Annotated in this window: 53 protein-coding genes and 2 tRNA genes (2 of these 55 running past the window's edge); 19 read left to right on the top strand and 36 right to left on the bottom strand. The window is 66.6% G+C overall.

Going from position 1 to position 56,402, the window contains the following annotated elements:
* The 5 genes from rimM to DVS29_RS12510 all read left to right on the top strand — a co-directional run.
* On the top strand, positions 1-373 hold the 3' portion of the coding sequence (gene rimM, locus DVS29_RS12530) for a ribosome maturation factor RimM (RefSeq protein WP_118180766.1). Its footprint begins 335 nt before the window's first position; the window shows 373 of its 708 coding nt (coding positions 336-708); its start codon lies beyond the left edge, outside the window; the stop codon is at positions 371-373.
* Positions 374-399: 26 nt separating this feature from the next.
* Complete coding sequence (gene trmD, locus DVS29_RS12525; protein ID WP_118180765.1) at positions 400-1,173, top strand: tRNA (guanosine(37)-N1)-methyltransferase TrmD; 774 nt, start codon at positions 400-402, stop codon at positions 1,171-1,173.
* Between the two features lie 144 nt (positions 1,174-1,317).
* The gene (gene rplS / locus DVS29_RS12520) at positions 1,318-1,710 is read left to right on the top strand and encodes a 50S ribosomal protein L19 (RefSeq protein WP_118180764.1); all 393 of its coding nucleotides are present in this window, start codon (positions 1,318-1,320) and stop codon (positions 1,708-1,710) included.
* Between the two features lie 122 nt (positions 1,711-1,832).
* Complete coding sequence (locus tag DVS29_RS12515; protein ID WP_240655560.1) at positions 1,833-2,561, top strand: CoA pyrophosphatase; 729 nt, start codon at positions 1,833-1,835, stop codon at positions 2,559-2,561.
* A gap of 111 nt (positions 2,562-2,672) precedes the next feature.
* Positions 2,673-3,611 carry a CobD/CbiB family protein gene (locus tag DVS29_RS12510; RefSeq protein ID WP_118180762.1) on the top strand — a complete coding sequence of 313 codons (939 nt, stop codon included), beginning with the start codon at positions 2,673-2,675 and terminating at the stop codon, positions 3,609-3,611.
* A 30-nt stretch (positions 3,612-3,641) separates the two neighbouring features.
* Here the strand turns inward: DVS29_RS12510 and DVS29_RS12505 are convergent, their stop codons facing one another.
* Genes DVS29_RS12505 through DVS29_RS12495 form a run of 3 tightly spaced genes read right to left on the bottom strand, consistent with a single transcriptional unit; the run spans position 3,642 to position 6,253 of the window.
* Positions 3,642-3,965, bottom strand: a complete 324-nt coding sequence (locus DVS29_RS12505) for a putative signal transducing protein (RefSeq protein WP_118180761.1) — start codon at positions 3,963-3,965, stop codon at positions 3,642-3,644.
* Positions 3,966-4,025: 60 nt separating this feature from the next.
* Positions 4,026-4,997, bottom strand: a complete 972-nt coding sequence (gene rsgA, locus DVS29_RS12500) for a ribosome small subunit-dependent GTPase A (protein ID WP_118180760.1) — start codon at positions 4,995-4,997, stop codon at positions 4,026-4,028.
* Entirely contained in the window at positions 4,994-6,253 is a 1,260-nt protein-coding gene (locus DVS29_RS12495) for a M48 family metallopeptidase (RefSeq protein ID WP_118180759.1), read from the bottom strand. Before DVS29_RS12495 ends, rsgA begins: the two co-directional genes overlap by 4 nt.
* 188 nt (positions 6,254-6,441) lie before the next feature.
* Between DVS29_RS12495 and orn the strand changes: the two genes are divergently transcribed.
* Complete coding sequence (gene orn, locus DVS29_RS12490) at positions 6,442-7,065, top strand: oligoribonuclease (protein ID WP_118180758.1); 624 nt, start codon at positions 6,442-6,444, stop codon at positions 7,063-7,065.
* Positions 7,066-7,086: 21 nt separating this feature from the next.
* Here the strand turns inward: orn and mog are convergent, their stop codons facing one another.
* On the bottom strand, positions 7,087-7,713 hold the full coding sequence (gene mog / locus DVS29_RS12485; protein WP_118180757.1) for a molybdopterin adenylyltransferase: 627 nt from the start codon (positions 7,711-7,713) through the stop codon (positions 7,087-7,089).
* Positions 7,694-8,308 (bottom strand): ribosome biogenesis factor YjgA, encoded by a 615-nt coding sequence (gene yjgA, locus DVS29_RS12480; RefSeq protein WP_118180804.1) that lies wholly within the window; start codon positions 8,306-8,308, stop codon positions 7,694-7,696. Before yjgA ends, mog begins: the two co-directional genes overlap by 20 nt.
* Before the next feature lie 250 nt (positions 8,309-8,558).
* On the opposite strand from yjgA, the gene pmbA reads away from it, so the two are divergent.
* A complete protein-coding gene (pmbA, locus tag DVS29_RS12475; RefSeq protein ID WP_118180756.1) occupies positions 8,559-9,935 on the top strand; it encodes a metalloprotease PmbA in 1,377 nt (458 codons plus the stop codon).
* A 115-nt stretch (positions 9,936-10,050) separates the two neighbouring features.
* Here the strand turns inward: pmbA and DVS29_RS12470 are convergent, their stop codons facing one another.
* The 9 genes from DVS29_RS12470 to DVS29_RS12430 all read right to left on the bottom strand — a co-directional run bounded on the left by DVS29_RS12470 (position 10,051) and on the right by DVS29_RS12430 (position 18,711).
* Entirely contained in the window at positions 10,051-10,554 is a 504-nt protein-coding gene (locus DVS29_RS12470; RefSeq protein ID WP_118180755.1) for a dihydrofolate reductase, read from the bottom strand.
* A gap of 99 nt (positions 10,555-10,653) precedes the next feature.
* Positions 10,654-12,390, bottom strand: coding sequence for a sigma-54 dependent transcriptional regulator (locus DVS29_RS12465; protein ID WP_420816102.1), 1,737 nt, complete (start codon positions 12,388-12,390; stop codon positions 10,654-10,656).
* Between the two features lie 26 nt (positions 12,391-12,416).
* On the bottom strand, positions 12,417-13,895 hold the full coding sequence (locus DVS29_RS12460; RefSeq protein ID WP_164707899.1) for a hypothetical protein: 1,479 nt from the start codon (positions 13,893-13,895) through the stop codon (positions 12,417-12,419).
* A gap of 124 nt (positions 13,896-14,019) precedes the next feature.
* Complete coding sequence (locus tag DVS29_RS12455; protein WP_118180754.1) at positions 14,020-14,856, bottom strand: peptidase C39; 837 nt, start codon at positions 14,854-14,856, stop codon at positions 14,020-14,022.
* 7 nt (positions 14,857-14,863) lie between these two features.
* A complete protein-coding gene (locus DVS29_RS12450) occupies positions 14,864-15,574 on the bottom strand; it encodes a C39 family peptidase (protein WP_118180753.1) in 711 nt (236 codons plus the stop codon).
* Between the two features lie 93 nt (positions 15,575-15,667).
* A complete protein-coding gene (locus DVS29_RS12445) occupies positions 15,668-17,056 on the bottom strand; it encodes a hypothetical protein (RefSeq protein WP_118180752.1) in 1,389 nt (462 codons plus the stop codon).
* A 29-nt stretch (positions 17,057-17,085) separates the two neighbouring features.
* Positions 17,086-17,700, bottom strand: coding sequence for a hypothetical protein (locus DVS29_RS12440; RefSeq protein WP_118180751.1), 615 nt, complete (start codon positions 17,698-17,700; stop codon positions 17,086-17,088).
* Positions 17,697-18,206 (bottom strand): hypothetical protein, encoded by a 510-nt coding sequence (locus DVS29_RS12435; RefSeq protein WP_118180750.1) that lies wholly within the window; start codon positions 18,204-18,206, stop codon positions 17,697-17,699. The genes DVS29_RS12440 and DVS29_RS12435 overlap by 4 nt, the downstream gene beginning before the upstream one ends.
* A 46-nt stretch (positions 18,207-18,252) precedes the next feature.
* On the bottom strand, positions 18,253-18,711 hold the full coding sequence (locus DVS29_RS12430; protein ID WP_118180749.1) for a hypothetical protein: 459 nt from the start codon (positions 18,709-18,711) through the stop codon (positions 18,253-18,255).
* 531 nt (positions 18,712-19,242) lie between these two features.
* On the opposite strand from DVS29_RS12430, the gene DVS29_RS12425 reads away from it, so the two are divergent.
* Both DVS29_RS12425 and DVS29_RS12420 read left to right on the top strand, forming a co-directional pair.
* Positions 19,243-20,643 (top strand): sigma-54 dependent transcriptional regulator, encoded by a 1,401-nt coding sequence (locus DVS29_RS12425; RefSeq protein WP_118180748.1) that lies wholly within the window; start codon positions 19,243-19,245, stop codon positions 20,641-20,643.
* A 251-nt stretch (positions 20,644-20,894) separates the two neighbouring features.
* Positions 20,895-21,866 (top strand): thymidylate synthase, encoded by a 972-nt coding sequence (locus DVS29_RS12420; protein WP_118180747.1) that lies wholly within the window; start codon positions 20,895-20,897, stop codon positions 21,864-21,866.
* Positions 21,867-22,013: 147 nt separating this feature from the next.
* On the opposite strand, the gene DVS29_RS12415 is transcribed toward DVS29_RS12420, so the two are convergent.
* Both DVS29_RS12415 and DVS29_RS12410 read right to left on the bottom strand, forming a co-directional pair.
* Positions 22,014-24,626, bottom strand: coding sequence for a DUF6600 domain-containing protein (locus DVS29_RS12415; protein ID WP_240655558.1), 2,613 nt, complete (start codon positions 24,624-24,626; stop codon positions 22,014-22,016).
* Positions 24,627-24,808: 182 nt separating this feature from the next.
* Positions 24,809-25,522 (bottom strand): ArsR/SmtB family transcription factor, encoded by a 714-nt coding sequence (locus DVS29_RS12410; RefSeq protein WP_118180800.1) that lies wholly within the window; start codon positions 25,520-25,522, stop codon positions 24,809-24,811.
* A 205-nt stretch (positions 25,523-25,727) separates the two neighbouring features.
* On the opposite strand from DVS29_RS12410, the gene DVS29_RS37290 reads away from it, so the two are divergent.
* A complete protein-coding gene (locus DVS29_RS37290) occupies positions 25,728-25,868 on the top strand; it encodes a hypothetical protein (protein ID WP_164707898.1) in 141 nt (46 codons plus the stop codon).
* 119 nt (positions 25,869-25,987) lie between these two features.
* Entirely contained in the window at positions 25,988-26,494 is a 507-nt protein-coding gene (locus DVS29_RS12405; protein WP_118180746.1) for an acyl-CoA thioesterase, read from the top strand.
* A gap of 124 nt (positions 26,495-26,618) precedes the next feature.
* On the opposite strand, the gene fumC is transcribed toward DVS29_RS12405, so the two are convergent.
* The 5 genes from fumC to DVS29_RS12380 form a co-directional block, all read right to left on the bottom strand.
* Entirely contained in the window at positions 26,619-28,019 is a 1,401-nt protein-coding gene (fumC, locus tag DVS29_RS12400) for a class II fumarate hydratase (protein ID WP_118180745.1), read from the bottom strand.
* A 153-nt stretch (positions 28,020-28,172) separates the two neighbouring features.
* Positions 28,173-29,834, bottom strand: coding sequence for a phospholipase D family protein (locus DVS29_RS12395; protein WP_118180799.1), 1,662 nt, complete (start codon positions 29,832-29,834; stop codon positions 28,173-28,175).
* 312 nt (positions 29,835-30,146) lie between these two features.
* Positions 30,147-31,112: a ketopantoate/pantoate/pantothenate transporter PanS gene (gene panS / locus DVS29_RS12390; RefSeq protein ID WP_118180744.1), complete on the bottom strand. Its 966-nt coding sequence runs from the start codon at positions 31,110-31,112 to the stop codon at positions 30,147-30,149.
* Between the two features lie 365 nt (positions 31,113-31,477).
* Complete coding sequence (locus tag DVS29_RS12385; RefSeq protein WP_118180743.1) at positions 31,478-32,890, bottom strand: MATE family efflux transporter; 1,413 nt, start codon at positions 32,888-32,890, stop codon at positions 31,478-31,480.
* Between the two features lie 129 nt (positions 32,891-33,019).
* Positions 33,020-33,238, bottom strand: coding sequence for an RNA-binding S4 domain-containing protein (locus DVS29_RS12380; RefSeq protein ID WP_118180742.1), 219 nt, complete (start codon positions 33,236-33,238; stop codon positions 33,020-33,022).
* Positions 33,239-33,510: 272 nt separating this feature from the next.
* Between DVS29_RS12380 and DVS29_RS12375 the strand changes: the two genes are divergently transcribed.
* Positions 33,511-33,936 (top strand): hypothetical protein, encoded by a 426-nt coding sequence (locus tag DVS29_RS12375; RefSeq protein WP_118180741.1) that lies wholly within the window; start codon positions 33,511-33,513, stop codon positions 33,934-33,936.
* 124 nt (positions 33,937-34,060) lie between these two features.
* On the opposite strand, the gene DVS29_RS12370 is transcribed toward DVS29_RS12375, so the two are convergent.
* Complete coding sequence (locus DVS29_RS12370; protein WP_240655557.1) at positions 34,061-34,429, bottom strand: hypothetical protein; 369 nt, start codon at positions 34,427-34,429, stop codon at positions 34,061-34,063.
* 218 nt (positions 34,430-34,647) lie between these two features.
* Between DVS29_RS12370 and DVS29_RS12365 the strand changes: the two genes are divergently transcribed.
* A complete protein-coding gene (locus tag DVS29_RS12365) occupies positions 34,648-36,816 on the top strand; it encodes an ATP-dependent helicase (protein ID WP_118180740.1) in 2,169 nt (722 codons plus the stop codon).
* Between the two features lie 33 nt (positions 36,817-36,849).
* Here DVS29_RS12365 and DVS29_RS12360 read toward each other — a convergent pair whose 3' ends face one another.
* The 8 genes from DVS29_RS12360 to fdxA form a co-directional block, all read right to left on the bottom strand.
* A complete protein-coding gene (locus DVS29_RS12360; protein WP_118180739.1) occupies positions 36,850-37,620 on the bottom strand; it encodes a DUF4088 family protein in 771 nt (256 codons plus the stop codon).
* A 218-nt stretch (positions 37,621-37,838) separates the two neighbouring features.
* Positions 37,839-38,162, bottom strand: coding sequence for an AzlD domain-containing protein (locus tag DVS29_RS12355; protein WP_118180738.1), 324 nt, complete (start codon positions 38,160-38,162; stop codon positions 37,839-37,841).
* Positions 38,159-38,914, bottom strand: coding sequence for an AzlC family ABC transporter permease (locus tag DVS29_RS12350; RefSeq protein WP_118180798.1), 756 nt, complete (start codon positions 38,912-38,914; stop codon positions 38,159-38,161). The genes DVS29_RS12355 and DVS29_RS12350 overlap by 4 nt, the downstream gene beginning before the upstream one ends.
* Positions 38,915-39,112: 198 nt before the next feature.
* The gene (locus tag DVS29_RS12345) at positions 39,113-39,961 is read right to left on the bottom strand and encodes a helix-turn-helix transcriptional regulator (protein WP_118180737.1); all 849 of its coding nucleotides are present in this window, start codon (positions 39,959-39,961) and stop codon (positions 39,113-39,115) included.
* Positions 39,962-40,100: 139 nt separating this feature from the next.
* Complete coding sequence (locus DVS29_RS12340) at positions 40,101-40,586, bottom strand: CreA family protein (RefSeq protein WP_118180736.1); 486 nt, start codon at positions 40,584-40,586, stop codon at positions 40,101-40,103.
* A gap of 224 nt (positions 40,587-40,810) precedes the next feature.
* Positions 40,811-40,886, bottom strand: a tRNA-Asn gene (locus tag DVS29_RS12335).
* A gap of 62 nt (positions 40,887-40,948) precedes the next feature.
* Positions 40,949-41,024 (bottom strand) — tRNA-Asn (locus DVS29_RS12330).
* Between the two features lie 190 nt (positions 41,025-41,214).
* Positions 41,215-41,538 carry a ferredoxin FdxA gene (gene fdxA / locus DVS29_RS12325; protein ID WP_118180735.1) on the bottom strand — a complete coding sequence of 108 codons (324 nt, stop codon included), beginning with the start codon at positions 41,536-41,538 and terminating at the stop codon, positions 41,215-41,217.
* Between the two features lie 280 nt (positions 41,539-41,818).
* Here fdxA and pncB point away from each other — a divergent pair, with 280 nt between their 5' ends.
* From pncB to DVS29_RS12295, 5 genes are all read left to right on the top strand, one after another.
* A complete protein-coding gene (gene pncB, locus DVS29_RS12315) occupies positions 41,819-43,015 on the top strand; it encodes a nicotinate phosphoribosyltransferase (protein ID WP_118180734.1) in 1,197 nt (398 codons plus the stop codon).
* Between the two features lie 116 nt (positions 43,016-43,131).
* Entirely contained in the window at positions 43,132-43,794 is a 663-nt protein-coding gene (locus DVS29_RS12310) for a LutC/YkgG family protein (protein ID WP_118180733.1), read from the top strand.
* A gap of 2 nt (positions 43,795-43,796) precedes the next feature.
* Entirely contained in the window at positions 43,797-45,257 is a 1,461-nt protein-coding gene (locus DVS29_RS12305) for a sodium:proton antiporter (protein WP_205962439.1), read from the top strand.
* Between the two features lie 26 nt (positions 45,258-45,283).
* Complete coding sequence (locus tag DVS29_RS12300) at positions 45,284-46,273, top strand: 2-hydroxyacid dehydrogenase (protein WP_118180731.1); 990 nt, start codon at positions 45,284-45,286, stop codon at positions 46,271-46,273.
* A complete protein-coding gene (locus DVS29_RS12295) occupies positions 46,270-47,751 on the top strand; it encodes a DNA recombination protein RmuC (RefSeq protein ID WP_118180730.1) in 1,482 nt (493 codons plus the stop codon). Before DVS29_RS12300 ends, DVS29_RS12295 begins: the two co-directional genes overlap by 4 nt.
* A 27-nt stretch (positions 47,752-47,778) precedes the next feature.
* Here the strand turns inward: DVS29_RS12295 and DVS29_RS12290 are convergent, their stop codons facing one another.
* The 6 genes from DVS29_RS12290 to DVS29_RS12265 all read right to left on the bottom strand — a co-directional run bounded on the left by DVS29_RS12290 (position 47,779) and on the right by DVS29_RS12265 (position 55,398).
* A complete protein-coding gene (locus DVS29_RS12290) occupies positions 47,779-48,264 on the bottom strand; it encodes a GNAT family N-acetyltransferase (protein ID WP_118180797.1) in 486 nt (161 codons plus the stop codon).
* Positions 48,265-48,272: 8 nt separating this feature from the next.
* On the bottom strand, positions 48,273-48,548 hold the full coding sequence (locus tag DVS29_RS12285) for a hypothetical protein (RefSeq protein ID WP_118180729.1): 276 nt from the start codon (positions 48,546-48,548) through the stop codon (positions 48,273-48,275).
* A 92-nt stretch (positions 48,549-48,640) separates the two neighbouring features.
* Entirely contained in the window at positions 48,641-49,960 is a 1,320-nt protein-coding gene (gene moeA / locus DVS29_RS12280; RefSeq protein ID WP_118180728.1) for a molybdopterin molybdotransferase MoeA, read from the bottom strand.
* A gap of 81 nt (positions 49,961-50,041) precedes the next feature.
* Entirely contained in the window at positions 50,042-50,683 is a 642-nt protein-coding gene (gene mobA, locus DVS29_RS12275) for a molybdenum cofactor guanylyltransferase MobA (RefSeq protein WP_118180727.1), read from the bottom strand.
* A gap of 1 nt (position 50,684) precedes the next feature.
* Complete coding sequence (moaA, locus tag DVS29_RS12270; RefSeq protein WP_118180726.1) at positions 50,685-51,794, bottom strand: GTP 3',8-cyclase MoaA; 1,110 nt, start codon at positions 51,792-51,794, stop codon at positions 50,685-50,687.
* A 301-nt stretch (positions 51,795-52,095) separates the two neighbouring features.
* A complete protein-coding gene (locus tag DVS29_RS12265) occupies positions 52,096-55,398 on the bottom strand; it encodes a ribonuclease E/G (RefSeq protein WP_118180725.1) in 3,303 nt (1,100 codons plus the stop codon).
* An 802-nt stretch (positions 55,399-56,200) separates the two neighbouring features.
* On the opposite strand from DVS29_RS12265, the gene DVS29_RS12260 reads away from it, so the two are divergent.
* Positions 56,201-56,402: the 5' portion of an RluA family pseudouridine synthase gene (locus tag DVS29_RS12260; protein ID WP_118180724.1), read on the top strand. 827 nt of this gene lie beyond the right edge of the window; the window shows 202 of its 1,029 coding nt (coding positions 1-202); the start codon lies at positions 56,201-56,203; its stop codon lies beyond the right edge, outside the window.

Below are 56,402 nucleotides of genomic sequence, written 5' to 3'. Positions count from 1 at the left end.
GGTCCATAGCGACCACATCGTCGCGCAGTTCGCGGAAACGGCGGATCGCGACGAAGCGCTGGCGCTGCGCGGCTATCGCATCTCGATCAGCCGCGGCGAGTTTCCCGCACTCGAAGCCGATGAGTTTTACTGGATCGACTTGATCGGCCTCGCGGTCGTCAACGAAGCCGGCGTTGCGCTCGGCACCGTGGCCGACATGATCGACAACGGCGCGCACTCGGTCATGCGCGTCGAGTATCCGGTGGACGGCAAGAGCGGCAAGGATGGCAAGCCGCTCGTCGGCGAGCGTCTGATTCCGTTCGTCGGCGTCTACGTCAAAACGGTCGACCAGGCGGCGAAGCAGATCACCGTCAGCTGGGAAGCCGATTACTGAACACGTTTCGCTGAACGGAGAGAGCGATGCAGTTCGATGTCGTCACGCTCTTTCCCGAGATGTTCCGCGCGCTGACCGATTGGGGCATTACCAGCCGGGCGGCGAAGCAGGCGCGTTACGGTTTGCGCACGTGGAATCCGCGCGATTTCACGGCGGATAACTACCGTACCGTCGACGATCGTCCTTATGGCGGCGGTCCGGGCATGGTGATGCTGGCCAGGCCGCTCGAAGACGCGATCGGCGCGGCGAAAGCGGCGCAGGCGGCGCAGGGCATCGGCGCCGACGGTACACGTGTGGTGATGATGTCGCCGCAAGGCGGAACGCTGAACCACGAGCGCGTGATGCAGCTCGCGCAGCAGCCTGGTCTCGTCGTATTGTGCGGCCGCTACGAAGCGATCGATCAACGCCTGATCGATCGTTGCGTGGACGAAGAAATCAGCCTCGGCGATTTCGTGCTGTCCGGCGGAGAACTGCCGGCCATGGCGCTGATGGACGCAATCGTGCGCCAGTTGCCGGGCGTGCTGAACGATGCGCAGTCGGCGGTGCAGGACAGTTTCGTCGATGGCCTGCTGGATTGTCCGCATTACACGCGACCCGAGGAATACCTGGGCGAGCGGGTGCCCGATGTGCTGCTCGGCGGCCATCATGCGGAGATCGAGCTGTGGCGCCGCCGCGAGGCGCTGCGCAATACGTGGCTGAAGCGTCCCGATCTGGTCGATCGGGCCAGAAAGAACCAGTTGTTGAGCCGTGCCGACGAGGCATGGCTCGCAAATCTCGCCAAAGAGGCAAAGCAGGGCTGATGTCCTGCCGCCCGGAAGCGGGAACCAGGCGGTGCCGCCCATGCGTGGTCGGCGCCAGTTGTGAATCCATCCTCTATCGGGGCCGTATTCCTTGCGAAAGCAAGGCAGGCGCGAACGCCGACAAGATGGCATAAGGAGTCAAACGTGAATCTGATTGCAAAACTCGAGCAGGAAGAAATCGAGCGCGCGCTCGCAGGCAAGACCATCCCCGAATTCGCACCGGGCGATACGGTGATCGTCAGCGTGAACGTCGTCGAAGGTACCCGTAAGCGCGTTCAGGCTTACGAAGGCGTCGTGATCGCGAAGCGCAACCGTGGCCTCAATTCGTCGTTCATCGTCCGCAAGATTTCGTCGGGCGAAGGCGTCGAGCGTACGTTCCAGACCTACTCGCCGCTGCTCGCCAGCATCGTCGTGAAGCGTCGCGGTGACGTCCGTCGCGCGAAGCTGTACTACCTCCGCGAACGTTCGGGCAAGTCGGCCCGGATCAAGGAAAAGCTGGTGTCGAAAGACCGCGCAGCTGCCGCCGCGCAGGAGTAAAAGCTGTAAGGAAAAGCACCCCTCGCGGGTGCTTTTTTCATTTCCGGGCCAAAATGTCGTCAGTCGGCGATCGGAGCTGTTTCCGGTTGCCCGCTCGGCCACCCAGTAACCCGCGAGACCCCGTGATTCGCCGTCCCATCTTCGATCCCGAAACCCTGCCTGTCGAGTCGACCGGCGTCCGCTTGCCGCCGGTCGACCCACGCAAGCTGACGCCCGACAGTCTGCGCGCCCGTTTCAAACAGCAACTGCCGTGGGAACAGGAATCGCGCGAGGTGAAGTGGCGCGAGGACATCGATCCGCGCATCGCGTCGGTGCTCGTGCCGCTCGTCGTGCGCGACGCGGGCCTCACGGTGTTGCTCACGCAACGAGCCGATCATCTGAACGATCACGCCGGCCAGGTGAGCTTTCCCGGCGGCCGCCAGGAGCCGGAAGACGCGGACTCGGTCGCCACTGCGCTGCGTGAGGCGCAGGAAGAGATCGGTCTCGACCCTTCGCGCGTCGAGGTGCTGGGTTCGCTGCCCGAGTATCTGACCGGCACCGGCTTCAACGTGACGCCAGTGGTGGGCCTCGTGCATCCGCCGTTCGAGGTCGCGCCGGATTCGCTCGAAGTCGCGTCGATCTTCGAAGTGCCGTTGAGCTTTCTGATGGACCCGGCTCACCACGAGATCCGCGTGCTGCGCTGGGAGGGCGGCGAACGGCGCTTTTTCTCGATGCCGTATCCGCGCGAGCCGGATGCCGCCTCCGCGTCCGCCGCACAAGCGCGGGAGCTGGACGACCTGTCCGCTTATTACTTCATCTGGGGCGCCACGGCCGGCATGCTGCGCAACTTCTATCGGTATCTGGCCGTCTGAGCGAGGGGCGCAGCACGAGTGCCGTTTCCCCGCAACGGCTGTCCAGGGTCATCCGACCCTGTGCTATCGTTACAAGACAATCGTAAAAACTCGAATCGCTCGGCGCATCGCATGACTTTTTTCTCCGTATTGCTGGCACTCATCATCGAACAGATGCGCGCGTTGTCGCCGAACAATCCGGTGTCCGCGCTGCTTCAATATCATGCGGAGTCGGCGGCGCAGGGGTTCGATGCCGGCAAGCAGAAACACGGTGTGCTCGCGTGGCTCGCGGTGGTACTGCCGTGGACGCTCGCCGTCGCGCTCGTCTACTACGTGCTGTATCACATCAGCTTCGTGCTGGCGTTCCTGTGGAACGTCGCGATCGTCTACTTCACGCTCGGTTTCCGGCAGTTCAGCCACTATTTCACCGACATCCATCTCGCGCTCAACAACGACGACGTGCCGCGTGCCCGCGAGATCCTGACGGAATGGACCGGCATGGATACGCTCGACATGCCCGTCAGCGAGATCGTGCGTCACACGCTGATCCACGCGGTGGTCGCGTCGCATCGCCATGTGTTCGGCGTGTTTTTCTGGTTTCTGGTGCCGATCGGTCCGGCGGGCGCGGTGCTGTATCGCATCGCCGAGTATCTGGCACGTACGTGGTCCGAGCCGGCCGCGGATCGCACCGCGGCGTTCTCCACGTTCGCGCAGCGCGCGTTCTTCGTGATCGACTGGGTGCCCGCGCGGCTGACGTCGCTCGGCTTCGCGATCGTCGGCAACTTCGAAGACGCGATCTACGCGTGGCGCAACCACGCGCGGCAATGGCCCGACCCGAACGACGGCGTGCTGCTCGCCGCGGGCAGCGGCGCGCTGGGCGCGCGTCTGGCCGGCCCGCTTGCGGAGCAATCCAGCCTCGATGCTTTGTCCACGGGCGACGGCGGTGTGATGCCGGTCGGCGACGACTGCACGCCGCGCACGCTGCAATCGGCGGTGGGCCTCGTGTGGCGCGCGGTGATCCTGTGGATGATCCTGCTGTTGATGCTCACGATCGCCGTGTGGGTCGCGTAACCGTAGCCACAACCGCAACCGCAGCAACCCTCACCCATCCAGCGGATCGCGCGCCGTTCCGCACTGCCAGCAGACCGTGAACTGCGCCTCCAGCGTCTCCCCGCATTGCCGGCAGCGCCATGGCGGCGCATCCGGCGACGGCCCGCGCTTCGCCGCGTCGATCAGCCGAAGCGCGATCATCTCGTCGCGCTCGTCCATCAGCCATAGCTCCGGCGCGCACTGGTCGGCGGGAATCTCGCCGAGTGCGCCGTTCAGATAGCAGTTGTGGAGTTCGCAACGGATCCCGGCGACGGCGAGCACGTTGACCCAATGCTGGCCGATCACGAGATTCGGTGCGCGCATGAGTCGGAGCATGTGAATGGGCCGGACAGGTAGGGCAGTAGGGCAGCGGGACGGACCGTGGCGCCGCGCGCGTCAGCGCACGATCTGGCTCGCTTCGTGGACAAGCTGCGCATACAGCGCGTGCCGCGTCTTCCCGATGCGGCCACCTTCGACGGCGTCGAGAATCGCGCAGCCCGGTTCGTGCAGATGATGGCAGTTGTAGAACCGGCAGTTTGGCAAGAGCGGCCGGAACTCCGGAAACGCGCGCTCCAGCTTGCCTTCGGTCAGGTGATGCAGGCCGAACTCCTGGAAGCCTGGCGAATCGATCAGCGCGCCTGCGTGCGAATCGTGACGGTCGAGCGGATAGAGCCGCGTGAACGTGGTGGTGTGGCGGCCGCTGTTCAGCGCGGTCGAAATCTCGCGGGTCGCGGCTTCGGCGTCGGGAACCAGCAGGTTCACGAGCGTCGATTTGCCCATGCCCGACTGGCCGAGCAGCAGCGTCGCATGCTCGCGCAGATGCCCGGACAGCACCTCGAGCGCTTCGTCCTGACGCGTCTTCACGGACACTTCCAGCACCGTATAACCCAGCTCGCGATACGGCGCGAGCCGTTCGCGCGCGAGCGGCAACGCGCTCTCCACATCGATCTTGTTCAGCACGATCACCGGTTTCAGCTCGTTGGCTTCGGCTGCGACGAGCGCGCGGCCGAGCAGGTCTTCGCTGAAATGCGGTTCAGTGGCGAGCACGATCAGCAACTGGTCCAGATTCGCCGCGAACAGCTTCGACTTGTACTGATCCGACCGGTACAGCAGGTTGCGCCGGATATCGATCTCGACGATCACGCCCTGGTCGGCGGAGGTCGGTTCGTAGATCACGCGGTCGCCCACCGCGATTTCGCTGCGCTTGCCGCGCGGAAAGCATTGCAGCGGCGCGCCGCCGCTCTCGGGCGCCACGAGGTAGTGACGGCCGTGCGCCGCGATCACGAGACCATGCACGCGTGCCGAACCGCCGGCGTTCCGGGCAGCGCCGCCGCCACCGCGCGCGCCCTTCGAAGGACGCCCGCTCATGCGTGCCGCAACAGACGGTCGATGCGCTGCGACGCCGGCGGATGCGAGTAGTAGAACGCCGTGTAGACCGGGTCGGGCGTGAGCGTCGACGCGTTGTCTTCGTAAAGCTTCACCAGCGCGTTGACGAGGTCCTGCGCGTCCGTCTGCGTCGCCGCGAACGCGTCTGCCTCGAACTCGTGCTTGCGCGAGCTCAGGCTGCCGAGCGGTGTCACGAAGAACGCGAACACCGGCAGCGCGAGGAAGAACAGCACGAGCGCCAGCCCCTGATTGCCGCCGAGGATGGACGGCCGCACGCCGAGCCCTTCGTAGAACCATACGCGCTGCGACAGCCAGCCGAGCAGCGCGAGCATCACGAGGCTGAGCCCGAAAATCACGACCATCCGCTTGATCACGTGACGCCGCTTGAAGTGGCCGAGTTCGTGCGCGAGCACCGCCTCGATCTCGCTGCCCGACAGGCGCGCGATCAGCGTATCGAAGAACACGATGCGCTTTGCCGCGCCGAAGCCGGTGAAATACGCGTTGCCGTGCGCCGAGCGGCGGCTGCCGTCCATCACGAAGAGGCCCTTCGCCGCGAAGCCGCAGCGTTTCATCAGGCCTTCGATGCGCGAGCGAAGCGCGTCATCCGTCAGCGGCTCGAACTTGTTGAAGAACGGCGCGATGAACGTGGGGTACAGCACCAGCACGAGCATCTGGAACACGACCCAGACGACCCACGTCCACAGCCACCACAGCGAACCCGCCTGCGTCATCAGCCACAGCACGACGAACAGCAGCGGCAGGCCGAGCACGACGCCGAACAGCACGCCCTTCACGCGGTCGCTGACGAAGATCGCGCGCGTCATCCGGTTGAAGCCGAAGCGCTCCTCGACGACGAACTGGCGGTAGTAGTCGAACGGCAGATCGATGATGCCGGTGATCGCGATGACCGCCGCGACGAGCCCGATCTGGCCCAGGCAGCCGCGGCCGAGCCAGCCGCTGATCGCGAAGTCCAGCGCCTGCACGCCGCCGAGCAGCGTGAGGCCGATCAGCACCGCGGCGCCGACCACGATCTCGAGCATCGTGAGGCGCGTGCGTTCGATCGTGTAGTCGGCTGCGCGCTGATGCGCGCTCAACTGGATCGTCTGCTCGAACTGCTGCGGCACCTGGCCGCGATGCGCGGCGACGAAGCGGATCTGGCGCGACGCGAGCCACAGTTTGGTCGCGACCATCGCCACCACGGCGATGACGAAAACGGCGGTGAAGATCAGGTTGGGCATCCGGGGAACTCGTGGTATCTATGCGACAATTATATGTGCTCGCCGTCCGGCGGGCTCGCTCCCGCAAACTGCTATTCCGGCGCGCCGCCGGCCTTCGCTTCGCCCCGTCAGTTCGCCCCGTCGGTTCGCACCGGGCGAGGGCGGCCGGGCGCCACCGATTCCGCTTCCGCTTCCCAAGGCTGCCTCACATGACCGACAACCTCGAACCCGCCAACCAGCCGACGCTCGAACGCAGCGACATGAACCTGATCTGGCTCGACATGGAGATGACGGGTCTCGAACCGGATACCGACCGCATCATCGAGATCGCGGTCGTCGTGACGAATTCGAATCTGGACAAGGTCGTCGAAGGACCCGTGCTCGCCATTCATCAGAGCGACGAAACGCTCGACAGGATGGACGACTGGAACAAGAACACGCATGGCCGCTCGGGCCTGATCGACCGGGTGCGCGCATCCACGGTCACGGAAGCCGACGCCACCGAGCAGATCCGCGCGTTTCTCGGCCAGTTCGTGCCGCCCGGCAAGTCGCCGATGTGCGGCAACTCGATCTGCCAGGACCGCCGTTTCATGGCGCGCTGGATGCCCGAGCTCGAGCGCTTCTTCCACTACCGCAATCTGGACGTGAGCACGCTGAAGGAACTGTGCCGCCGCTGGATGCCGGCCACTTACAAGGGCTTCCAGAAGCGCGCGATGCACACCGCGCTCGCCGACATCCACGAATCGATCGACGAGCTGCGCTACTACCGCGAGCACTTCCTCGTGCCGGCCGCGAGCGTGCCGCTGGCCGTGGATCAGCCCGCCCCGAAGTAAGCGCGGGGCATACGCAAAGGTTCAGGAAGCGCGCGGCGGCCGCTGCGCGTTCTTCGGACGGAACGCCTTCACCACCGCGTCGTTGGTCTCGACGTACGGCCCCCCAATCAGATCGATGCAGTACGGCACCGCGGCGAAAATGCCCGGCACCTTCACCGCGCCGTCCGCATCGCGCAAGCCTTCCAGCGTTTCCTTGATCGACTTCGGCTGCCCCGGCAGGTTGACGATCAGCGCCGCATGCGCGGGCGTCTCGCGGATCACCGCAACTTGTCGCGACAGGATCGCGGTGGGCACGAAGTTCAGGCTGATCTGCCGCATCTGCTCGCCGAAGCCCGGCATTGCCTTCGTACCGACCGCCAGCGTCGCTTCCGGCGTCACGTCGCGCCGCGACGGACCCGTGCCGCCCGTCGTCAGCACGAGATCGCAGCCCACCGAATCCACCAGGTCGATCAGCGTGGCCGAGATGGTCGGCGCGTCGTCCTGGATCAGCCGCGTTTCCGTGCGAAACGGCGACGCGAGCGCGGCGCCGAGCCATTCCTGCAGCGATGGAATCCCTTTGTCCTCGTAGACGCCGCTGCTTGCGCGGTCGCTGATTGACACGAGACCGATCACGATCTCGTCGGGATGGTTACGCGTGGGCGTCGTCATCGTCGTCTTCCGGAGTGGCTTGATCACCGTCCGCTGCGTCGTCGCCGGGCGCGCCGCTCACGTTCTTGATCCACTGGAACAGCTCGCGGAAGTAGCGCGGCGGCTTGCTCTGCTGCGCTTCCTTGCGGGCGTTGCGGATCAGCGTGCGGCCTTCCTGCGGATCGGCGGCGGGGTGCTGGCGCAGGAACACCGTCAGCGCGTCGTCGTTTTCGAGCAGCTGCTCGCGGGTGCGCTCGATCCAGTGCAGGCGCGCCGTTTCGGCCTTGTTGACGCCGTTGTATGCGTCGAGCGCGGTGCGCAGCGCGCCGGTTTCGTCGTCGGTCAGCGAGCGCATCACCTTGCCGACGTACTGCAGCTGGCGGCGCCGGCCTTCGTGATCGGTGATGCGGCGTGCTTCGTGCACCGCGTCGGCGAGGTGTTCCGGCATCGGCATGCGCTTGATCGCGTCTTTCGGCAGCTCGACGAGCGCCACGCCGAGCGCCTGCAACGCGTGCATCTCGCGCTTCAACTGGGATTTGCTGGGGCGGTCGTAGCCGTGGTCGTCGTGCGCGTCGTCGGCGGACGCCATCGGCTGAATGCGGGTTTTGCGTGTCATCCCGCTATTGTAGCCTGCCGGTCCGTCCCCGCCGCGGCGCAAGTCCATGCGAACCATCATGCGAAGGCGCGTGCGAACGCGCGGACCTTGCTATGATCGCGGGATGGTTCTTTCAACCGATGGGCGGTAACGCCCATCGCCCCTGGGCCACCACCCGCCGGGGCGCCGCGCCTGACGTCACATACGTCAAGTCAGGCGCGGGCCGGCGGACGGCACGCGGCCCGCGCACCGGCGAGAGACGGCAAACACAATGGCAGCAGACATGGACACAGACGTCAGGCAGCGCTATTTCCCGCACACCCAGGACGAGCTGAAGCAGATCGCCTCGGACATCCTCAAGCACGCGAAGGCGCTCGGCGGCACCGATGCGGCCACCGAAATCTCCGAAGGCGACGGCCTGTCGGTGTCGGTGCGGTGCGGCGAAGTCGAGACGATCGAGCACAACCGCGACAAGATGGTCGGCGTGACCGTCTTCATCGGCAACAAGCGCGGCAACGCGAGCACGTCGGACTTTTCGTCCGAAGCGCTGAAGGACACCGTCGCGGCCGCATACAACATCGCGCGCTTCACGGCGGAAGACGACTGCGCGGGTCTCGCGGAATCGGAGCTGCTCGAAACCGATCCGCGCGACCTCGATCTGTATCACCCGTGGAACCTGTCCGCGGACGAAGCCGTCGAAATCGCGCGCCGCGCCGAAGACGCCGCGTTCGCGACCGATCCGCAGATCCGCAACTCCGAAGGCGCGAGCGTTTCCGCGCAGCACTCGCAGTTCGTGCTGGCCACGTCGCGCGGCTTCGTCGGCGGCTATCCGTACTCGCGGCATTACGTCGCCTGCGCCCCGATCGCGGGTTCCGGCCGTTCGATGCAGCGCGACGACTGGTATTCGTCGAAGCGCAGCTCGACCGAACTCGCCGATCCGGAAGCGGTAGGCCGCTACGCGGCCGAACGCGCGCTCGCGCGCATCGGCGCGCGCGGGCTCGACACGCGCAAGGTGCCGGTGCTGTTCGAAGCGCCGCTCGCCGCCGGCATTCTCGGCGCGTTCGTGCAGGCCGCGAGCGGCGGCGCGCTGTACCGCAAGACCTCGTTCCTGACCGACAGCCTCGGCAAGCCGGTGTTCGCGCCGCACATCCAGGTGGTCGAAGACCCGCACGTGCCGCGCGCGATGGGCAGCGCGCCGTTCGACGAAGAAGGCGTGCGCACGAAGCGGCGGTCGGTGGTGAAGGACGGCGTGGTCGAAGGCTACTTCCTGTCCACGTATTCGGCGCGCAAGCTGAAGATGCCCACCACGGGCAACGCGGGCGGCTCGCACAACCTGTCGCTGGTGAGTTCGCTGACGCGTCCGGAAGACGACTTCAAGGCGATGCTGAAGAAACTCGGTACCGGGTTGCTGCTGACCGAGCTGATGGGGCAGGGCGTCAACTACGTAACGGGCGACTACTCGCGCGGCGCGTCGGGTTTCTGGGTCGAGAACGGCGAGATCCAGTATCCGGTCGAGGAGATTACCGTCGCGAGCACGCTGCAGGAGATGTTCCACCACATCGTCGCGATCGGCGCGGACACGATCGTGCGCGGCACCAAGCACACGGGCTCGGTGCTGATCGAGAAGATGACGATCGCGGGGCAGTGATCGCGTTGCGTTGCGTCATCAGTCAGCGCAACTAAAGCAGCACAGACAAAAGCGCCACGGCATGCAGATGCCGTGGCGCTTTTTCGTTGAGCCGTTCAATGCCGACGATGTTGCGCTACGCCACGACCTTGCGTTGCCACGTGACGAACGCGTAGTCGAATTCGTTCGGCGCCTGCGCGCGATGCGTTTCGCGCTCCGCCTCTTCCCATTGCGTCGCGTCCGGCGCGGGGAAGGTGGTGTCGCCTTCGAAATCCGCGTCGATCTCGGTGATCAGCATGCGGTCCGCGCGGCCGATCCCTTCGGCATACAGCTGCGCGCCGCCGATCAGAAACACTTCGTCGGCGCCGTCTTTCGCGGCAAGCACGAGCGCGTCGGCGAGGCTCGTCACCGTGTCGCAGCCGTCGTAGCGGCGCGCGGCGTCGCGCGTGACGACGATGTTGTGGCGGCCCGGCAGCGGGCGGCCGAGCGAATCCCAGGTCTTGCGGCCCATGATGATGGGCGCGCCCATCGTCGTGCGCTTGAAGTGCGCGAGGTCTTCCGGCAGCCGCCACGGCAGGGTGTTGTCGCGGCCGATCACGCCGTTGCGTGCGCGAGCGAGGATCAAGGTCAGGGTGGTCATCGAAGGACTCGTGGATAAGAGCGCTTCGAATTTTACCCGACGGTGACGGTGCGTCAGATCCGCCTGCACGTAGCCAGACGGATCAAACGCCGTCACTCTTTACACGCCCTCCGGCCCATCCGCCTCGCCGGTGAACAGATGCCGCTCGTCGCCGGCGCTGGTTTCGCGCAGCCCGTGCGTACCCATCAGCCGGTACAGCGTGACACGCGAAATGCCGAGATCGATCGCGGCCTCGTTCAGACGATGCCGGTGCCGCAGCAGCGCCGTTTCGATCGCGCGCTTCTCGGCGAGCTCGCGGGCCTGCGCGAGCGACATCGTCTGCTGCTCGGCGAAGTTGTCGAGATCGAGATCTTCGGCCGAGATCAGCTTGTTCTCCGCCATCACGATCGCGCGCCGCACGCGGTTGATCAGTTCGCGCACGTTGCCGGGCCAGTTGTAGTTGTACATCGCCTCGATTGCCGACGGCGTGAAGCCGCGGATCTTGCGCGCGCTGTCCGTCTTGAACTTGTGCAGGATGTGATGCGCGAGGATTTCGATATCCTTGCCGCGGGCGCGCAGCGGCGGTTCGTCGATGCGCAGCACGCACAGCCGGTGATACAGGTCCTGGCGGAAACGCCCCTCGCGCATCGCGGTTTCGAGATCGACGTGCGTCGCGGAAATCACCCGTACGTCGACCGGCACGGAATCGTGCGCGCCGAGCCGCTCGATCTTGCCTTCCTGCAGGAAGCGCAACAGGCTCGCCTGGCTTTCGAGCGGCAGATCGCCGATTTCGTCGAGGAACAGCGTGCCGCCGCCCGCGGCTTCGACCCGGCCGATCTTGCGCTGGTTCGCACCGGTGAACGCGCCGCGCTCGTAGCCGAATAGTTCGGACTGCAGCAGATGATGCGGAATCGCGCCGCAGTTGATCGCGACGAACGCCTCCTTGCGGCGCGACGAGCGCTCGTGGATCGCGAGCGCGGTGAGCTCCTTGCCGGTGCCCGACTCGCCGGAGATGAACACCGTCGCGTCGGTGTTCGCGACCTTGCGGATCGTGCGGAAGAGCTGCTGCATCGCGTCGCAGGTGCCGACCATTTCGTCGTCGCCCGCCGGCGCGACGGGCGCGGTCGATTCCGCGTCGCACAGCGTCGCCATCCCGTACGCGTGGCCGACCAGATAGTCGACCGTCGCTTCCGGCACCGGCGTCTTCACGTAGTCGAAGCAGTAGTGGCGGATCAGGCGGCGCACGTCGGGTTCGTCGATGCGCTGCGGGGTGGCGAGCGCGATCCAGCTCACCTGCGGCTGGCGCAGGCCGGGTTCCAGACTCGCGAGATCGCGCACCGGAAAACTGCTCAGGTCGACGATGCCCGCGCCCGCCACGTCGGGACGCATCATGCGCAGCATCTCCACCGCCGAGCGCGCGACCGAAACACTCCAGCCCGCGTGCTTCAGGTGTGCGCACAGCACTTCGTCCGGTACGCGCGCGACGTACAGCAGCGAGCGCTCGGCGCGCAGCCGTGCCGCTACGGCTGCAGCGGTGCTGCCTTTCGGTCGACCGCGGCCAGGGTTCTTCACGACAGCGACAGGCTCCGCGAGCGGCACGACCGGCAGCACGGCCGCAACCGGCGAGACAGGCGGCACCGCGCGCAACGGCGGCGCCAGCACGTCCGCCTGCACGCTGACCGTCTCGCCCGACGGCAGCTCGGCCGACAGCGTGGCTTCGAGCGTCGGCGGCGGAAGCGCGCCGCCTGTACCGTTGAGGCCGACCTGTTCCGCAGGCGGTACGCCGATGGACAGCTCCGGCGGTCGGGCCACCGTCAGTCGCGGTTTCACCGTGGTCAGATGAGGAATGTCACGCACGATCGGCCTCGTATGTCGTTGGCACGTCAGAAGGTGTACGGAAAGCGCAAGCCGACGACGAAGTTCGGCGCATCCGGCGTCAATCCCACCGACACCGCGCCGTTGATCGTCAGGTGCTTGTTCACCACGTGATTCAGTCCGAAGTTCAGCACCGAGGCAGTGGTTTCGCTGCCCGGTACGCCCACCCATTCGCCGCCCGGCGCCTTCGTCTTCGATTGCGGCTCGATCGCCATCGTGTACGAGATGCTCGCCGAATCCTTGTCGGAGAACGCGAGCGCCACGCCGCCGCCGAACTGGATGATGTCGCCCAGCTTCACGTCCGCGGGCTCGGTCTGACCGACCACCGACGAAATGTCGGCGAACGAGCGCGCCACGTTGTAGGTGTACGAAAGACTGCCGAACAGCACCACCGGGTCGTAGGTCTTCAGGACCGACATGCCCGCGGTGACGTTCCAGAAGCCCGTGCCCGTCGGCAGCTTCGACGGCGCGACGAGATTCGTGTTGTCCGGCGTCAGCTGCTCGACCTTGATGCCGAACGGCGACGTGCCGGACGGCGTCTTCACGCGCAGGCTGCCCACCACGTCGGGCAGGTTGTTGGTCTCCTTCAGGAACTGGTAGTAGATCCCGAAGTTGACGTCGCCGAGCGCGTGCGAGCTGACCGACGCGTCCGACAGCGTATTGGCCGCGCCGCCCGCGCCGCCGACGATGAACGAGCTGTGCCGGTACTCGTACGGTACGTCGACGTCGACGCTGACCCGGTCCGTCAGGCCATAGCGCGTATCGAGGTCGGCCATGATCTGGTGCGACTTCGTTTCGCCCAGATTGATGTTGCCGAGAAAGATCGCATCGAGCGCGAGGAAGCCCGACAGCTGCAACTGGCGGCGGTCGTAGTAGGTATCGCTGATGCCCCAGTCGAGGGTCAGCTTGTGATCGAAGAGCGGCGCCTGCTGGCGCTGCACGACCGCCTCTTCCGACTGCGTGCGCACCGGCTGCGCGGCCTTCTGCGTCTCGCCGACGGTGCCGGGCGCCGAGGCCGCATTGGGCGCCGCCGCGGTCGCGGGGCCGCTCGTGCCGCTCGGCCCCGTGGTCGCGGACGGTTCCGCCGGCGCATTGTCGGGCGACGGCGGGTTGACCGGCACGCCGGTCGCGGTGCCGGTCGTACCGCCCGGCGCGGATGCCCCCGGGGTCACCTGCGCGAGCGGCGGCAACTGCACGGGCAGCCCGTCGCTGCCGGGCTGCTCGGCCACCGCCGCGCCTTCGATCGGTGCACCTGCGAGGCCGCGGCCGCGCTGCTGCATCTCGAGGTTCGTGACCTGGCGCTCGAGCGACTGGATCTGCTTCTGCTGCTGGTCGACCACGCGCATCAACGTGTTCAGCCGGTCTTCGACGGACTGGTCGGCGATCGCCTGCGCGGCGGCCGACTGCGACAGCGCGAACAGGATGACCGCGGCCGGAATGGCCGCGAGCACGCTGCCCGGCGCTCTCGTCGTGGTACGGTTCATCATTGTTGTGTCCCCCGGTGTTCCCACCCGGACAGCGCATGACGGAGTCCCCAACCCCGTGCGCTGCCTGATCGATACTGCTGTTCACCGCTTGTGGCGCGGGTGGCGGCCCGCATCGTTCTCCTGACTATCGTCTGCTGATTGAGTTTTGTAGCGCCTGCAGCACGCCCGATTGACGGATCATCGCCGCCGACATCTGTTGCGTCTGCAGATGCAGCTGGAGCTGGTTGGCGACCTGCTGGTTGTTGCCCGCGATCTGCAGCAGCTGCGCGATCGAACTCGTGCCCATCGCATTGCTCGGCGTGATCGTCTGCGTCGAGATGCCGGCCGGCGTCTGCAGCGCGACCGTCACGCCGTTGCCGCCGAACGAGATGCCCGCCTTGATCGTGCCGGCCGCGTTTTCGGCGGCTGACGAAAGCGCGTTGCTGCCGCCCGGCATCGTCGAAACCGACGCGGTGCTGTTATTGAAGTCGATCTGCGCGCCGTTGATTCCAAGATTGCCGTTGCCGGCCACCTGGGTGATCTGCGACACGCCGTTCACCGACACGTTCTGCCCGCCGTTCACGCTCGCGTTCGGGTTCGCGCCGTTGTTACCCGAGCCCCCGCCCGGATCGGTCACGCGCGCGAGCGTGCTCACGTTTGCGCTCAGCTGGTTCGCCGTGTTCTGCGCGACCGAGAGCGAGCCTTGCGCGACCGCCGTCGCGCCGTTCGGCAACTGCCATTGCGACAACAGGTTCAACACGAACCCGGAAATCATTTCTCCACCGGCTCCTCTGCCGGTCTGCTGGGCAAGCACGTCGTCGCCGACGGCCTGACATTTGACGCCTTGTGGTGCGACATCGCCCGTCGAGAGAAAGGCCGGTACCGGAGACACACCGGTACCTTCGGCGGCAAACGCACCATCCGAGAGACCGCACGCTGTGGCGCACAACGCGAGGCCGATCTGTGAGAGGTGGCGCTTCATGGTCGGATCAGAAAAGTTCGGCCTTGATCAAGCCGTATTCGACGAAGGGCGTCGCCGCCGTGCCGTTCGCGAGCGCGTTCGCGCGCAGTTTCAGCGCGAGCGACTCGTTGTCCTGCAGGAGCGGCGAGTCCTCCCGGAACGGTTTGCCGAGAACCGCGAAGACGAGGCCGTTCCACGTCTTCGAGAAGTCCCCTTCGAGCACGATGCGATTGCCAAGCGCCGGGTCGGCAATGAAAATGCGGCCGTCTTCGGCATGCTTGACGATCACGAAGTGTTCGTAACCGTCGATGTTCATCAGCACGAGGACAGGAATCTGCAGGTGATAGAGCGCTTCCGTGTTGACCCGGAACCCGCGTCCGCGCAGCCCGATGGTCTCGACGAACTTCTTCATGTCGAGCATCGAGAAGCCGTTCTTCACGACCACCTCGGGCGTCGAGAACACCATCATCCGGCGGATCAGTTCTGTCTCCGGGATGTCGATGCCGTAGCCGTACCTGAGAAGCGTCGCGAGCGCGGCCGCACCGCAGCTGTAGTCATACTGCTGGCTGACGATGTGGCTGTAGCGGATGTCTCTCATCGAGCGGATCGATTTAACGAGCGGTACGCCGACGAGAGTAGACGTGTCGATGCTCGACTGAGCGTGGCCTGCCGCACACAATATGCAACCTGCCAGCGCCACGACGAACCGCGACACCGGGAACCGGAAAAACCCGGACATGCTGGTCTCCTGAGTGCGCGCCGGCGGCTGCACTGGCCGCCGGCGCGTTCCCGCCTGTGTGATGCGAATACCCCCAGTCTGCTGGGTCGCCTGTTACTTGCTCATCGAGGCGATCGCGAGACCGTTGTGCTGCACGTTGCCAGCGCCGCCGGCGATGTTCACGCCGATGTTGCCGGTGGCGCCGGACAGCGCGCCCGCACCGAGCGAAGCCGTGCCTTCGAACGAGCCGCTGAACGCGAGCTCGGCGGTCTGGTCGTTCTGATCCGTTGCGACCATCGCGCCGTTCGCGTTCTTCGCCGTCACCGTCGAGGTCGAGGCAGCCATGCTGTTGTTCTGCACGTTGCCCACGCCCGAGGCGATGTTCACGCCGATGTTGCCGGTCGCGCTCTTCAGCGAGTTGTCACCCAGCGACGCATTCACGTTGAAGTTCTTGATGCTCGCCGAGCCGCCGGACGACTGGTTGTTGAACACCTGCGCATTGCCGAACACGTTGCCGGCGTCGATCGATGCGAGCGATGCGTCGTTGGCCTGCGCATTGTCGATGCCTTCCGCGATGTTCACGCCGATGTTGCCCGACACGCCCGTCGCGGCGCCTGTGCCGGTTGTCGCGGTCAGGTTGCCCGGGGTCTGCGTGTCGATGTGCTGCGTCACGCTACCCTTGACCGTCGTGTTGTCGTTCGTCGTGTTCGAGGTGAGGCCCCACACCGCGGCGATCCCTTCGGAAGCCGACGACGAGGAATTCTCGTAGCTCGATTCCTTGCCGCTCACGCTCGCGTAGCCGGAGCCCGAATCCCGCTGCTTGACCCATGCCGCGCCCTGGCCCGACCCTTCGGTGGCGGCGAAGTTGCTGTTCACGCTGTGCGAGTTCGAGTAGTTCGACTCGTTGTATCCGGCGGCGAGGCCTCCGGCGACATAGCCGCTGCCCGAGCCGCTGTGCGGGCCGTTGTGCACGTCGTAGCCATAGCTGCCGCCGATGATGCCGCCCGCGACGATGTGGCCGCCCTGGTCGTGGCTGCTGTGGCTCGACGAACCGGAGATGTTCGCGTCCTGCGCGCTGTACTCGTAGCCGCCGGCGATCGATGCGCTCGACTGGTTGCCGTACGCGTATTTACCCGATGCCGAGAAGCCCGACGACTGCTTCGACGAGCTCGTCGAAGCCACTGCCACAGCCGCATAGGCCGAACCGTTCGTGCTGAACTGCGAGGTCGAGTTGTTGACCGACGTGGTCACGTGGCCCGTTTCGTAGCTCTGTGCATTCGGCGAGATCGTGGAGTGGTTCGCCCACACGTTCTGCGTGTTGTTGACCACGGCGCCGGCGGTGCTGTTGACGTCGACACAGCCGAACAGCGTGACCCAGCCCTGTACCCCGACTTCTTCGCCGACCAGCGTGGCGTTGAAGATGAACGGATCCTTGACGCCGTTTGCAAACACGCTGGTCGACGCGGCTGCGAGGACGGCAGTAGCAATGAGAGTGCGTTTCATGGTTATCGCTCCGATACGTATGTGGTACTTCAGAAAAGAGTGCCCGCCGGGGGACGGAGCACAAAACTGTTTGCCGTGGTGTTACCGGCGCCGGCAGTCTGGTTGATCTGCACGATCCCGCTGACGTTCTTGAAGGCGTCACTGGAAATGTTTGCCTCGCGCACGCTACGAACCCCACCCACCAGATCCTGACCGCCGTTTTTCGGGGCCGTCGCGGATAGCTCCCCATCCGTAACGGTCTCGACTCCTGGCACCCCAGTGCCGATCTGCACACTGTTGCGCTGGAGATTCGCTGCTCCGGCGGCCTGATTGATCATCAGGGCTCCGGAAGAATTCGAGAATGCGTTGCCTTCGATCGTCGCGTGGGCACTCGGCACCTTCGCGCGCGCCGATGCGCTCTGCACGCTGGCGTTGTCGCTGCCGGCGGCCGTGCCGCCCTGCGTGATCGTCATCTGGTTGGCCTGCGCGTTGTTCAGGCCCGCGGCTTCGTTGACCGTCACGACACCGTTCGTCGAGACACCCGCGCCGGATTCGATCGTCGCGTCGCCGTTCACCACCGGCACGCGCTGCGCGTGGGCGGCCGTCGCGGCGACGAGCGCGCAGCCGGCGAACGTCGCGGCAGCGAGGCGGGCGCGCGGGCTCATCGCAGGCCTCCCATCGAGCCCGACAGTGCGTTGGTCAGCGGCGCGAGCGCACCCGACACCGACGACGACAGCTGCCCGCCGAGTCCCGGCGCCGGCTGACCGATCGCGCCCGCGTTCAGCGCGACGTTGCTGCCGGTCGCGTTGCCGGACAGGATCCGCGTGACCGCCTGCATGCCGCTGCCGGTGAGCGCGCCGTTCGGCGCGATGCCGCTCGAGCCGTGCGCGTTCGTCAGGTCCGCGTCGGTGGCGAGCTGGGCGAGCGCCGGATTGAAGGTGTTGGCCGGGAACGTGGTGGCGCGCACCGCGACCGGGTCCTGGTCTTTCGGCACGGTGTCGAACGCGCTGCGCGGCGTGACGGTCCGCTCGACGATGATGTCGCCGGGATTCACGACCTGCTGCGCACCGGCGACACCCGACGCGAGTCCCGCGAACACCGCGAGCGCCGCGGCGAGGAGCGGGTTCGCCAACGGGCGGCGACTGCTCGGGACCGGAAGAAGAGGGCTCATCGCAACTCCTTGTACGTCGGTCGTGTCGTGAACGTTTGCGTTGGCGCTAGCGGCGCGTATAGCTCGCGACGTTTTCCTGCGTCGAGCGCGACGCGTCGACGGGAATCGCCGGCACCGGCGCGGGCGGCGCGATCTCGTCCCACAGCGTCACGTTGTTGCCCTGCATCAGCTGCGGCGTCGCGGCGACCATCACCATGCCGACCTTGCCGCCGCGCTGATGCGACAGCACCTGATCGTCGAGCGGTGCGTTGCTGGTGGAGGTGTCGGACGAGACGACGAACGCGTCGCTGATACGCTGGCTGTCGTCGGCGACGGCTTCGATCGCCATCGGGCCGTTCATCACAGCGGGCATGTCGTTCGCGACGAGATTCGGGACGTTCGCGGAATCCGTCGCGGGCGCTTCCTGCGCATAGCCGGCCGTCGAGATGAGCGCCAGCGCGAGCGCGGCGAGAGATGCACAACCGGCGGTCTGGATACGCACCTTGAAGGTGAAAACGGGTCGCATGATGTGTCTCCTTGGTGCGTCACCAGTAGCGAGACATATGCCATGCGCCGCTTTCCGTTGCTGCTATTGGGCTTCGCGGAAGGCGTCGAAAATTCGCGGGATGAAAACGCGGGAAAACGTTTCAGCACTGAAACGGGCGGCAGAAAATACCGATGAACGACCCCTCCGGACCCTCGCGTTTGTAAAGCGGAAATTCGCCCTGGTGTTGCTTTTTAATCATCCCGGAAAATTCGTCCGATTCCGCGCTGAGCCTTGCTGGAAGCGCTTCCGGGCAATTTCCGCTGCATATTTGTTTTCGTGCCGGACGCGGGTATAGTAAGCTCTCGAAAACAGCTTCACTTTTAAAAAGCCCGCCATCAGGGCCGTCTGAAATACACACACGCCGCTTATCGGGGATCCGCTGTCCGCACGGAATGGAATGGCCGTTCGGTTTCACCCTGGGGTGAAACCGGGAGCGAGTTCGCGTGTCTGAAGTTTTTTCGTTCAGGTACGCGCCGTCGTCCTTAACGTTCGTTGACGAGGATCTGAATAATGGAATCCGCAACGCGGCAACTGATTTACGTCACTCGCGACCCGAGCACGGAGTTGCACGACTGTTTCCACGAGCGGGGTTGGAACGTGGAAGTCGTGGGCTCGGCGCGCGATGTGCGGCGCGCGTTGCGCGCCGGCTCCGCCGCTGGGGGATTGCTCGATCTCTCGAGCTGTTTCCTGCAACATGAAATCGCCAGTTTCGAAGCCTGCCTGACCATGCCGAACGTCGGCTGGGTCGCGGCCACGATGCCCGGCCAGCTGCAGGACGCGTCGCTGCGCCGTCTCGTGCGCGACTACTGTTTCGACTACGTTACCGTGCCGTATTCCGGCGACCGCATCGTCGATTCGGTCGGTCACGCATACGGCATGGTGTCGCTCGGCGAACCTGCATCGAACGATTCGACCCTCGCGGGCACGGAAGGCGAGATGGTCGGCTCGTGCGACGCGATGCTCGCGCTGTTCCGCTCGATCCGCAAGGTCGCGATGACCGATGCGCCGGTGTTCATCTCGGGCGAGTCGGGCACCGGCAAGGAACTGACGGCGGTCGCCATTCACGAGCGTTCGTCGCGGCGCAGTGCGCCGTTCGTCGCCATCAATTGCGGCGCGATCCCGCCGCATCTTCTGCAATCCGAACTGTTCGGCTACGAACGCGGCGCGTTCACCGGCGCGAACCAGCGCAAGATCGGCCGGGTCGAGGCTGCCAACGGCGGCACGCTGTTCCTCGACGAAATCGGCGACCTGCCGCTGGAAAGCCAGGCGAGCCTGCTGCGCTTCCTGCAGGAGCGCAAGGTCGAGCGTCTCGGCGGCCACGCGGCGATCCCGGTCGACGTGCGGATCATCTCGGCCACCCACGTGGACATGACCGCGGCGATGATCGAAGGGCGGTTCCGCTCCGACCTCTATCACCGTCTGTGCGTGCTGCAGATCGACGAGCCGCCGCTGCGCGCGCGCGGCAAGGACATCGAGCTGCTTGCGCGGCACATGCTCGAGCGTTTCCGCAAAGATGCGAGCCGGCGTCTGCGCGGCTTCTCGCCGGATGCGATCGCGGCGCTGCATAACTACAGCTGGCCCGGCAACGTGCGCGAGCTGATCAACCGCGTGCGCCGTGCGATCGTGATGTCCGAAGGGCGCGCGATCACCGCGGCCGATCTCGAGCTCGCGGAGTTCGTCGAGATCGTGCCGGTGTCGCTCGCGCAGGCGCGCGAAGCGGCCGAGCGCCAGGCCATCGAGCTTGCGTTGTTGCGTCATCGCGGGCGTCTCGGCGATGCGGCGCAGGAACTCGGCATCTCGCGCGTCACGCTGTACCGTCTGCTGTGCGCGCACGGCATGCGCCATATGGAAGCCGACGGTCCGGGCGACCGGATCGCGCACGGCGGCGTGGCGACCGTACCGCATCTGTGAGCTGACAAGCTTCGTTTTGCTTGAGCGCGTTTTGCCTGTCGCTTGCTTGTCCGAATACGCGGCGCCGTGTGTGATGCACGGCGCCGCGTTTCATTTGCGCGGGTGGTGAGCGTCGCGCCGCGGGCTTGCCCAGCGTTCCCGTCCAGCGCTTGCTAGAATCCTGCTTTCGACGCAGATCCGCTTCTGCGTTCCGCACAGAAGCGCGTGGCTTGTACGACCACAAGCACAAGCGCGCAGCCGAAGGATCCCGCATGAACCAATATCTCGAGCTCGTCCGCTCGATACTCGATACCGGCAGCTGGCAGGAAAACCGCACCGGCATCCGCACGATCAGCATGCCCGGCGCGATGCTGCGCTTCGATCTGCAGCAGGGTTTTCCCGCCGTGACGACGAAGAAGCTCGCGTTCAAATCGGCGATCGGCGAGCTGGTCGGGTTTCTGCGCGCATCGAAGAGCGCCGCGGATTTTCGCGCGCTCGGCTGCAAGGTGTGGGACGCGAACGCGAACGACAATCCGCAGTGGCTGGCGAATCCGTACCGCGAAGGTCCGGACGATCTCGGCGACGTGTATGGCGTGCAATGGCGCCGCTGGCCCGCGTACAAGGTCCTGCCAGCTGACGCGAGCGCGCAGCTCGACGATGCGGCGTCGCGCGGTTTCAGCGTCGTGACCACGTTCGAAGAGAACGGCGAGCGCAAGGTGCTGCTCTACAAGGCGGTCGATCAGCTGCGGCAGTGTCTCGACACGATCATGCAGAACCCGTCCGACCGCCGCATCCTGTTTCATGCGTGGAATCCGGCCGTGCTCGACCAGATCGCGCTGCCCGCGTGCCATCTGCTGTACCAGTTCCTGCCGAACGCATCGAAGCGCGAGATCTCGCTGTGCCTCTACATCCGCAGCAACGACGTGGGTCTCGGCACGCCGTTCAATCTCGCGGAAGGCGCCGCGCTGCTGCATCTCGTCGGGCGCCTGACGGGGTATACGCCGCGCTGGTTCACGTACTTCATCGGCGATGCGCACATCTACGAAAACCAGCTCGACATGCTGCAGCGGCAGCTCACGCGCGAACCGTATCCGAGCCCGCGTCTGTCGATCAGCGACCGCGTGCCCGACTACGCGACGACCGGCGTGTATCAACCCGAATGGCTCGAAAAGATCGAGCCTTCAGACTTCACGCTCGTCGACTATCGGCACCATGAGCCGTTGACTGCGCCGATGGCGGTTTGAGTGTCCGCGCGCGGGGTTTATCCACGCAGCCCGCGCGAGTAAACGTTTCGTGATTGAAATCGGCGAGGCCGCCGGATCGTCGAGATCCGGCGGCCTTTTTAACGACATCAGCGATTACCCGAGGTTTTTGGTCGATGAGCCTCGCGCTCAGCCATGCGGCTTGTCGCGCCCATGGTTTTCGTTGGCCTGCTGATGCGGCTGCTCGTGCTGCGGCTGAGGTTGCGGACGCGGCTGCTCACGCACCTGCTGCGGTTGCGGACGCGGTTGCGGCTGTGGCTGCGGATGGAATTCCGCGCGCGGTTGCGGTTGAGGTTGCGGATGGAACTCCGCCCGTGGCTGCTGAGGCGCCTGCGCATGGAACTGCTCCGGCGCATGCTGCGGTTCCGCGCGAACCGGCTGCGGCCGAGGTTGCTGCATCGGTTGCTGGACATGCGGGGCCTGCGCCTGCATCTGCATCGGCGCATGAGGCGCCTGCGGTTCGCCGCCTTGCGGACCACGCGCGAATTGTTGTGCCGGTTGCGCCTGATGAACGCCCGGCGCCTGCTCGACGCGTGGCGCGCCCGTCGACGGCGCATGCGGCATCTGCGCGACCGCTGCGTTTTCCGGGCGATGCGCCTGCTCTTGTGCCTGGGCGCCGCCCATCGCTTCGTTCGGCGAGCGCTGTTGCGCCATCGGCTGATGCGGCTGCGTCCACGACGGCTGGCCATGCTGCGCTTCAGCCGCCGCGCGATTCTGCTGCATCATGCCGGCCTGCGCCGGCGTCCCCGCATGACCAGGAGTGCCTGGATGCCCAGCGAACTGCGGCGGACGCGGCACGCCATTCCCAGGTGCGCCTGGCCGCTGCGCTTCGCCGCCCGCAGGCGCGCCGTGCCGCATCTGCGCCTGCATCGCGTTGGCAGGCGCACCGCCTGGCATCGGGTGTCCATTCGCGGCGAATCCAGCCTGACCTTGCGGCATCGCGCCCGGCCGGCCGCCAGGCTGAGCACCCGCACCGTGCTGCACCGGACCGCCGGTCATCAGCCCCGGCGCGCCGCCCGCCACATGCGACTGCACGACCCGGACGTTCTGCGTCGGCATGCCGGCCGCGCGTCCTGGTTGCTGGATACCCGCGAAGTGCGCCGGCACCGAGGTCCGCACGATCGGATCGCCCGCACCGGGCACGCGGCCGCCGCCCTGCGCAAAACGTTGCGCGAGGTTGTCGTGGAACGCCGCGGGCACGGCCGCGCCGCGCGTCGCGACGACCGATCGGGTGCCCACGTCGGCAGGCGGTCGATAGGTCGCGTTACGCATTCCGGGCCCGAAGCTCTGCTTCACCGGCGCGAGATTCGGCGCACCCGACTGCACCTGCGCGTTGTGCCATTGCCGCGGATCGACCTTCTGCGCGAAGCGGCCCGTCGGCTGGCCATGCACGAACGCGGTGGCCGGCACGGCCGTGATCGCGCCCGGCGCGTGGTAGTTGACGAACGTGTTGTGGACGTTATGGATGTTGTTGATCGTGACGTGGTTGTAGTTGTTGACCACGACCGTCTCGTTCACGCGCTGGTAGTAGCGCGGGCTCCAGTCGCCCCAGTGCGGATGCCACGGCTCGCCCGGGCCGAGCGGGAACCACGCGACGCCCGCCGCCATCGCACCGCCGATCGCGAGATTCACGCCCCAGCTGAACTGGCTGTCGCCACCGCCGACGAACCCGACCAGCGCCGGCGCGTACACCGGCGGCGCGTCCTCGACGACCGGGCCCGGCACCCACGCCCACGAGTCGTCGACATACGCCCAGCGGCCGTAGTGATACGGCGCGAAGCCCCACGGTTGATCGTCGACCCACGTCCAGCCCCACGGCGCCTGCCAGATCCAGTGGCCGTCGTGATACGGCGCCCAGCCGGCCGGCACCGCGTTCGGCGTCCACACTTCGCCGTATTGCGGGTCGTTGCGCCATGAGCCGTTTGCATCGAGATCCTGGTAGCCCGGCACGTCGCGCGACACGTAGCGTGCCGACACCGAGCGATCTTCGGCGGCGTCGCGGCCTTCGGTCCACGTATCGAAGCTGTCCGGCTGCGGCGCGCCGTTGTCCGCGACCTGCTGCAGCGCTGTGCCCGCGAAGCGGACCTGCTGGCCCGCCGCGACCGGCACCTGGCCGTTGTCGCCGTACACCGTCGCGTTGCCGCTGCGCACCGTCACGGTGGTGCTGCTGCCGTCGGGCGCGACGTCCACGCGATAGTCGCCGGGACCGGTGACGCCGAGCGCGAGGTTCGGCGTATCGATCTCGTATGAGCCGCCTTGCGGCACCTCGCGCACATGCGTGGACAGCGTGCCCTGCACGACCTTCAGCTGCGCGTTGGTGTCGTCGAGATTGAGCACGTCGAGGCTCGTCGACGCGCCGAGGCGCACCGCCGTCGAACCGATGTGCATCTCGGAGCGGGCGTCCTTGTCGTCCCACAGCTGGTCGCCGGTGGTGAGCGGACGGTTGAGCTGCGCGTACGACCAGTCGCTGGCGCCGGCGGGCTCCGTCGTGACGGTGCCGGCCATGTAGTTGAGGCGCGCGACGCGGCCCGGCGGATCGACGTTCTGCGCGCCCTGCGGTGCGGGCTGCTGCGTCGCGTAGTCGGGCTCAGCAGCCGCTTGAGTCTGCTGCGCGAGCGCGCCTTCGGCGAACAGCGTGATCGCGGCAAGTGCGAGCAGCGTGCGCTGGGCTATCGAGGTCAGGCGCGCGGTCCGCTGCGTGTGCGGACCGGTGGCTGACGGTTGGCGAACAGGTGTGGTCATGTCGTTGTCTCGTTCGAATACCGCGATGGCGGCATGCGTGACTTGACTCTACCCAACCGGCCTGTTTCACGGAGCGCTCATTTGTAAGGGTTCTAGCGATGCGTGTAACAAAACCTGACGCATCGCCGGTTCATCCCCGGCGGACGTTGAAAAAGCCCGTGCCGCGGGCGCTCCGACGCGTTTCACGCCGCAAGAAACCTGTCGAACTGCTGATGCCCTTGCGGCGTGATTCGCAGAATGCGAGGCCGGTCGGTGCGCTCCACCCAATGCCGCGTCTGCCACGCATCGAGCAGCGCGGCGCCGAGCGCGCCGCCCAGGTGCGGGCGCCGTTCACTCCAGTCGGGGCACGTGCACGCAAAGCGCCGGCGGCGGCGCTGCTGTTCGCCGAGTTCGATGCCCCAGTCGGCGAGATGCGCGGCGCCGGCCGGGGTCGCATCGAGCGAATCGCCGTCGCGGTTCAGCATGCCGCGGTCGATCATCCGCTCGAACACGCGCACTGCGAGTTCGCCCGCCATGTGGTCGTAGCAGGTGCGTGCGTAACGCATGTCGACCGGCACCGTACGCGCCGGCTTCGGCGCGACGCGTTGCGGCGCGCTCACCTGCGCGACGTTCGCGAGCGCCTCGATCGACGCCGCGATATCCGCCGACGCGATCCGGAAATAGCGATGCCGGCCGCGTACCTCGAGCGCGAGCAGACCGCCTTCGGTGAGCCGCGCGAGATGCGCGCTCGCCGCCGACGGCGACAGCCCCGCGATCAGCGTCAGTTCGCCCGCCGGCCGCGCGCTGCCGTCCATCAGCGCCCACAGCATCGCGGCGCGGCCCGGGTCGGCTAGCAGCGCGCCGATCCGGCTCAGGCCCGGGAAGTGGCTATGGTCGTCCACGAGGGGAGAGGACATAAATATCTCCGCATCAGTCAGGTTCATCACGGTTCCTACTGTACGCGTGTCGTGCAATCGATGTTTCAGGTCTGGGTGAAATGTGGATGCAGCGGCGGGAGTTCGGACTGTTCAGACGCCGTCAGGAACGGACAGCCGCCGTAACGGCGGGCGTGCGAAGGCCCAGGCTAGAATCGGAGAGGTTCAATCCCCGGTTCACGCAGTCATGAAACTCATCCTCGGTGTTCTTGCCGCGACCCTGCTGTGCGCCGCCTGCGCGGGCGGTCCCCCGCCGTCGGGCAGCAGCCAGGACGGCATCACGATGTACGGCACGATCGACGAGGGCGTGTCGTTCCACAGCAAATAGTCCGGCGGACGATTAACGCCGCGCCGCCTGGCGCACACACGCGGAACGGGCGGCAGCGGTCTTTTGTGTCGCCCGTATAATCGGCTCCTCCCCCAATACATCGACCGGCTGGAGCCATCATGAGCACGCCTTCCACCGGAGCGCAGGACCGCTCCGAAACCACCTTCCGCTTTCTCGCCGAGCCGACGTCGGTCAACTTCGGCGGCAAGGTGCACGGCGGCGCGTTGATGAAATGGATCGACGAAACCGCGTATGCGTGCGCCGCCGTCTGGTCGGGCCGCTACTGCGTGACGGTGAGCGTCGGCAACATCCGCTTTCGCCGGCCGATTCACGTCGGCAATCTGGTCGAGCTGCGCGCGCGGGTCGTAGCGACCGGCCGCACCAGCATGCACATCCACGTGTCGGTGTTCGCGGGCGACCCGAAGAGCGGCGAGCTGCGTCAGACCACCGACTGCCTCGTGGTGTTCGTCGCCGTCGACGAGAACGGCAATCCGGTGCCGGTGCCGACCTTCGAGCCGGTCACCGACGAGCAGAAGCGTCTCGCGAAATACGCGATCGACGTGAAGGCCGCGCTCGATGCGATCGTCGAACTGAAGCCGGAGGAAGTGACCAAAGGGCAGGTGTGACGAAGGCGGGCTGCGGCCCCGCCACTGCGTCGCACAACAAAAAGGCCGAAGCGACACATGCGCTTCGGCCTTTATTGCTTCATGGCGCGTGTCATACGACGCGGCTCATCGGTTATCCCTTCGCTTATTTCTTCGTATTCCCAACCATCTCCTGCGGCTTCACCCACTCGTCGAACTGCTGCTCGGTGACATAGCCGAGCGCGAGCGCCGAAGCCTTCAGCGTCGTGCCTTCCTTGTGCGCTTTCTTCGCGATCTGCGCGGCCTTGTCGTAGCCGATGTGCGGATTGAGCGCGGTCACGAGCATCAGCGATTCGTTCAGCAACGCATCGATGCGCGCATGGTTCGGCTCGATGCCGACCGCGCAGTTGTCGTTGAAGCTGTGCGCGCCGTCGGCGAGGAGCCGCACCGATTGCAGCAGGTTGTGCGCGATCATCGGCCGGAATACGTTCAGCTCGAAGTTGCCGCTCGCGCCGCCCATGTTGACCGCGACGTCGTTGCCGAACACCTGGCAGCACAGCATCGTCACCGCCTCGGACTGCGTCGGGTTCACCTTGCCCGGCATGATCGAGCTGCCCGGCTCGTTCTCCGGAATGGACAGCTCGCCGAGGCCGCAGCGCGGTCCGCTCGCGAGCCAGCGGATGTCGTTGGCGATCTTCATCAGGCTCGCGGCGACGGTCTTCAGCGCGCCGTGCGCGAACACCAGCGCATCGGCCGCGGCCATCACCTCGAACTTGTTTGCCGCGGAGACGAACGGCACGCCGGTCAGCTTCGCGATCGCCGCGGCGACCTTGTCCGCGAACTGCGGATGCGCGTTCAGGCCCGTGCCGACCGCGGTGCCGCCCTGCGCGAGCTCGTACAGATGCGGCAGCGACGATTCGACGTGCCGGATGCACTGATCGAGCTGCGCGACGTAGCCGGAGAACTCCTGGCCGAGTGTGAGCGGCGTCGCGTCCTGCAGGTGCGTACGGCCGATCTTCACGATGCCGTCGAAGGCCTTCGCCTTGCCGTCGAGCGTCGCGCGCAGCGTGTTCAGCGCGGGAATCAGCTGCTGCGTGATCGCGACCGCGGCGGCGATGTGCATCGCGGTCGGGAATACGTCGTTCGACGACTGGCCGCGGTTCACGTCGTCGTTCGGATGGACCTTGCGCGCCTCGCCGCGCTCGCCGCCAAGAATCTCGCTCGCGCGGTTCGCGATCACCTCGTTGAGGTTCATGTTGGTCTGCGTGCCGGAGCCCGTCTGCCACACCGCGAGCGGAAATTCGTCCGGGTGTTGGCCTTCGATGATTTCGTCGGCGGCCCGCATGATCGCCTTCGCCTTCGTTTCGTCGAGCACGCCGAGGCCGACGTTCACTTCGGCGGCCGCGCGCTTGATCACCGCGAGCGCGTGAATCAGCTCGGGCGACTGCTTTTCGGTCGAGATACGGAAATTCTGCAGCGAGCGCTGCGTCTGCGCGCCCCACAGGCGCTCGTTCGGCACGGCGATCTCGCCGAACGTGTCGCGTTCCAGTCTTACGTTTTCACTCATCGTTCACTCCACGGCGTCGCCGCGCAAGGCGACGGTTGGTCGGATGGATGGCGAAGCGGCTGCGCCGCGTGCCCGCTGCTTGCCCGCCGCTTGCCCGCCGCTTGCCTTATGTCAGCGTTCGCCGTCGGCGGGTAACGACAGGAATGCCGTCAGTCAGAGCTCGCCATCGACGGGTAACAACAAGAATAGTCCGGTCATCAGATTCCGGTAGAAACCCGCGTTCGGATCGAGTTCCCACGTCCGCATCTCGTTGTTTTCGCGGTCGGTCCACACCAGCTTCGACGGCGGCGCGCCGACCGAGCGGCGCTCGGCGAGTTCGGCCGGCGTCGCGAGCGTCACCCGGTAGCTGACGTCCGGCGAGATCGCGCGCTGGAACATCTGCGCGACCTGGTCGGCGAGGGTCGGACTGTGGATCACCAGCGCGAGTTCGGTGTTCAGATGCGCGGAACGCGGATCGAGGTTCATCGAGCCGATCACGAGGATCTTGCGGTCGACCACGTAGGTCTTCGCGTGCAGGCTCGCGCGCGAGCGCGAACCCGCGACGTCGGCGTGCGGTGACGCGGGGTTCGGCTTGAACTCGTACAGCTCGACGCCCGCCTTGAGCAGCGGCACGCGGTACGGGCTGTAGCCGGCCTGCACCGCGACGGCGTCGGTCGCGGCGAGCGAATTGGTGAGGATCTGGACCTTCACGCCGCGCCTGACGAGTGAGCCCAGCGACTTGATCCCCGTGTCGTGCGGCACGAAGTACGGCGACACGACGAGGAATTCCCTCTGCGCTTCGCTCATCAGTTCGCTGAGGCGCTTCATCGGCGGGCTTACGTAATCGTCGGACGGGTGCGAGATCTTGTCCGGCGTATCGGATTTGAACTCCGCCGGCGCCCACGTGAGGCCGAGCTGCTCCTTCGCGATCTGGCTTGCGAGCGGCGTCGCGTTCAGCGGTTTTGCGTTGTACGGATCGGCGTTGGTGCGCCAGTGCTGCCGCAGCTGGTCGCGTACCGAATCGAGCTTCTGCGGATCGAAGCTCTGCCGGTTCAGCACGCGCAGCGGGTAGGAGATGCTGCTGTTCCAGAACTGGTCGAAGCTCGCCGACACGTCCGCGGCGATCGGACCGGCCGCGAGCACGTCGAGGTCGCGGAACTGCAGCGTGTTGCTGGCGCTGAAGTACTCGTCGCCGAGATTGCGGCCACCGACGATCGCAAGCTGGTTGTCCGCGATCATCGCCTTGTTGTGCATGCGGCGCGTGAAGTTGTCGATCTTCGTGAAGACGTCGGCGGTGCGGCGGAACATCCCGTACTGCGCGCTCGCGAACGGGTTGAACACGCGGACCTCGATGTTCGGATGCGTGCTCAGCGCGGCCATCACGTCGTCGATGTCCTTGAAGTTCAGGTCGTCGACCAGCATCCGCACGCGCACGCCGTGATCCGCTGCGTAGAGCGCCGCGGCGAGCAGCAGCTTGCCGGTGGTGTCCTCGTCGGCGATGTAGTACTGCATGTCGAGCGTCTTCGTCGCCGAGCGGGCGAGCGCGATGCGCATCTGCAGCGCTTCGGTGCCGGTGGGCAGCAGGCGGAAGCCGGATTCGCCGGGATGCGCGCGTTCGAGCAGCGCGAGCGCGTCGCCGAGCGCGGTCTGCGTGGTGGTCGGCAGTGCGTGCGTTTCGCTGCGGTCGAATGCGGTGGCGGGCGGGCGCGTCGCGCATGCGGTGAGGAGCGTGACGCCCAGCAGCAGCGCGATGCGGCTGGCACTTCGGCTGAGCAGGCGCAACAGGGTATCGAACGGCGAGAGGTTGCGCGACTGGGCGCGTGCGGCTTGCAGCATGAATGCCACGATACGCCGGGCGGTGGTGTTGTTATCGATGTTGTCGGACGGCACGCCAGTTCTCCACGGTCTCGCGCCTGTGTGATGCTGCGCGCAGTAGCAGCGCGCGTGCCTGCCCCCGGTTGAATACGAGCGTGCGGTCCGCGCGGTGGACGCGGGTCATTGTAAGAGGAATCGGCGCGCGGGACTGTCGAGTGAGCACAGAGCGTGGTGCTGCGTGCCGCGCTTGCGGCGGTCGGCGTCTGTGCCCGCACGAAGGGGGCGCGGCCGGGTGAGCCCCGGCCGCGTTAAAACATGGCGTGATGTTGGCGCTCAGTGCACCGACGTTTCCCGCACCGCCGCCTGCTGCTCATGTTCGTGCGTCGAACCTTTCGCCGGACGGCCGGCCCAGATGCCCGCCAGCACCGAGCCCGAGAGGTTGTGCCACACCGAGAACAGCGCGCCCGGCAAGGCCGCGAGCGGCGAGAAATAGAGCTTGCCGAGCGTCGCGGCGAGCCCCGAGTTCTGCATGCCGACCTCGATCGCGAGCGTGCGGCAGACGGCTTCGTCGAAGCCGAGCAGACGGCCGCCCCAGTAACCGCCGAGCAGGCCGATGCCGTTGTGCAGCACCACGCCCACCGCGACGAGCAGACCGACCGACGCGATGCTCTTCTGCGTGCCGCCCACCACGGCCGCGATGATCAGCAGGATCGACACCATCGAAACGAGCGGCAGGATCGGCTCGACCTTGCGCACAAGCTTCGTGAACAGATGATGGATCACGAGCCCGACGACGATCGGCAGGCCGACGATCTGCAGGATGCTCATTAGCATGCCGCGCACGTCGACGACGATCGATGCGTCCACGTACAGACGCGTGAGCAGCGGCGTGGCGATCACGCCGACGAGCGTCGACAGCGCGCTGATCGTGACCGACAGCGCGACGTCGCCGCGCGCGAGATAGATCATCACGTTCGAAGCCGTGCCGCTCGCGACGCTGCCGACCAGCACCATGCCCGCCGTGAGATCGGGCGGCATGCGCAGCGCCTTCGCGATGGCCCATGCGGCGAGCGGCATCACGAGGTAATGCAGCACGATGCCGGCGAGCACCGGCGAGGGACGCGTGAACACGCGCCGGAAGTCGGCGAGCGACAGCGTGACGCCCATCGACAGCATGATCAGCGTGAGCAGCCCGGTGACGTGCGGCGCGATGCCGGACACCGATACGGGCGAGAAGTAGGCGATGAGCGAGGCGAGCAGCGCCCACAGCGGGAAGAGTCGGGTGACCCGGGTCAGCATGGCAGGTGGTCCCTGTTGAAATGGTGGAAGCGACGGCGGCGTCTCATGCGCTGTCCGCGCGCGCAGCGGCACGCGACGCGTGCGGCAGACGGACGGGCAGCGGGCGGGCCGCTCGGGAATCAGGACCGGGAGGATGCCGGGCGGCGCGCAGGCGGGAGAAGGGTGATCGGGCAGCGCGCTTCCTTGTGGGAAGCGCGGCGGCGCCGGCGCGGCCAGGCCGGCATTTTACCGTTTGAAAGGCTTCGGACTGTGGCGTTAAGCAGACGCCGAAATCGTGCCCGATGCTTTGGGTCGTGAGGGATGCGGTGCGGCCGGGCGGTCGCGCGACGTCGCGGGCGGCGGCGTCGACACAGCGAAGACGCGGCCTAATGCGGCGCCGCGACGGACCCGCTTGCGCCGGTGCGCGCGCTGTTGTGCAGGCTCAGCCGGTGAAAGCGTAGCGTCATCAGCACGGCGACGCTCGCGAGCCCGGCCGCGAGCCCCCACCACAGCCCGCGCGCGCCGAGCCCGGCGTGGAACGCGAGCGTGTAGCCGGTCGGGAAGCCGATGCCCCAGTAGCCGAACGCGGCCGCGATCATCGGAATGCGCGTGTCCTTGAGGCCGCGCAGGCACCCGGAGCCGACCGTCTGCATGCCGTCGACGATCTGGAAGATCGCCGCTACGCCCAGCAGCGACGTGGCGAGCTTCACCGTGGCGGCGTTGGCCGGATCGTCGAGATGCAGGTACAGCCCGACGATCGCATGCGGCACCGTGATCAGCACCAGCGCCGACAGCGACATGAAGCTCACGCCCAGCGCGAGCGCGGCGAAACCCGCGTGCCGCGCCGCGAGCGGTTGCCCCGCGCCCGACCAGTAGCTGACCCGCACGTTGGCCGCCTGGCCGATCGCGAGCGGCACCATGAACGCGACGGACGCGACGTTGAGCGCGATCTGGTGCGCGGCCAGCTGCGATTCGCCGAGCAGGCCGACCATCAGGCCCGTCGCGAGAAAGAGCGTCGATTCGACGCCGTACGTGATCGCGACCGGCCAGCCGATGCCGAACAGTTCGCCCATCAACGGCAGCCTCGGTCGCGTCGCGATCACGAAGTGCCGGAAGCGCGGCCGGAAGTGCAGCAGCGCCATCAGTACGGCGGCACTCAGCCAGACGGTGATCGTGGTCGCGGTGGCGGAGCCGAGAAAGCCGAGCCGCGGCAGGCCGTGCGCGCCATGGATCAGGCTGTAGTTCAGAAACGCGTTGACGAATACGCCGCCGATCGACACCCACAGCAGCCGCTTCGCCGCGCCGATTGCGGGCAGGAACGAGCGCATCAGCCCGACGCCGATCAGGCTGCCGGGCGCCGCCCAGCGCAGCATGGCCGCGTATTCGCCGACGTTGTGCGCGAGCAGCGGCGGCTCGCCGAACGCCGCCAGGATCTGCGCCGCGAACGACAGCAGCGTGAAGGCCGGCACCGTCAGCAGCAGCGACAGCACGAAGCCGGTCCAGTAGATCGGCGGTACGCGCTCGTCGGCCTGCGCACCGCGCGCGTGCGCGACGCTCACGCTGACGGAGGTGAGCACGCCCTGCAGCAGCGTGACGACGACGAAAAACAGGTTCGCGCCGAGGCCGCCGGCCGCGAGCGCGTCGGGGCCGAGCGAGCCGAGCAGCACCGTGTCGGTGACGCCCATCGCCATCTGCGAGAGCTGCGCGATCGCGAGCGGCGCGGCGAGACGGGCGGTGTCGGCGGCATGGCGGGATAGCGTGGGCGGCTTCGCGCTCACGCGGGATACGGATTGCGTCATTGGCGAGGACGCGCGGCGGCGGAGTCGGACCGCGGCTGCGCGAAATTTCTTATCGGTGGAACCGGAAGCTTATTGCCGAAACCGCCCGCTGTCGATGAACGGGCACAAGGATGGTGCGGTTTCTTTCGGTCAGCCTTCGTCGATGGCGATCCGGGTGTCGCCGAGCAGCACGACCTGGCCCGCGCGGATCTTGCACGTCTTGCGGGTTTCGACGCGGCCGTCGACGTTCACTTTGCCCGCGGCGACGATCTGCTTGGCCGAGCCGCCGCTGTCGGCGAGGCCGGTCAGCTTCAGCAGGTTATGCAGTTCGACGTAGTCGCCGGTCAGCGTGAAACGGAGATTGGGCATGGCAGGCGATGGAATGCGGCGCAGGGTTCGCATCATAAGCCCATTGGCCCGATGCGGCACGGGTAGAGGATGTTATGAAACCGTCAGAAAATGAAACGGTGAGTAACATTCGGGTTCGAGCGAGAACTTCACTCTGTTTAGGTCAGTCCGTAGAAGAGCCTGCGCGCTTTTTGCGAGAGGCACCTGGCGGGATGATGGCGCCGGCGGCGACGTACCAGCGCTGCCGACGGCCCGGCCTTCTAGGTCCAACGAACCAAAGAGAGAGGAATGCCATGAACCAGATTCGTTCGCTTTTGACCGGTACGGCGCTGTGCGCCTTCGCCACGACCGCCGCGTTCGCGCAGACGGCCCCGCAGCCGTCGACGACCCAGTCTGGACAGATTCAGCCTGCCACGACGCTGGCGCAGGACAACAGCACCGCGGCTCCAGCCGCGCAGGGCATCCAGCCGCCGTCGCCCGCGCCGCAGAACCTGACCGCGCCGGGTTCGAACGACCCGCTGGTGCAAAAGCGCAACGCCGACGCGCAGGCGAACGCGGAGTACCGTGCGAAGAAGAAGCTGTCGAAGGCGCAGTACAAGGAGACGGTGAAGAACGCGAAGGTCAACCGTCAGGCGGACAAGGACGCCGCCAACAACGCGATGAAGGCCCAGATGCAGGGGCAGGCAGGGCAGGCGGATAACGCGGTGCCGAATCACTGACGAAGCGCCTGCCGGTTTTCGGCCGGCGAGGCGGCCAGATTCCGCAGGGTAAAAGGAGCCCGACGCACTTCACGAGTGCGTCGGGTTTTTTTGCAGACGACCCGGGAATCCAGGCCGTGCTGCGTCAGCTGTGGCCGTTGCTGAGCCGGTGCTGACGCTGCTGCGAGGTGTCGGTGGGCATGTCGGGATGCGACGGTGCCTTGCCGGCCGGGTCCTCCGTCGGACCTGACAGGAACGCGTTCCATGCGGCGCGTACGCCCTGCGCGGCGGTCGCTTCCGCATCGATCGAAGGCGGTGTGGCGGCTTTCGCTTTCGTGGGGTCGGAGCGCAACCCGCGCCAGTGCGTGAAGACGAGCAGTGGCTTTTCGGTCCACGTGCCGTCGTGGAAATTCGCGAACGCGGTGTTGCCGTTGGCGAGCTGAACTTCGTACCAGCCGTCGCGCGCGGGCGCGTGCTGGTCCAGTGCAAACCACGGGGTCGTGTCTATTTCCATAGTCGCCTCACAGTTTCGGAAGAAAGCCCGAATGGGTGGAGAGAACGAGGCATTCACCATGCCCGGTATCGCAAGCGTCACGCGGAGCGCGGCATCGCGGAATCGGGAATTGCACGGGTCGACCTGGCCGATCGGCCAGCGTTAAAAGGGGGCGCTTGCCGCGCGGGGTTGTATGGATATACAGTGTGCGACATTCTCATCGCCGCTCACTGCCCGCCGTGCTTTCCGCCGCCGATTCCCCGCCGCTCGACACCGCCGCCTGGCTCGCGAAGCTCAACGACGTGCAACGCGAGGCGGTCGAATACGGCGCGGATGATCCAACGCATCCGCCCGGCGCATTGCTGGTGATCGCGGGAGCGGGGTCGGGCAAGACCAACACGCTCGCGCACCGGGTCGCGCATCTGATCGTGAAGGGCGCGGACCCGCATCGCATCCTGCTGCTGACGTTCTCCCGCCGCGCGGCGGACGAGATGATCCGCCGCGTCACGCGCATCGTCGCGTCGGCGCCGGGGCTGTCCGGCGCGCGGGCGGCCGTTGCGCAGGGCTTGAGCTGGGCCGGCACGTTCCATAGCGTCGGCGCGCGGCTGCTGCGCGAATACGCGGACCTGATTGGCCTGTCGCCCACCTTCACGATCAACGACCGCGAAGACTCGGCGGATCTGATGAACCTGGTGCGTCACGAGCTCGGTCTGTCGGCGAAGGAAAAGCGCTTCCCGTCGAAGTCCACCTGCTTCTCGATCTACTCGCGCGTGGTGAACACCGGCGGCTCGCTGGCGAGCGTGCTGGATGCCGCGTTCCCGTGGTGTCGCGAGTGGGGGGCGGATCTGCGCATGCTGTTCGCGGCCTACGTGGACGCGAAGCAGAAGCAGAGCGTGCTCGACTATGACGACCTGCTGCTGTACTGGTCGCACATGGTGTCGGAACCGTCGATCGCGGCCGATCTGTCGGGCCGCTTCGATCACGTACTCGTCGACGAATACCAGGACACCAACCGCCTGCAGGCGTCGATCCTGCTGGCGCTGAAGCCGGATGGCCACGGCCTGACGGTGGTCGGCGACGACGCGCAGTCCATCTACTCGTTTCGCGGCGCCACGGTGCGCAACATCCTCGATTTCCCGTCGCACTTCGCGCCGCCCGCGAAGCAGGTCACGCTGGAGCGCAACTACCGCTCCACGCAGCCGATCCTCGCCGCATCGAACGCGGTGATCGATCTCGCGAGCGAGCGCTTCACGAAGAACCTGTGGACCGACAAGGCGTCGGCGCAGCGTCCGCGGCTCGTTTCGGTGGCGGACGAGGCGACCCAGGCGCGCTACGTCGTCGAGCAGGTGCTGGCCGCGCGCGAAGACGGCATGAAGCTGAAGTCGCAGGCGGTGCTGTTTCGCGCCGCCCACCACAGCGCGACGCTCGAAATCGAGCTCACGCGGCGCAATATCCCGTTCGTGAAGTTCGGCGGGCTGAAGTTTCTCGACTCGGTGCACGTGAAGGACATGCTCGCGGTGCTGCGCTGGGGGCAGAATCCGCGCGATCGCGTCGCCGGTTTTCGTGTGCTGCAGCTGCTGCCGGGCGTCGGTCCGGCCACGGCCGCGCGCGTGCTCGATGCAGTGAGCGGCACGAGCGCGGAAGCATCCTCCGCGAGCGACGCATCCGGTCTTGCCACGGCGCTCGCTTCACCGCATGGCCGCGCGCTTGCACAGTTCGAGCCGCCCGCCCGCGCGCTGGAAGACTGGCGCCCGTTTGTCGAGCTGATGACGGCAGTGGCCAGCAACACCACGCCGTGGCCCGCCGAGTTCGAGCAGATTCGCCGCTGGTACGAGCCGCATCTCGAACGCAACCACGAAGACGCGGCGATCCGTCACGGCGACCTGCTGCAGATGGAAAGCATCGCGGCCACGTATCCGTCGCGCGAACGCTTCCTGACCGAACTGACGCTCGACCCGCCCGATGCGACGAGCGACGAATCCGGCGTGCCGCTGATCGACGAGGACTACCTGATCCTGTCCACCATCCACTCCGCGAAGGGGCAGGAATGGCGCAACGTGTTCGTGCTGAATGGCGTCGACGGCTGCATTCCGTCGGACATGGCAACGGGCAGCGAGGAAGAGATCGACGAGGAGCGCAGGCTGCTGTACGTCGCGATGACGCGCGCGAAGGAAGACCTGCACGTGGTCACGCCGCAGCGCTTCTACGTGCACAACCAGACGCATCTGGGCGACCGGCACGTGTGGGCGTCGCGCACGCGTTTCATTCCCGCGCAACTGATGCCGCTCTTCGATGCGCACGCGTGGCCGCTCGTGCCGGTGCCCACGGCGCCGACAGCGGCGGGCCTCGCCGCGGCAGCACAGGCAAAGATCGAGATTGCCGCGAAGCTGCGGCGGATGTGGGAGTGACGCGAGTGTGACGCGGAGGCGCCGGCTCGCGCGCTAGCGGGGCTGCCGCTGCTGGTGTTGATGCTGCGGCTGGCGCGGCGGCGTGAAGAAGTTGCGCAGCCATGCGGCGAGTTTCGTGAAGACGTCGTACGGCTCCTCCACGAAGATTTCCGGCTTCAGCAGCCGCAGGTACTCCATGATCTGCTGCGCTTCCTGCTTCTGGAACGTGCCGTGCGAGATGCCGAGCCGCAACAGGCCGCGCAGCTCGCCGAGCTTTTCGCGCGCCGTGCTGCCCACGCTCGATTCGCACGCGATCTTCGCCTCGTACACCCGCTGGCGCAGCGATTCCTGCAGGCGCCACGCAGGCGTCTGCATCGCTTCCTCGAGCGACACGATGTCCTTCGCCGCCGACTTGATCTGCGACGTGAGCGGATCGATCAGCGACTGGTCGCCGTTCGCGGCGGTCACGAGCGCCGTCGCCCACTCCTTCGCCTGCTTCGTCAGTTCCTCGGGCGTCCATTCGGAACGCACCGCGAAGCTGAAACCGAACTCGGCCGCCTGATTCATCATCAGCGCGACGATGTCCGGAAACTCCTTGTCGAGCGTGCGTTTCGCCCACGCGTACTGGCCGCCCGTCAACATCCGATGCACCGCGGTCTCGGTGAGCGGCATCATGTTGTCGAGCAGCTTGGCGCGCAGGAAATCCTCGAACGACGGCGTCATGAACTGCGGGTCGAGCTTCAGCGACACGCGCAGAAAGGCGTCGAAATCCTTGCGGAGCGATGCGACCGTTTCGTCCTTCAGTGAAAGGGTGATCTGACCCATAGTCAATTCCTGTGGTCCTCCCGGGCCTCGTTCGCGGCAGGCGCCCGTTTTACCCCGGGGGCGGCGACACACCGGCTTGGCGCGTGGAATGCCTGCTTGCGGCTGATGGCCTGCAAGCGTGTCCGACCGTGCGGACCTCGGCTGTTTATCGGCGGACGCAGAAAAAACTTGAGTCGATGGATGGGGCGAAAGCGCGAAGCGGCGCTCTAGCCGCGAACTCAGCGCAGCACTACGCCCTGCCACACGAAGAACACCGCGAGCCCGACCGCGATGGTCAGGAGCGGCCGGCGCGTCAGCGCGCTGACGGCGATCGCCGCGAGCGCGCCGACGAGCTGCGGATTGCGCCAGGTGAGTTCGGCGGCGCCCCCATGCGGCGCGACGGCCATCGGCACGATGATCGCAGTCAGCACGGTGACCGGCACGAAACCGAGGGCCGTGCGAACCAGCGGCGGAAAAACGATCCGGTCGCCGAGGATGAATACGGTCGCGCGGATCAGCCACGTGATCAGCGCCATGCCGAGAATCAGCAGCACGTAGCTCATCGCGACGCCTCCACCGGATGGCGTTGATGCGGCGTGGATGCACCATGACCGGGTGTTTTGTCTGAAGAGGAGACCGCCGGGCTTTCGTCCGGCGCATCCGGCCCCCGTGGTTCGCGCGAACGCGTGGACAGCACGACGCCCACCACGACGCCCGCGACCACCGCGCCGAGCAGGCCGAGCTTGTACGGCCACGCCTGCCAGTACCACGCGAGCGCGCCGGCCGTCGCCGCTGCGGCCACGTAGCGCACGGCGACGAGTTGCGGCACCACGATCGCGATGAAGGTCGCGACCATCGCGAAATCGAGCCCGAGCGACTGCAGACGCGGAAACGACGCGCCGAACATCAGGCCGAGCGCCGTCCACAGCTGCCAGTTCAGGTACATCGCGACGCCCGAGCCGAAGCAGTGGTACGGGCCGATCACGCCCGGCGGATGGTGCCGGTAGCGGCCCCATGAGACCGCGAACACTTCGTCGGTGAGCAGCGCGCCGAGCGCGGCGCGCCAGTGCATCGGCAGGTGCGACACATAGGGCGCGAGCGTCGCGCTATACAGCAGATGGCGCAGGTTGACGACGAGCGTCGTCGCGAGAATCACCGCGAAGCCCGCGTGGCTCGCGATCAGCCCGAGCGCGATGAACTGCGCGGAGCCGGCGAACACAGCGAGCGACATCAGCTGGCCCTGCCACAGATGCAGCGGCCCCGACGCGACGAGGGTGCCGAAGATCACGCCGAACGGCGCGGCGCCCACCATCATCGGGATGGTGTCGCGCGCGCCGGCGGTGAATTCGGTCAGATGGCTGGATGCGGTCAATCTCTCCTCCTTGTCGGAGCGAGATTAGCCGGATTGCATCGGGCGGGCTTGTACGTTCTTGCGGTTGGCTCCCGGTCTCGCGCGCGACCGGGTCCGGCGTGCACGGTACCTGCGCCGGCGATCGGATGTGCAAGCTGCGCGTCAGCCCGCGGCCGACTGCCGCGCGGGTTTCGCCTGCCACTGGCCGGGCGGCACGCCGAACATGCGGCGGAAATGCCGCGTGTAGTGGCTCTGGTCAGTGAAACCGGCCGCCGCTGCCACTTCCGTGACCGGCGCGCCCGCGCGCAGCGCGGCGAGCGAGCGTTGCAGCCGCACCTGGTTGCGCCACGCATGCGGCGGCAGACCAGTGGCCTGGGTGAAGAGCCGCGTCGCGTGGAACGGCGAGAGACCGATCGCCTGTGCGAGGTCGGCGAGCAGGAGCGGCGACGTGAGGTCGCCTATCAGCTGCTCTTTCATCGCGGCGACGCGTGGGTCGTTTGCCGCGCGCCGGAGCGCGTCGGGCCGCGTGCCGGCGTAGCGCACGAGGAGCGTCGACAGCGCGTCGAGCAGCGCGGTTTCGGCGGCGAGCGGGTCGTCGCTGGTTTCGAGCCGCTGGAGTGCGTGCGAGATCCGGCGCGACAGGTCGTCGTCGTGGATCACATCGGTCGGGAACCAGGGGAGCGGCTGCGGGCGGCCCGCGATCTGCCCCGCTAGCCCGTGGATGTAGTCGACGGGGGCGTACAGCACGCGGTATGCCCAGCCGGTGTCGACCGCGCGCGAACCGGTATGCAGCTCGCCGGGATTGACGATCGGCACCGTGCCGGCCTCGGCCACATGGGTTGCGCCGCGATAGCGGAACGTCTCGGCGCCGGCCTCGATCACGGGAATCGTGTACGCATCGTGCCAGTGCGGCGCGAAAGTGTGGTCGTGATACTCGGCCGTGACGAAGTCCGCGCCGGGCAGGAGCGGCGTACGCCAGTAGCGGGCAGAATCGCGGAAGCGGTGGGTCATCGGAGGGGCCGGGTCAATGGCCCAGTGTAGCGCCGCTCGCCATCGGTGGCGCGGGCGCGTTTCGTAAGCGACGCGAGATTGCCGGATCGACGCTGGATCGCTGCGGTACGAGGCTCTTGCGTCGCTTGCGTCATGTGCGTCACTTGACCGGGATCGCCATGCCGGACGGTACCGGGACCGCGGTCACGCTGTTCTTCGCGCTGCCGCTTGCGATTCGGTCGCTGTAGGTCAGGTAGACGAGTGTGTTGCGCTTCGCGTCGACGACCCGCACGACGTGCAGCGTCTTGAAGATCAGCGACATGCGTTCGGTGAACACGTCGGACTGCTGTTTGAGCGGCCCGGCGAAGTGAATGTCGGCCACCTGCCGGCAGGCGATCGACGCCTCGGTCGGGTCTTCGGCGATGCCGAGCGTGCCCTTGATGCCGCCGGTGCGCGCCCGCGACACGTAGCAGGTGACGCCCTGCACGAGCGGATCGTCGTACGCCTCGACGACGACGCGATCGGAGCCCGTCACGCGGAAGTTGGTGTTGACGCTGCCGATCTCTTCGCCATGCGCGAGCGGGAACAGCAGCGCGGTGGCGAGCGCGATCGCGAAGCGCGGCAGGGGCGGGATGAAGGTGTTCATGGGAAAGGAAGTGAGGGGGCAGAAAGATGCGGATGAAAACCAGCATCGTACCGCCTGAATCGCGCGCGCTGATGACGACGTGTCCAGATGACGCGTAGCGGATAACGCTTCGCACGACGCAGCAATCTTCCTGCATGCGCGTAGGCGGCGCCGAGGAATTCGCGTTGCGACACATTCCGCGCACAAAAGCAGAAGGCCCGCACGAAGCGGGCCTTCTGAACTTTTGGCTCCCCGACCTGGGCTCGAACCAGGGACCTACGGATTAACAGTCCGGCGCTCTACCGACTGAGCTATCGGGGAACAGCAATGCAACGGTTGATTACATGAAAAAGCCCGTTGGCAAGAACGGGCTTTTGAAATTCTGGCTCCCCGACCTGGGCTCGAACCAGGGACCTACGGATTAACAGTCCGGCGCTCTACCGACTGAGCTATCGGGGAACAGCAAAAGCAGAGAAACAAAATTGTATGGGGCGCTTTGGGGCCTGTCAATAGCTTTCGGCTATCCCGAAAGCGAAGCGGCTCGTTCGTGGCGCGTGCAACTCAGTGACAACCGAGCAGTCGCAACTGCGAGTAGCAACCCGCCAGCAAAGGGGACACGCGCGAACACGCGCCCGTTACACGCTCCGCTTCAGCGTTGCAGCAGTTCGAGCTTTTCCTTCACGTCCTTGAATTCGTCCGCTTCGGGCAGCGGCGACTTGGTTTTCGTGATGCTCGGCCAGCCCTTCGCGAGGTCGGCGTTCAGTTCGATGAAGTGTTGCTGGTCGCCCGGCACGTCTTCTTCGGCATAGATCGCGTTCACCGGGCATTCGGCGACGCACACGGCGCAGTCGATGCACTCGTCGGGGTCGATCGCGAGGAAGTTGGGACCTTCGCGAAAGCAGTCCACCGGACACACATCGACGCAGTCGGTATAGCGGCACTTGATGCAGCTTTCGGTCACAACGTGAGTCATTCAGGCAGCTCCTGCATGCGGTATCGGGGGAGGCGAAACGCCAAAGGCGCTATTGTAACGTAACGTCAATCGGGGCATACGATGGCCGTCCGGCGCGCTTATATCGTTTGGTGATTAGTTTATGGTGCACTGGGCACCCCACCAAGCGATGACCCGGCGCGGGCTGTGGTTGTCCGCATTCGGGTAACATGCGCTAGCACAGGGCGCGCGGCCGGATCCGCCGCCCATGGCGGTCCGCAGTCAGTTTCCCTAACCTGTTCGCAGTCCGGCAAGCACCACCATGATCATCACCTCGCTGCTCGATACCGATCTCTACAAGTTCACGATGATGCAGGTCGTGCTGCATCATTTTCCTGCTGCGAACGTCGAGTACAAGTTTCGTTGCCGCACGCCGAACGTCGATCTTGTGCCGTACGTCGACGAGATCCGCGACGAGGTGCGCAAGCTCTGCAAGCTGCGCTTCACGGAAGAAGAGCTGGACTACATGCGCCGGATGCGCTTCCTGAAGTCGGACTTCATCGATTTCCTCGCGCTCTTCCACCTGAACGAGAAGTACATCACGATCAAGCCGTCGGAGAAGGGCAACGGCGAGATCGAGATCGGCATTGTCGGGCCGTGGCTGCACACCATCCTGTTCGAGATCCCGACGCTCGCGATCGTCAACGAGGTCTATTTCCGCAACACTCAGCAGCAGCCCGCGTACACCGAAGGCCGCGATCGCCTGCGCGAGAAGATCGCGCTGCTCGGCGCGAAGCCCGAGTTCGCCGACTGCAAGATCGCCGACTACGGCACGCGCCGCCGCTTCTCGAAGGGCTGGCACGAAGAGGTGATCCTCACGCTGAAGGATGGCCTCGGTCCGCAGTTCGCCGGCACGAGCAATGTGTTCTATGCAATGAAGCACCATCTGACGCCGCTCGGCACGATGGCGCACGAGTACCTGCAGGCCTGTCAGGCGCTCGGCCCGCGGCTGCGCGACTCGCAGATCTTCGGCTTCGAGATGTGGGCGAAAGAATATCGCGGCGACCTCGGCATTGCGCTGTCGGACGTGTACGGCATGGAGGCGTTCCTGCGCGACTTCGACATGTATTTCTGCAAGCTCTTCGATGGCGCGCGCCACGATTCCGGCGATCCGTTCGACTGGGGCGAGCGCCTGCTCAAGCATTACGAGGACAACCGCTGCGACCCGCGCACGAAGGTCCTCGTGTTCTCCGATGCGCTCGATATTCCGAAGGTCCTGCAGCTGTACGAGCGCTTCCGCAGCCGCTGCCGGCTCGCGTTCGGCGTCGGCACGAACCTCACCAACGACCTCGGCTATCGGCCGCTGCAGATCGTGATCAAGATGGTCCGCTGCAACGGGCAGCCGGTCGCGAAACTGTCCGACTCGCCGGGCAAGAACATGTGCGACGACAAGGCCTACATCGCGTATCTGCGGCAGGTGTTCGGCATCACCACGCCGCTCGAACAGGACGTGCAGTGATCATGCTGTGACGTCGCGCGGACGCTGCTGAACCAGCCGTTCGGCCAGGTCGTTGCGCGCGGCACGGCCGGTATAATTCACCGCATACGCAACGGCTTTCGCACGAGGATTCGCACATGGATACATCGGCTGCACGCCGCAACATCCTGGCACGCATACGCGCGGCGCAGCGGCGCGACGGCGAGCCCGCCGCGTCCGAACGCGCGGCCGTCACCGATTACCTCGAACGCCATCCCGAAGGCCCGCGTCCGCCGATGCCGGCCGACCTCACCGTGCGCTTCGTCGAACAAGCGAAGAACATGGCCACCACCGTCGACACGGTCGCGGCAATGCACGACGTGCCCGCCGCCGCGGCGCGCTACCTCGCGTCGCTCGGCTTGCCGTTGCAGGCCATCGCGTGGCAGACGCTCACCGATCTGCCGTGGGCCGACGCGGGGCTCGACGTGGCGTTCCGCAAGCCGGTGGACGGCGACGCGGTCGGCATCACCGGGTGCTTCTGCGCGACGGCCGAGACCGGCACGCTGGTGCTGCTGTCCGGCCCGCAGACTTACGCGTCCGCTGGGCTGCTGCCGGAAACGCACATCGCGATCGTGCCGGCGTCGCGGATCGTCGCGGGCCATGAGGACGCGTTCGCGCTGATCCGCAAGGAGCGCGGCGAATTGCCCCGCGCGGTCAATTTCGTGTCGGGCCCGTCGCGCACCGGCGACATCGAGCAGACGATCGTCCTTGGCGCGCACGGTCCCTACCGGGTGCACGCACTCGTCGTGCTCGGCGCGTGACGGTGTCGTTCGCCGACCCTGCGCGCGGGTTCTCGTCGCGCGTCATCCTGCTCGCTACGCTGCTGCTGTGTCCGCTATCCGCGTTCGCTGCCGCGCCGGACGGTGCGACGCTATCCGCGTGGTGGGGCGTGCCGTTCGCCGGCATGCTGCTGTCCATCGCGCTGTTCCCGATGTTTGCCGCCAGCTTCTGGCATCACCATTTCGGCAAGATCGCGGGCATGTGGGCGCTGCTGTTCCTGCTGCCGTTCGGCGTCGCATTCGGCGCGAGCGTCGCGGCGGGCGTGTTCGTGCATGCGCTGCTCGAAGAGTACGTGCCGTTCATCCTGCTGCTGACGGCGCTCTACACGGTGGCGGGCGGCATCTGCGTGCGCGGCGACCTGCGCGGCTCGCCGCGTACCAACACGGCGATCCTCGCGCTCGGTACCGCGATCGCGAGCATCATGGGTACGACCGGCGCCGCGATGCTGCTGATCCGGCCGCTGATCCGCGCGAACGGCGAGCGCCGTCACATCGCGCACGTGATGGTGTTCTTCATCTTTCTCGTCGCGAACGCGGGCGGTTCGCTGTCGCCGCTCGGCGATCCGCCGCTGTTCCTCGGCTTTCTCAACGGCGTTGGCTTCTTCTGGACCACGCAGCATCTCGTGCTGCCGATGCTGTTTCTCTGCGTCGCGCTGCTCGTGCTGTTTTACGCGCTGGATTCGTATTATTTTCGACGTGACGGTGACCGTGATGGTGACCTCGACCGCGACGCGGAGCGGCCGGTTGCGGACCCGGCAAAGGACACGCAGCGTTTGAGTCTTGATGGCAAGATCAACTTCGTGCTGCTCGCCGTGGTGATCGCGCTCGTTCTGATGAGCGGGCTGTGGCAGCCGGGCGTGGTGTTCGACGTGTACGGCACGCACGTCGCGCTGCAGAACGCAGTGCGCGATGCCGCGCTGGTCGGCGTGACGCTGCTGTCGCTCGCGGTCACGCCGCGCGCGGCGCGTGCCGGCAACGACTTCAACTGGGCGCCGATCGACGAGGTCGCGAAACTGTTCGCAGGCATCTTCGTGACGATCGCGCCGGTGATCCTGATCCTGCGCGCGGGCGAGGCAGGCGCGTTCGCGGGCATCGTGCATCTGGTCAACGATACGGCCGGCCATCCGCGCGACGAGATGTACTTCTGGATCACCGGCGTCCTGTCGTCGTTCCTCGATAACGCGCCGACCTATCTCGTGTTCTTCAATCTGGCGGGCGGCGATGCGCAGCAACTGACCACATCGGGCGCGACGACCCTCGCGGCGATTTCCGCCGGTGCGGTGTTCATGGGCGCGAACAGCTACATTGGCAATGCGCCGAACTTCATGGTGAAGGCGATCGCCGAATCGCGCGGCGTCAGGATGCCGGGGTTCTTCGGCTATATCGGTTGGGCTGCGGCGATCCTGTTGCCGCTGTTCGTCGTGATGACGCTGCTGTTTTTCTGAATCCGAATCGGGCAAGGAGCGTGGTGATGCAAAAGATTCTGGTGGCCCGTCCGATGTTTCCGGACGTGATCGAACGGCTGAAGCAGTACTTCGACGTCGATGCGAACGAGGGCGACGTATTGAGCGCGGACGAATTCACGCGGCGCCTCGCGGACAAGGACGGCGCGCTGACCGCCGGCGACATGGTCGGCGCGGTGCAGATCGCGGCGGCGCCGAGGCTGCGCGCGGTGGCGAACATGGCGGTGGGCTTCAACAACTTCGACGTCGCCGCGTTCAACGCCGCGAACGTGCTCGGCACGAATACGCCGGACGTGCTGAACGAATCGACCGCCGATTTCGGCTGGGCGCTGATGATGGCCGCCGCGCGCCGCATCGCGGAGTCGGAGCACTTCCTGCGCGCGGGGCAGTGGAACAGGTGGAGCTACGACAGCTTCCTCGGCAGCGACATCTACGGCTCGACGCTCGGCGTGATCGGCATGGGCCGCATCGGCCAGGCGCTCGCGCGCCGCGCGCGCGGCTTCGGCATGCGGGTGTGCTATCACAACCGGTCGCGCGTCGCGCCGGAGATCGAAGCGGAACTGAACGCCGAATATCGCTCGAAAGAAGCGCTCCTGCGCGAAGCCGATCACGTCGTGCTGGTGCTGCCGTACACGAAGGAGAACCATCACACGATCGGCGCCGCCGAACTCGCGCTGATGAAGCCGACGGCTACGCTCACCAACATCGCGCGTGGCGGCATCGTCGACGACGCGGCGCTCGCCGTTGCATTGCGTGAGCGCCGCATCGCGGCCGCGGGCCTCGACGTGTTCGAGGGCGAACCGTCGGTGCATCCCGACCTGCTGACCGTGCCGAACGTCGTGCTGACACCGCACATCGCGAGCGCGACGGAAGCCACGCGCCGCGCAATGGCCAATCTCGCCGCCGACAACCTGATCGCAGCGCTGGGCGTTGGTCCGCGCGCAGGGCGGCCACCCAACCCCGTGAATCCCGACGTGCTCGGAAAGGCGCGCGCATGACGACGATGTTGCCGATAGCGGTACTGGTGCTCGCCGTTGCGCTCGTGCTGTGCGTGGTTGCGCTACTGCGCGGCAATCGCAGTGCGCAGCAGGCGGCGCATTTCGCCGAACTCGGCGAGCGTGTGAGCGGCGCGGCCGAAGCGCAGGGCCGCGCGTACGAGCGGCTCGAACGCGAGTTGCGCAGCGAGATCACGGAAACGTCGCGGGTGTCGCGCACGGAACTGAGCGGCGGCGTCGCGCAGTTCCAGCAGTCGGTCACCGCGCAGCTTGCGAGCATGGCGACGGTGCAGAACAACCAGATCGACGGCTTCGCGCAGCAGCTGGTGAAGCTGACCGAATCGAACGCGCAGCAGCTGGAAGCCGTGCGCCAGAGCCTGCAGCAGCAGGCGCAGCAGGCGCGCGAAGAGCAGGGCGCGACGCTCAAGCGCTTCGGCGACACGCTGTCGCTGCAGCTCAATCAGCTGACCGAGGCGAACGACCGCCGCTTCGCCGAAATACGGCTGACGGTCGAGCAGCGGCTGAAGGAAATCGACGCGAACAACACGAAGAAGCTCGACGAGATGCGTCATACCGTCGACGAGAAACTGCACGCCACGCTTGAACAGCGCCTCGGCGAATCGTTCAAGCTTGTGTCGGACCGGCTCGAACAGGTGCATCGCGGGCTCGGCGAGATGCAGACGCTGGCCGCGGGTGTCGGCGATCTGAAGAAGGTGCTGACCAACGTGAAAACGCGCGGCACGTGGGGCGAAGTGCAGCTCGAAGCGCTGCTCGAACAGTTGCTGACCGTCGATCAATACGCGAAGAACGTCGCGACGGTGCCGAAGAGCGGCGATCGTGTGGAGTTCGCGATCAAGCTGCCGGGGCGCGACGTATCGAGCGGCACCGCGGCGCCGGTCTGGCTGCCGATCGACGCGAAGTTTCCGCGCGAAGACTACGAGCGTCTGATCGATGCGCAGGAGCGTGCGGATCCGGCGGCGGTCGAGGAAGCATCGCGTGCGCTCGAAGCGCGTATCCGCGCCGAGGCGCGCACGATCTCCGACAAGTACGTGTCGCCGCCGCACACCACCGATTTCGCGCTGCTGTTTCTGCCGACCGAAGGCCTGTACGCGGAGATCCTGCGTCGGCCGGGTCTCACCGACGCGTTGCAGCGCGATTACCGCGTGACGATCGCCGGCCCGACCACGCTGACCGCGTTGTTGAACAGCCTGCAGATGGGTTTCCGCACGCTGGCGATCGAACGGCGTTCGAGCGAGGTGTGGCAGGTGCTGGGCGCGGTGAAGACCGAGTTCGGCAAGTTTGGCGACGTGCTCGCGAAGACGAAGTCGCAACTGGAGACGGTCACGCGCTCGATCGAGGCGGCCGAAGTGCGCACGCGAGCGATGAACCGCAAGCTGCGCGACGTCGAGGCGTTGCCGGGCGAACAGGCGAGCGGACTGCTCGGCGATGCGCTCGCCGGGGCGGACGCGGACGAGCCGTGAGTTTCAGCGTTGGGTTGAACGTCAGCTTCAGCGGCTCGCGGCGGGTTCCGTTGCGAGCTGTTCCAGCGCGTTGCCGGTGACGCGCACGACGCGCCATTCAGGCAGCACCGTCGCGCCCATCTTCTGGTAGAAGTCGATGGCCGGCTGGTTCCAGTCGAGCACGGTCCATTCGAAGCGGCCGCATTGCCGCTCCACGGCAAGCGCGGCGAGACGGCGCAGCATCTGCGTGCCGAGGCCGCTGCCGCGTTCCGACGGCTGCACGTACAGGTCTTCCAGATAGAGCCCGCGGCGGCCGAGGAACGTCGAGAAGTTGTGGAAGAACAGCGCATAGCCGACGATCCTGCCATCACGCTCGGCGACCATCGCTTCGCTCGCGGGCCGCGCGCCGAACAGCGCGTCGTGCACCCCTTCCGGCGTGGCCACGAACAGATCCGTGAGCTTCTCGAACACGGCGAGCTCGTACATCAGCGCATGCATCGCCGCGACGTCCGCGGGCGTTGCCGCGCGGATCATGACGGGCGTCACGCTTCCTCCGGCGCGTCGGTCAGCTGGATCTCGATGCCGCCGAAGCGCGACGCGACCCAGTTGTACGCATGGCAGGCAATCCACAGCAGGATGAAGCCGACGATCGCATTCAGCAGCAACGCGCTGAAGACCGTGCTGAACTCGACCGAACGGTAGCGGATGAAGGCCACCACGACCGCGAGCAGCACGATCGGCACGCTGAAGGTCAGGTAGACCAGGATCAGCGCCTTGGCGGTCTGTCCCGGCGCGATGTACGAGATCTGTTTTTTCATGTTGCTCGAATCCGTTGGTCTTTAAGTGGGCTGGGGTTGGATCGCGTCAGCGTGGTTTGCGGTGGGGTGCCGGGGTTTGGCTGGATCCGATGCTAGATCAGGCCGGCGAACGGCATCACATCGACAGTATCGCCTGCATCGATGTTGCCGATGTCGTGACCGAGCACGATGAAGCAGTTCGCTTCGCTCATCGAGCTCAGCACGCCGGAGCTCTGCGAGCCGGTGGGCGTGACGTGCCACTGGCCGTGCGCATCGCGCGTGGCGATGCCGCGCTGGAACTCGGTGCGGCCCGCGCGCTTCGCGATCGCGTTGATGCTGATGGCGCGGATCAGCGGCAACGGCTGCGGCGCCGCGCCGGACATCGCCAGCAGCGCATCGCGCACGATCTGATAGAACGTGACCATCACGGCGACCGGATTGCCCGGCAGTCCGAAGAAAAGCGCGTGCTTGCCATGGCCGGGCTGCGCGCCGGACCACACGCGGCCGAACGCGAGCGGGCGGCCGGGGCGCATTGCGAGGCTCCAGAACGCGACGTCGCCGAAGCGTTGCAGCAGCGACTTCGTGAAATCCGCTTCGCCAACCGATACGCCGCCCGAGGTCAGCACGACGTCGGCGTTGGTCGCGGCATCGCGCAGCGCGGTTTCGAGCGCCGCGGGGTCGTCGCGCACCACGCCGAGATCGAGCGCGTCGACGTTCAGCCGGCGCAGCATGCCGAACAGCGTGTGCCGGTTGCTGTCGTAGACGCAGCCGGGGCCGAGCGGTTCGCCGATCGAGCGCAGTTCGTCGCCGGTCGAGAAGAACGCGACGCGCAGCCGGCGGCGCACCGCGATTTCGCCGATGCCGAGCGATGCGATCAGCCCGAGATCCGCCGCGCGCACGATGCGGCCCGCGCGTAGCGCCGCGTGGCCGTGCGCGAGGTCTTCGCCGGCGCGGCGGCGGTTCGCGCCGCGAGCGAGCGGCTGAGCGGAAAAGCGGATGGACGGCCGGCCCGATGCGTCGTCGAGTGTCACGTGTTCCTGCGGCACGACGGTGTCGCAGCCGGCGGGCATGCTTGCGCCCGTCATCACGCGTACACACGAACGCGCGGGCACGCTGCCTTCGAACGGATGACCCGCATAGGCCTTGCCGGCAATCGCGAGTTCTAGCGTGACGGATTCGCTGCCACGCGGTGTATCGAGCAGCGCGCCATCGAACGCGTAGCCGTCCATCGCGGAGTTGTCGTGCGCGGGAACGTCGATCGGAGACATCACGTCTTCGGCGAGCACGCGGTCGAGCGCGTCGTGCAGCGGCACGCGCTCGGCGGTGGTCACGGGCGTCGCCCATTGCCGCACGATGGCCTGTGCCGCGTGCACGGGCAGCGCGTGAGGATCGTACTCTGCGACGCAGCGTGAAAGAACGTTGAGCGTGGTCATGGATGGCGAAGCGTCGTGACCGGAAGCGGGTCCGGCGATCGTCTCAGGCGGCGTGCGGGCGCGTTCGGAATTGCACTGGCCTTACGCACGCTCGAGGTCGGCGAGTTCCTGCAAAGAATTGATATTGTAAAACGCACGCTCGTCGGTAAAGCTGACTTCAACGGTCTTGTGGCGCGCGTACCACGCGCGCACCTTGTGCTCGCCCGCCTGCAGAAAGGCCGCGAGATCGGCCGCGAGCGTGGGGCGCAGCAGCGCGAACACAGGGTGGAGCGACGTGCGGCCGTCCGCGTTCGCCGTCACCACGGTCGCGATGTCGGCACGCGTGGAGACGAGCGCATCGGCGAGGCGGGGCGCGAGATCGGCGGGCAGCGAGGGGACGTCGCACGGGACCGACAGCACGCAATCCGTTCTTGCCACGAAGAGCGCCGCGAGCAGGCCCGCGAGCGGACCGGGGAAATCCGGCAGCGTGTCCGCAATCACCTGTGCGTTGAATGGCCGGCCGAGTTCGGCGTACGCATCGGCGTTGCGGTTCGCGCTGATGACGAGCGCGTCGGTCTGCGGTGCGAGGCGCTTCAGCACATGGCCCGCGAGCGGCTCGCCATGCAGCGGCTGCAGGCCCTTGTCGACGCCGCCCATGCGGCTGCCGCGGCCGCCCGCGAGCAGCAGGCCGGTGATCGTCAGTGGACGTTGGGTGTTGCCGTCTGCCGTCGAAGGTCCCGACATCTCAGCCGCCGATATACGACATCTCGACGCGCCGCTCGTCGAGCGCGCGCTGGGCCGCGGCTTCGCTGCCGCGTAGCTGCGAGTAACGGTCGGCGCGGGCGCGCCAGATCCGCGCGACGGCGGTCGCGATCTCGGCGTCCGTGGCGCCGCTGCGCACGAGCGCGCGCAGGTCATGCCCATTGGATGCGAACAGGCACAGGAACAGCTTGCCCTCGGTGGACAGCCGCGCGCGCGTGCAGGTGCCGCAGAACGCGCGGGTGACGCTCGAGATCACGCCGATCTCGCCGCCGCCGTCCGCATAACCCCAGCGCTGCGCGGTCTCGGCGGCGCTGTGCGCTTCGAGCGGCGCGAGCGGGAAGTGCGCCGCGATGCGTTCGACCACCTCCGCCGATGGCAGCACTTCCGCCATGTTCCAGCCGTTCGACGTGCCGACGTCCATGTACTCGATGAAACGCAGCACGACGCCCGAGCCGTGGAAGTGCCGCGCCATCGGCACGATCTCGCTGTCGTTCGTGCCGCGCTTCACGACCATGTTGACCTTCAGCGGCGCGAGCCCCACGGCCTGTGCTTCGGCGATCCCGTCCAGCACGTCCGCGACCGCGAAGTCGGCGTCGTTCATGCGGCGGAAGAGGGCGTCGTCGAGCGCGTCGAGGCTTACCGTGACGCGCGTCAAGCCCGCGTCCTTCAGACCGCGCGCCTTGCGTTGCAGCAGCGAGCCGTTGGTGGTCAGCGTGAGATCGAGCGGCCGGCCGTCGGGCGTTTCGAGCCGCGCGAGACGCTCGATCAGGAATTCCAGGTTCTTGCGCAAGAGCGGTTCGCCGCCCGTCAGGCGAATCTTTTCGACGCCATGCGCGACGAAAAGCCGCGCAATCCGCTCGATTTCCTCGAAGGTCAGGAGCGCGCTGTGGGGCAGGAACGTGTAGTCCTTGTCGAAGACCGCGCGCGGCATGCAGTACACGCAGCGGAAGTTGCAGCGGTCCGTGACTGAGATCCGCAGGTCGCGCAGCGGGCGCGCGAGGGTGTCCGTCAGGAGCCCGCGCGGTATCTCGCCGGCCCCGGAGATATCCGGGATGGCGCTGAGATCGGTCACGGGAATGATGCGTCGGGACATGGCGGTAATTTCGGGTTCTGCCTGCTGGGCGCGGCTAGGCCGGTGGGTCTGGCCGCATCGACAGTTCACGTCGGCAGTTCAATATCTCATTTTAACGGATGGGGTGCGCCCTTTCTGTTGGGGCGAACGCGCGCATAACCAGAATAAGTGTGCAAGAAAGAGGCCAGTCGCGTACCGAAAAGAACTCATCAATCGATGACTGCCGCGTATGAAACCGGCAGGCGTAAAAAAGCCCGCCGGTGAGGGCGGGCTTCGGGTATCCACCGCGCGTTTATGCGCGGTGGATCGTATAGCGCACGCGTTACTGCATGTGCTTGACCGTTTCGACCTGCTGCATCGGCGCGGTGTCCGCCGGCGGCAGCGCCTTGCGTTCGCGCGGCACGCGGGCCGGCTTCACGATCTGCGCGGCGGCGTCCTGCGCGGCGCGCAGCTTGTCGGCATCGGTGTTGACCCACACCAGACCGGCGTTATCCAGCACCTGCTGCAGCGTTTCGATCGACAGGCCGTTGGTGCGCGGCGCACGCGTGGCGACCGGCTCCGGCTGACGAACCGGTGCGGCTTCTGCTGCTACCAGCGCGGGTTCGGCTTGGGCCGGTTCCACGACCGGCGCGGGCGTCGGTTCGAGGGCTGCCGGGTGTGCCGGTTCTGCAACAGGAGCGGCTTCCTCGGCGGCGTGCGACGGCGTCGGCGTTTCTACGGCCGGCGGGGCGGCTGCCGGAGCCGGAGCTACGTGCGCTTCCGGCGCCAGCGGCGTCGCCGCGGTTTCGGTCGGCTGGTGCTGAGGTTCCGCCGCGGGCGGTTCGCCCAGCACCACCGGCGATTCCGGTTGCTCCGGCTGCGCTGCGTGCTCGACCTTGGCCGTTTCCGCCGCCTCGGCGGCTTCCTCTGCGGTCGTTTCGGTCTTCGCGGCGCGCTCGGCGGCCAGCGCCGGCGTTTCCGTCGCGGCGTGCAGTTCGGTCACGACGTGCGTCGGCGTGGCCACTGCCGCGACGACGACTTCGACCGGTTCCGCAGGCTTCGCTTCTTCGTCGGCACGGACTTCAGCGTGCGCGGCGACCTGCGCTTCCGACGGCTGCGGCTCGGCCGGCTTTTCGGCCGGCGCTGCCGGAGCCACTGCCTCGCGTGCCTGCTCGGACGGATCGATGGACCGTTCGGCCGCGACAGGCTCGCCGCCTGCCGTGTCTTCGGCTTCGGCGGTATCCGCGGCCTCGTTGGCGTTCACGCCTGCTTCGTCGCGATCGCGACGACCGCCACGGCGGCCGCGGCGACGACGGCGACGCTCTTCGCCGCCTTCCTGGCCGGCGCCCGATTCCACGACACCTTCGACGCCCGGCAGTGCGGTTTCGGCGACTGGCGTGTCCTGCTGTTCCGCTGCTTCCGCGGCCTCCGGCTGCTGACGACGGCGCTCGCTGCGTTCACCGCGCTCACGACGTTCGCCACGTGCGCCGGCTTCGGCGCCTTCTGCACGTTCGGCGCGCTCGGCACGGCCTTCGCGCGGCTCACGCTCGACGCGTTCGCGTGCTTCCTTCGGCTCGCGGCCTTCGCGCGGTGCGTCGCGACCCTCGCGACCTTCGCGTGCCTCACGCGGCTCGCGGCCGCCACGCGCTTCGCGCGGCTCGCGGTCTTCGCGTTTGGCCTGGCCCTGCGCCTGACCTTGTGCCTGACGGCCGCCGGTTGCCGCGCCTTCGCCGCGCGCGGCGCCATCGCGTGCCGCGCCATTGGCGCCTGCGCCGCTACGGCGGTTACGGTTGCGGTCACCGCCGCGCTCGCCACTGCGTTCACCACGGTCCGCACGCTCGCCGCGGGCCGGACGCGCCGGCTTCTCGGCCGGTGCCGGTGCAACGGGTTCCGGAGCCGGTGCCGGCTTCGCGCCGAACAGGCCCTTCAGCCACGAGATGAAGCCACCGCTTGCCGGGACGGGTGTCGCCACCGGTGCGGGCGCCGCTGCAACCGGAGCCGGCTTGACCGGCGCGCTCGGCGCCGGCTTCTCGGGCGTGATGCCCTTCACCGCGGCTTCCTGCTTCGGCTTCACTTCCTCGGTGCGCTTGCTGTAGCCGGTTTCGGACTCCAGTTCGCGGGCCGCTTCCTCGGCCATCTTCCACGACGCGCGCGGGTCGTCGAGGCGCGCATCGTCGTGACGCAGGCGCTCGAGCTTGTAATGCGGCGTGTCGAGATGCTTGTTCGGGATCAGAACGACGTTGACCTTGAAGCGCGACTCGATCTTGTTGATCTCGGCACGCTTTTCGTTCAGCAGGAAGGCGGTGACTTCGACCGGCACCTGGCAATGAATTGCCGCGGTGTTTTCCTTCATCGCCTCTTCCTGAATGATCCGCAGCACCTGCAGCGCGGACGATTCGGTGTCGCGGATGTGGCCCGTGCCGTTACAGCGCGGGCACGTCACGTGGCTGCCTTCCGACAGTGCCGGACGCAGACGCTGGCGCGACAGCTCCATCAGGCCGAAGCGCGAGATCTTGCCCATCTGCACGCGCGCGCGGTCGTGCTTCAGCGCGTCTTTCAGGCGCTGCTCGACTTCGCGCTGGCTCTTCGCCGACTCCATGTCGATGAAGTCGATCACGATCAGGCCGCCCAGGTCGCGCAGACGCAGCTGGCGCGCGACTTCGTCGGCGGCTTCGAGGTTCGTGCGCGCGGCCGTTTCCTCGATGTCGGCGCCCTTGGTGGCGCGCGCCGAGTTCACGTCGATCGCGACGAGCGCTTCCGTGTGGTCGATCACGATCGCGCCGCCCGACGGCAGCGGCACCGTGCGCGAGTACGCGGTCTCGATCTGGTGTTCGATCTGGAAGCGCGAGAAGAGGGGCACGTCGTCGTGGTAACGCTTCACCTTGCCGACGTTGTCCGGCATCACGATGTCCATGAAGGCGCGGGCCTGGTCATGGATCTCGGTGGTGTCGATCAGGATTTCGCCGATGTCCGGCTGGAAGTAATCGCGAATCGCGCGGATGACGAGGCTCGATTCGAGATAGATCAGCATCGGCTGACCGGACTGGCCGCTCTGCGACGCGCCTTCGATCGCGCGCCACAGTTGCAGCAGGTAGTTCAGGTCCCACTGCAGCTCTTCGGCGCTGCGGCCGATGCCGGCCGTGCGCGCGATGATGCTCATGCCTTCGGGCAGTTGCAGCTGCGCCATCGTCTCGCGCAGTTCCTGGCGGTCGTCGCCTTCGATCCGGCGCGACACGCCGCCGCCGCGCGGATTGTTCGGCATCAGCACGAGGTAGCGGCCGGCGAGCGAGATGAAGGTGGTGAGCGCCGCGCCCTTGTTGCCGCGCTCTTCCTTCTCGACCTGGACGATCAGTTCCTGACCTTCCTTCAGCGCGTCCTGGATGCGCGCGGAGCGCATGTCGACGCCATCGCGGAAGTACTGGCGGGCGACTTCCTTGAACGGCAGGAAGCCGTGGCGGTCTTCGCCGTAGTTGACGAAGCAGGCTTCGAGCGATGGCTCGATGCGGGTGACGATGCCCTTGTAGATGTTGCCTTTGCGCTGTTCGCGCCCGGCGGTTTCGATGTCGATATCGATGAGCTTCTGCCCATCGACGATGGCGACACGCAGTTCTTCCTGCTGTGTCGCATTGAACAGCATGCGTTTCATTGAACGGCTCCAGAGCGGCTCTGCCAGCCCGCAGCCTGCGGTTGTCAGCCGCAGGCGCAAAGGACGGACATGCCGCGCCTTATTGTGTTGTCACGGGCACGCTGGAGCAGGAACGAATGGTGGGGAGAATTGCCTGAAAGGGCCAGTCCGGCACAGGACGTGGGGCCGCAGGGCACATGCGAAAACGGCTTCAAACAAGAGCGACGACACGCCGGGGGATTCGGACGTTTCCGTTTGCCGGCACGCACAGCGTCTGCCGTTACCTGCCTTCGCCTTCTGCCGCCTCCGGGCCGCCCGCATGAACCGGGCGGCAGGGGCTGATCTGGCAATGCCGGCTGGTGCGGCCGGTGGGCCGCTCAACCGGTGGACGAAGGCTTGGGCAAGGTTGCCGCGAAAGCCTGCTCGGAACGCCGATCTCCCCGCTTGGGTGTCTCGCCTGTCTTGACGTCGCCATGTTCTGCCGATTGCCGCAGGACATCTCGGGCGCACGCCGTTTTTTCGCAAACCGGGGAGCTACGGCGAGGCAACACGCGCCCAGCCACGCAGCTTCCCGATAAATTCTTTTGAACCAAACTTTCCGTCACCGTCGGTTCCGGTCCGACCGAACGCACCTGTGGGCGCTGTCCTTGCCTGACTGGGGAACCTTACGTGCAACTTGTTGCATCTCGTTTTGAAGGGGTGAGCAACCCGCCCCCGGCGCAAGTAAAATAACGGTTTATCGCTTGCGCCTTCGCAATCCGTCCGGTTTCCGGCCAAAGCGACGGCCGCCGCAGACCGGACTGCTGGGCAAATTATATTCAGAATGAAAGAGTTAGGCAAAATTTCCCAGAATTCGGTCGCAAGCGACCAGGTCTCGATGCTCAATATTGGCGAAGACGAAGCCGGTCAGCGCATCGACAATTTCCTTCTGCGCGTCTGTAAGGGTGTTCCGAAAAGCCATATCTACCGCATTCTGCGCAGCGGCGAAGTGCGCGTGAACAAGGGCCGCGTGGACGCGCAGTACC

It is taken from the genome of Paraburkholderia phosphatilytica, assembly GCF_003443895.1.
Taxonomy (GTDB): Bacteria; Pseudomonadota; Gammaproteobacteria; order Burkholderiales; family Burkholderiaceae; genus Paraburkholderia; species Paraburkholderia phosphatilytica.
Note: the sequence above shows the minus strand (reverse complement) of the source record. Positions and strands in the feature narration are given on the sequence as shown.

Excerpts from the sequence above, each read along its gene's own strand:
- yjgA (WP_118180804.1), bottom strand. The coding sequence starts at position 8,308 with ATGACACGCAAAACCCGCATTCAGCCGATGGCGTCCGCCGACGACGCG.
- DVS29_RS12285 (WP_118180729.1), bottom strand. The coding sequence starts at position 48,548 with ATGAAAAAACAGATCTCGTACATCGCGCCGGGACAGACCGCCAAGGCG.
- DVS29_RS12410 (WP_118180800.1), bottom strand. The coding sequence starts at position 25,522 with ATGTCCTCTCCCCTCGTGGACGACCATAGCCACTTCCCGGGCCTGAGC.
- pncB (WP_118180734.1), top strand. The coding sequence starts at position 41,819 with ATGATCATCACCTCGCTGCTCGATACCGATCTCTACAAGTTCACGATG.
- DVS29_RS12455 (WP_118180754.1), bottom strand. The coding sequence starts at position 14,856 with ATGAAGCGCCACCTCTCACAGATCGGCCTCGCGTTGTGCGCCACAGCG.
- DVS29_RS12470 (WP_118180755.1), bottom strand. The coding sequence starts at position 10,554 with ATGACCACCCTGACCTTGATCCTCGCTCGCGCACGCAACGGCGTGATC.
- DVS29_RS12450 (WP_118180753.1), bottom strand. The coding sequence starts at position 15,574 with ATGTCCGGGTTTTTCCGGTTCCCGGTGTCGCGGTTCGTCGTGGCGCTG.
- panS (WP_118180744.1), bottom strand. The coding sequence starts at position 31,112 with ATGCTGACCCGGGTCACCCGACTCTTCCCGCTGTGGGCGCTGCTCGCC.
- DVS29_RS12350 (WP_118180798.1), bottom strand. The coding sequence starts at position 38,914 with ATGATGGTGGGCGCCGCGCCGTTCGGCGTGATCTTCGGCACCCTCGTC.
- DVS29_RS12420 (WP_118180747.1), top strand. The coding sequence starts at position 20,895 with ATGAACCAATATCTCGAGCTCGTCCGCTCGATACTCGATACCGGCAGC.
- DVS29_RS12495 (WP_118180759.1), bottom strand. The coding sequence starts at position 6,253 with ATGCCCAACCTGATCTTCACCGCCGTTTTCGTCATCGCCGTGGTGGCG.
- DVS29_RS12380 (WP_118180742.1), bottom strand. The coding sequence starts at position 33,238 with ATGCCCAATCTCCGTTTCACGCTGACCGGCGACTACGTCGAACTGCAT.
- pmbA (WP_118180756.1), top strand. The coding sequence starts at position 8,559 with ATGGCAGCAGACATGGACACAGACGTCAGGCAGCGCTATTTCCCGCAC.
- DVS29_RS12405 (WP_118180746.1), top strand. The coding sequence starts at position 25,988 with ATGAGCACGCCTTCCACCGGAGCGCAGGACCGCTCCGAAACCACCTTC.
- DVS29_RS12345 (WP_118180737.1), bottom strand. The coding sequence starts at position 39,961 with ATGACCCACCGCTTCCGCGATTCTGCCCGCTACTGGCGTACGCCGCTC.
- fdxA (WP_118180735.1), bottom strand. The coding sequence starts at position 41,538 with ATGACTCACGTTGTGACCGAAAGCTGCATCAAGTGCCGCTATACCGAC.
- trmD (WP_118180765.1), top strand. The coding sequence starts at position 400 with ATGCAGTTCGATGTCGTCACGCTCTTTCCCGAGATGTTCCGCGCGCTG.
- DVS29_RS12435 (WP_118180750.1), bottom strand. The coding sequence starts at position 18,206 with ATGAGCCCTCTTCTTCCGGTCCCGAGCAGTCGCCGCCCGTTGGCGAAC.
- DVS29_RS12360 (WP_118180739.1), bottom strand. The coding sequence starts at position 37,620 with ATGGGTCAGATCACCCTTTCACTGAAGGACGAAACGGTCGCATCGCTC.
- DVS29_RS12510 (WP_118180762.1), top strand. The coding sequence starts at position 2,673 with ATGACTTTTTTCTCCGTATTGCTGGCACTCATCATCGAACAGATGCGC.
- moeA (WP_118180728.1), bottom strand. The coding sequence starts at position 49,960 with ATGACCACGCTCAACGTTCTTTCACGCTGCGTCGCAGAGTACGATCCT.
- moaA (WP_118180726.1), bottom strand. The coding sequence starts at position 51,794 with ATGTCCCGACGCATCATTCCCGTGACCGATCTCAGCGCCATCCCGGAT.
- DVS29_RS37290 (WP_164707898.1), top strand. The coding sequence starts at position 25,728 with ATGAAACTCATCCTCGGTGTTCTTGCCGCGACCCTGCTGTGCGCCGCC.
- mog (WP_118180757.1), bottom strand. The coding sequence starts at position 7,713 with ATGACGACGCCCACGCGTAACCATCCCGACGAGATCGTGATCGGTCTC.
- DVS29_RS12340 (WP_118180736.1), bottom strand. The coding sequence starts at position 40,586 with ATGAACACCTTCATCCCGCCCCTGCCGCGCTTCGCGATCGCGCTCGCC.
- DVS29_RS12430 (WP_118180749.1), bottom strand. The coding sequence starts at position 18,711 with ATGCGACCCGTTTTCACCTTCAAGGTGCGTATCCAGACCGCCGGTTGT.
- DVS29_RS12295 (WP_118180730.1), top strand. The coding sequence starts at position 46,270 with ATGACGACGATGTTGCCGATAGCGGTACTGGTGCTCGCCGTTGCGCTC.
- rsgA (WP_118180760.1), bottom strand. The coding sequence starts at position 4,997 with ATGAGCGGGCGTCCTTCGAAGGGCGCGCGCGGTGGCGGCGGCGCTGCC.
- DVS29_RS12265 (WP_118180725.1), bottom strand. The coding sequence starts at position 55,398 with ATGAAACGCATGCTGTTCAATGCGACACAGCAGGAAGAACTGCGTGTC.
- DVS29_RS12370 (WP_240655557.1), bottom strand. The coding sequence starts at position 34,429 with ATGGAAATAGACACGACCCCGTGGTTTGCACTGGACCAGCACGCGCCC.
- DVS29_RS12395 (WP_118180799.1), bottom strand. The coding sequence starts at position 29,834 with ATGCTGCAAGCCGCACGCGCCCAGTCGCGCAACCTCTCGCCGTTCGAT.
- mobA (WP_118180727.1), bottom strand. The coding sequence starts at position 50,683 with ATGTCGGGACCTTCGACGGCAGACGGCAACACCCAACGTCCACTGACG.
- DVS29_RS12460 (WP_164707899.1), bottom strand. The coding sequence starts at position 13,895 with ATGATGAACCGTACCACGACGAGAGCGCCGGGCAGCGTGCTCGCGGCC.
- DVS29_RS12310 (WP_118180733.1), top strand. The coding sequence starts at position 43,132 with ATGGATACATCGGCTGCACGCCGCAACATCCTGGCACGCATACGCGCG.
- orn (WP_118180758.1), top strand. The coding sequence starts at position 6,442 with ATGACCGACAACCTCGAACCCGCCAACCAGCCGACGCTCGAACGCAGC.
- fumC (WP_118180745.1), bottom strand. The coding sequence starts at position 28,019 with ATGAGTGAAAACGTAAGACTGGAACGCGACACGTTCGGCGAGATCGCC.
- DVS29_RS12375 (WP_118180741.1), top strand. The coding sequence starts at position 33,511 with ATGAACCAGATTCGTTCGCTTTTGACCGGTACGGCGCTGTGCGCCTTC.
- DVS29_RS12385 (WP_118180743.1), bottom strand. The coding sequence starts at position 32,890 with ATGACGCAATCCGTATCCCGCGTGAGCGCGAAGCCGCCCACGCTATCC.
- DVS29_RS12415 (WP_240655558.1), bottom strand. The coding sequence starts at position 24,626 with ATGACCACACCTGTTCGCCAACCGTCAGCCACCGGTCCGCACACGCAG.
- DVS29_RS12300 (WP_118180731.1), top strand. The coding sequence starts at position 45,284 with ATGCAAAAGATTCTGGTGGCCCGTCCGATGTTTCCGGACGTGATCGAA.
- DVS29_RS12445 (WP_118180752.1), bottom strand. The coding sequence starts at position 17,056 with ATGAAACGCACTCTCATTGCTACTGCCGTCCTCGCAGCCGCGTCGACC.
- DVS29_RS12290 (WP_118180797.1), bottom strand. The coding sequence starts at position 48,264 with ATGATCCGCGCGGCAACGCCCGCGGACGTCGCGGCGATGCATGCGCTG.
- DVS29_RS12425 (WP_118180748.1), top strand. The coding sequence starts at position 19,243 with ATGGAATCCGCAACGCGGCAACTGATTTACGTCACTCGCGACCCGAGC.
- DVS29_RS12355 (WP_118180738.1), bottom strand. The coding sequence starts at position 38,162 with ATGAGCTACGTGCTGCTGATTCTCGGCATGGCGCTGATCACGTGGCTG.
- DVS29_RS12440 (WP_118180751.1), bottom strand. The coding sequence starts at position 17,700 with ATGAGCCCGCGCGCCCGCCTCGCTGCCGCGACGTTCGCCGGCTGCGCG.
- DVS29_RS12505 (WP_118180761.1), bottom strand. The coding sequence starts at position 3,965 with ATGCTCCGACTCATGCGCGCACCGAATCTCGTGATCGGCCAGCATTGG.